General features: G+C 69.1%; 58 protein-coding genes, 2 tRNA genes and 2 pseudogenes (1 of these 62 cut by a window edge). 32 read left to right on the plus strand and 30 right to left on the minus strand.

Annotated features, from left to right (window positions below; all coding sequences use genetic code 11):
* A pseudogene (locus VNJ48_RS17615) lies at positions 1-667 on the minus strand (hypothetical protein); the annotation flags it as partial.
* Between the two features lie 270 nt (positions 668-937).
* Here VNJ48_RS17615 and VNJ48_RS22705 point away from each other — a divergent pair.
* From VNJ48_RS22705 to VNJ48_RS17625, 3 genes are all read left to right on the plus strand, one after another.
* The gene (locus VNJ48_RS22705; protein ID WP_414689965.1) at positions 938-1,627 is read left to right on the plus strand and encodes a GNAT family N-acetyltransferase; all 690 of its coding nucleotides are present in this window, start codon (positions 938-940) and stop codon (positions 1,625-1,627) included.
* Entirely contained in the window at positions 1,512-1,901 is a 390-nt protein-coding gene (locus VNJ48_RS17620; RefSeq protein WP_325604482.1) for a hypothetical protein, read from the plus strand. Before VNJ48_RS22705 ends, VNJ48_RS17620 begins: the two co-directional genes overlap by 116 nt.
* Positions 1,902-1,964: 63 nt before the next feature.
* The gene (locus VNJ48_RS17625; protein WP_325604484.1) at positions 1,965-2,822 is read left to right on the plus strand and encodes a GNAT family N-acetyltransferase; all 858 of its coding nucleotides are present in this window, start codon (positions 1,965-1,967) and stop codon (positions 2,820-2,822) included.
* Positions 2,823-2,835: 13 nt separating this feature from the next.
* On the opposite strand, the gene VNJ48_RS17630 is transcribed toward VNJ48_RS17625, so the two are convergent.
* The 8 genes from VNJ48_RS17630 to serC form a co-directional block, all read right to left on the minus strand.
* Positions 2,836-3,324, minus strand: coding sequence for a hypothetical protein (locus VNJ48_RS17630; protein ID WP_325604486.1), 489 nt, complete (start codon positions 3,322-3,324; stop codon positions 2,836-2,838).
* A gap of 227 nt (positions 3,325-3,551) precedes the next feature.
* Positions 3,552-4,055 (minus strand): hypothetical protein, encoded by a 504-nt coding sequence (locus tag VNJ48_RS17635; RefSeq protein ID WP_325604488.1) that lies wholly within the window; start codon positions 4,053-4,055, stop codon positions 3,552-3,554.
* A gap of 176 nt (positions 4,056-4,231) precedes the next feature.
* Positions 4,232-4,720, minus strand: a complete 489-nt coding sequence (locus VNJ48_RS17640) for a lactococcin 972 family bacteriocin (RefSeq protein WP_325604490.1) — start codon at positions 4,718-4,720, stop codon at positions 4,232-4,234.
* Between the two features lie 500 nt (positions 4,721-5,220).
* Positions 5,221-5,544 (minus strand): hypothetical protein, encoded by a 324-nt coding sequence (locus tag VNJ48_RS17645; protein ID WP_325604491.1) that lies wholly within the window; start codon positions 5,542-5,544, stop codon positions 5,221-5,223.
* 89 nt (positions 5,545-5,633) lie between these two features.
* Complete coding sequence (locus VNJ48_RS17650; RefSeq protein ID WP_325604493.1) at positions 5,634-6,050, minus strand: NUDIX domain-containing protein; 417 nt, start codon at positions 6,048-6,050, stop codon at positions 5,634-5,636.
* Positions 6,047-6,958: an alpha/beta hydrolase gene (locus VNJ48_RS17655; protein WP_325604495.1), complete on the minus strand. Its 912-nt coding sequence runs from the start codon at positions 6,956-6,958 to the stop codon at positions 6,047-6,049. The genes VNJ48_RS17650 and VNJ48_RS17655 overlap by 4 nt, the downstream gene beginning before the upstream one ends.
* A gap of 31 nt (positions 6,959-6,989) precedes the next feature.
* Positions 6,990-8,039 carry a calcium-binding protein gene (locus VNJ48_RS17660; RefSeq protein ID WP_325604497.1) on the minus strand — a complete coding sequence of 350 codons (1,050 nt, stop codon included), beginning with the start codon at positions 8,037-8,039 and terminating at the stop codon, positions 6,990-6,992.
* A gap of 93 nt (positions 8,040-8,132) precedes the next feature.
* Complete coding sequence (serC, locus tag VNJ48_RS17665) at positions 8,133-9,254, minus strand: phosphoserine transaminase (RefSeq protein ID WP_325604499.1); 1,122 nt, start codon at positions 9,252-9,254, stop codon at positions 8,133-8,135.
* 83 nt (positions 9,255-9,337) lie between these two features.
* On the opposite strand from serC, the gene VNJ48_RS17670 reads away from it, so the two are divergent.
* Together VNJ48_RS17670 and VNJ48_RS17675 are read left to right on the plus strand one after the other, a co-directional pair.
* Positions 9,338-9,859, plus strand: a complete 522-nt coding sequence (locus VNJ48_RS17670) for a GNAT family N-acetyltransferase (RefSeq protein WP_325604501.1) — start codon at positions 9,338-9,340, stop codon at positions 9,857-9,859.
* A gap of 52 nt (positions 9,860-9,911) precedes the next feature.
* On the plus strand, positions 9,912-10,502 hold the full coding sequence (locus VNJ48_RS17675; RefSeq protein WP_325604502.1) for a hypothetical protein: 591 nt from the start codon (positions 9,912-9,914) through the stop codon (positions 10,500-10,502).
* 1 nt (position 10,503) lies between these two features.
* Here the strand turns inward: VNJ48_RS17675 and VNJ48_RS17680 are convergent, their stop codons facing one another.
* Positions 10,504-11,610 carry a citrate synthase 2 gene (locus VNJ48_RS17680; RefSeq protein WP_325604504.1) on the minus strand — a complete coding sequence of 369 codons (1,107 nt, stop codon included), beginning with the start codon at positions 11,608-11,610 and terminating at the stop codon, positions 10,504-10,506.
* Positions 11,611-11,685: 75 nt separating this feature from the next.
* Between VNJ48_RS17680 and pdxH the strand changes: the two genes are divergently transcribed.
* From pdxH to VNJ48_RS17700, 4 genes are read left to right on the plus strand one after another with little or no spacing between them, the layout of a single operon-like run.
* Positions 11,686-12,330, plus strand: coding sequence for a pyridoxamine 5'-phosphate oxidase (pdxH, locus tag VNJ48_RS17685; RefSeq protein WP_325604506.1), 645 nt, complete (start codon positions 11,686-11,688; stop codon positions 12,328-12,330).
* Positions 12,331-12,370: 40 nt separating this feature from the next.
* Positions 12,371-12,946, plus strand: a complete 576-nt coding sequence (locus VNJ48_RS17690) for a TetR/AcrR family transcriptional regulator (RefSeq protein WP_325604508.1) — start codon at positions 12,371-12,373, stop codon at positions 12,944-12,946.
* On the plus strand, positions 12,946-14,679 hold the full coding sequence (locus VNJ48_RS17695) for an ABC transporter ATP-binding protein (protein WP_325604510.1): 1,734 nt from the start codon (positions 12,946-12,948) through the stop codon (positions 14,677-14,679). Before VNJ48_RS17690 ends, VNJ48_RS17695 begins: the two co-directional genes overlap by 1 nt.
* The gene (locus tag VNJ48_RS17700; RefSeq protein WP_325604512.1) at positions 14,676-16,601 is read left to right on the plus strand and encodes an ABC transporter ATP-binding protein; all 1,926 of its coding nucleotides are present in this window, start codon (positions 14,676-14,678) and stop codon (positions 16,599-16,601) included. The genes VNJ48_RS17695 and VNJ48_RS17700 overlap by 4 nt, the downstream gene beginning before the upstream one ends.
* Positions 16,602-17,091: 490 nt before the next feature.
* Here the strand turns inward: VNJ48_RS17700 and VNJ48_RS17705 are convergent, their stop codons facing one another.
* Both VNJ48_RS17705 and VNJ48_RS17710 read right to left on the minus strand, forming a co-directional pair.
* Entirely contained in the window at positions 17,092-18,705 is a 1,614-nt protein-coding gene (locus tag VNJ48_RS17705) for an alpha-amylase family glycosyl hydrolase (protein ID WP_325604514.1), read from the minus strand.
* Between the two features lie 48 nt (positions 18,706-18,753).
* Positions 18,754-19,536, minus strand: coding sequence for a hypothetical protein (locus VNJ48_RS17710; RefSeq protein ID WP_325604517.1), 783 nt, complete (start codon positions 19,534-19,536; stop codon positions 18,754-18,756).
* 83 nt (positions 19,537-19,619) lie between these two features.
* Here VNJ48_RS17710 and VNJ48_RS17715 point away from each other — a divergent pair, with 83 nt between their 5' ends.
* Positions 19,620-20,306, plus strand: a complete 687-nt coding sequence (locus VNJ48_RS17715; protein ID WP_325604519.1) for a metal-dependent transcriptional regulator — start codon at positions 19,620-19,622, stop codon at positions 20,304-20,306.
* Here VNJ48_RS17715 and VNJ48_RS17720 read toward each other — a convergent pair.
* The 4 genes from VNJ48_RS17720 to VNJ48_RS17735 all read right to left on the minus strand — a co-directional run bounded on the left by VNJ48_RS17720 (position 20,282) and on the right by VNJ48_RS17735 (position 24,016).
* On the minus strand, positions 20,282-21,118 hold the full coding sequence (locus VNJ48_RS17720; RefSeq protein ID WP_325604521.1) for a Sir2 family NAD-dependent protein deacetylase: 837 nt from the start codon (positions 21,116-21,118) through the stop codon (positions 20,282-20,284). The genes VNJ48_RS17715 and VNJ48_RS17720 overlap by 25 nt on opposite strands.
* A complete protein-coding gene (locus tag VNJ48_RS17725; protein WP_325604523.1) occupies positions 21,115-21,384 on the minus strand; it encodes a DUF2277 domain-containing protein in 270 nt (89 codons plus the stop codon). Before VNJ48_RS17725 ends, VNJ48_RS17720 begins: the two co-directional genes overlap by 4 nt.
* A 76-nt stretch (positions 21,385-21,460) precedes the next feature.
* Positions 21,461-22,009 (minus strand): DUF2231 domain-containing protein, encoded by a 549-nt coding sequence (locus tag VNJ48_RS17730; RefSeq protein WP_325604525.1) that lies wholly within the window; start codon positions 22,007-22,009, stop codon positions 21,461-21,463.
* Between the two features lie 57 nt (positions 22,010-22,066).
* Complete coding sequence (locus VNJ48_RS17735; RefSeq protein WP_325604527.1) at positions 22,067-24,016, minus strand: beta-propeller domain-containing protein; 1,950 nt, start codon at positions 24,014-24,016, stop codon at positions 22,067-22,069.
* On the opposite strand from VNJ48_RS17735, the gene VNJ48_RS17740 reads away from it, so the two are divergent.
* Positions 24,015-25,175, plus strand: coding sequence for a saccharopine dehydrogenase family protein (locus tag VNJ48_RS17740; RefSeq protein WP_325604529.1), 1,161 nt, complete (start codon positions 24,015-24,017; stop codon positions 25,173-25,175). The two genes, VNJ48_RS17735 and VNJ48_RS17740, sit on opposite strands and share 2 nt — an antisense overlap.
* Before the next feature lie 12 nt (positions 25,176-25,187).
* On the opposite strand, the gene VNJ48_RS17745 is transcribed toward VNJ48_RS17740, so the two are convergent.
* The 7 genes from VNJ48_RS17745 to VNJ48_RS17775 form a co-directional block, all read right to left on the minus strand.
* Positions 25,188-25,263 (minus strand) — tRNA-Arg (locus VNJ48_RS17745).
* 85 nt (positions 25,264-25,348) lie between these two features.
* Positions 25,349-26,242: a F510_1955 family glycosylhydrolase gene (locus tag VNJ48_RS17750; protein WP_325604531.1), complete on the minus strand. Its 894-nt coding sequence runs from the start codon at positions 26,240-26,242 to the stop codon at positions 25,349-25,351.
* Between the two features lie 92 nt (positions 26,243-26,334).
* Positions 26,335-27,021 carry a DUF4396 domain-containing protein gene (locus tag VNJ48_RS17755; protein ID WP_325604533.1) on the minus strand — a complete coding sequence of 229 codons (687 nt, stop codon included), beginning with the start codon at positions 27,019-27,021 and terminating at the stop codon, positions 26,335-26,337.
* Positions 27,022-27,156: 135 nt separating this feature from the next.
* On the minus strand, positions 27,157-27,606 hold the full coding sequence (locus VNJ48_RS17760; protein ID WP_325604535.1) for a hypothetical protein: 450 nt from the start codon (positions 27,604-27,606) through the stop codon (positions 27,157-27,159).
* Between the two features lie 32 nt (positions 27,607-27,638).
* Positions 27,639-28,040, minus strand: coding sequence for a hypothetical protein (locus tag VNJ48_RS17765; protein ID WP_325604537.1), 402 nt, complete (start codon positions 28,038-28,040; stop codon positions 27,639-27,641).
* Positions 28,033-28,776, minus strand: a complete 744-nt coding sequence (locus VNJ48_RS17770; RefSeq protein WP_325604539.1) for an MIP/aquaporin family protein — start codon at positions 28,774-28,776, stop codon at positions 28,033-28,035. The genes VNJ48_RS17765 and VNJ48_RS17770 overlap by 8 nt, the downstream gene beginning before the upstream one ends.
* Positions 28,777-28,856: 80 nt before the next feature.
* On the minus strand, positions 28,857-29,507 hold the full coding sequence (locus VNJ48_RS17775; RefSeq protein ID WP_325604541.1) for a DUF4396 domain-containing protein: 651 nt from the start codon (positions 29,505-29,507) through the stop codon (positions 28,857-28,859).
* Positions 29,508-29,610: 103 nt separating this feature from the next.
* On the opposite strand from VNJ48_RS17775, the gene VNJ48_RS17780 reads away from it, so the two are divergent.
* On the plus strand, positions 29,611-30,240 hold the full coding sequence (locus VNJ48_RS17780) for a DUF305 domain-containing protein (protein ID WP_325604543.1): 630 nt from the start codon (positions 29,611-29,613) through the stop codon (positions 30,238-30,240).
* Here the strand turns inward: VNJ48_RS17780 and VNJ48_RS17785 are convergent.
* On the minus strand, positions 30,237-31,766 hold the full coding sequence (locus VNJ48_RS17785) for a sulfatase-like hydrolase/transferase (protein WP_325604544.1): 1,530 nt from the start codon (positions 31,764-31,766) through the stop codon (positions 30,237-30,239). The genes VNJ48_RS17780 and VNJ48_RS17785 overlap by 4 nt on opposite strands.
* A 172-nt stretch (positions 31,767-31,938) precedes the next feature.
* On the opposite strand from VNJ48_RS17785, the gene VNJ48_RS17790 reads away from it, so the two are divergent.
* The 3 genes from VNJ48_RS17790 to VNJ48_RS17800 all read left to right on the plus strand — a co-directional run bounded on the left by VNJ48_RS17790 (position 31,939) and on the right by VNJ48_RS17800 (position 34,694).
* Entirely contained in the window at positions 31,939-33,192 is a 1,254-nt protein-coding gene (locus tag VNJ48_RS17790) for an LCP family protein (protein WP_325604546.1), read from the plus strand.
* Positions 33,189-33,380, plus strand: coding sequence for a hypothetical protein (locus VNJ48_RS17795; protein ID WP_325604548.1), 192 nt, complete (start codon positions 33,189-33,191; stop codon positions 33,378-33,380). Before VNJ48_RS17790 ends, VNJ48_RS17795 begins: the two co-directional genes overlap by 4 nt.
* A gap of 96 nt (positions 33,381-33,476) precedes the next feature.
* Entirely contained in the window at positions 33,477-34,694 is a 1,218-nt protein-coding gene (locus VNJ48_RS17800) for an LCP family protein (protein ID WP_325604550.1), read from the plus strand.
* A 19-nt stretch (positions 34,695-34,713) separates the two neighbouring features.
* On the opposite strand, the gene VNJ48_RS17805 is transcribed toward VNJ48_RS17800, so the two are convergent.
* Positions 34,714-35,058, minus strand: a complete 345-nt coding sequence (locus VNJ48_RS17805) for an MscL family protein (RefSeq protein WP_325604552.1) — start codon at positions 35,056-35,058, stop codon at positions 34,714-34,716.
* Positions 35,059-35,068: 10 nt separating this feature from the next.
* Positions 35,069-35,692 carry an SAF domain-containing protein gene (locus tag VNJ48_RS17810; RefSeq protein ID WP_325604555.1) on the minus strand — a complete coding sequence of 208 codons (624 nt, stop codon included), beginning with the start codon at positions 35,690-35,692 and terminating at the stop codon, positions 35,069-35,071.
* An 81-nt stretch (positions 35,693-35,773) separates the two neighbouring features.
* Between VNJ48_RS17810 and VNJ48_RS17815 the strand changes: the two genes are divergently transcribed.
* Positions 35,774-35,974, plus strand: coding sequence for a hypothetical protein (locus VNJ48_RS17815; protein ID WP_325604677.1), 201 nt, complete (start codon positions 35,774-35,776; stop codon positions 35,972-35,974).
* A gap of 62 nt (positions 35,975-36,036) precedes the next feature.
* On the opposite strand, the pseudogene VNJ48_RS17820 reads toward VNJ48_RS17815, so the two are convergent.
* Positions 36,037-36,237 (minus strand): annotated as a pseudogene (locus VNJ48_RS17820) (FmdB family zinc ribbon protein); the annotation flags it as partial.
* Here VNJ48_RS17820 and VNJ48_RS17825 point away from each other — a divergent pair.
* Both VNJ48_RS17825 and VNJ48_RS17830 read left to right on the plus strand, forming a co-directional pair.
* On the plus strand, positions 36,236-38,845 hold the full coding sequence (locus tag VNJ48_RS17825) for a penicillin acylase family protein (RefSeq protein WP_325604557.1): 2,610 nt from the start codon (positions 36,236-36,238) through the stop codon (positions 38,843-38,845). The pseudogene VNJ48_RS17820 and the gene VNJ48_RS17825 overlap by 2 nt on opposite strands.
* Before the next feature lie 16 nt (positions 38,846-38,861).
* A complete protein-coding gene (locus tag VNJ48_RS17830; RefSeq protein WP_325604559.1) occupies positions 38,862-39,578 on the plus strand; it encodes an AIM24 family protein in 717 nt (238 codons plus the stop codon).
* Here VNJ48_RS17830 and VNJ48_RS17835 read toward each other — a convergent pair.
* On the minus strand, positions 39,568-40,173 hold the full coding sequence (locus VNJ48_RS17835; protein ID WP_325604563.1) for a 5-formyltetrahydrofolate cyclo-ligase: 606 nt from the start codon (positions 40,171-40,173) through the stop codon (positions 39,568-39,570). The two genes, VNJ48_RS17830 and VNJ48_RS17835, sit on opposite strands and share 11 nt — an antisense overlap.
* Before the next feature lie 22 nt (positions 40,174-40,195).
* Here VNJ48_RS17835 and VNJ48_RS17840 point away from each other — a divergent pair, with 22 nt between their 5' ends.
* From VNJ48_RS17840 to VNJ48_RS17875, 8 genes are all read left to right on the plus strand, one after another.
* On the plus strand, positions 40,196-41,578 hold the full coding sequence (locus VNJ48_RS17840) for a UTP--glucose-1-phosphate uridylyltransferase (protein ID WP_325604565.1): 1,383 nt from the start codon (positions 40,196-40,198) through the stop codon (positions 41,576-41,578).
* Entirely contained in the window at positions 41,571-42,800 is a 1,230-nt protein-coding gene (glp, locus tag VNJ48_RS17845; RefSeq protein WP_325604567.1) for a gephyrin-like molybdotransferase Glp, read from the plus strand. The genes VNJ48_RS17840 and glp overlap by 8 nt, the downstream gene beginning before the upstream one ends.
* Positions 42,800-43,270 (plus strand): cyclic pyranopterin monophosphate synthase MoaC, encoded by a 471-nt coding sequence (moaC, locus tag VNJ48_RS17850; protein WP_325604569.1) that lies wholly within the window; start codon positions 42,800-42,802, stop codon positions 43,268-43,270. Before glp ends, moaC begins: the two co-directional genes overlap by 1 nt.
* Positions 43,267-43,737, plus strand: coding sequence for a MogA/MoaB family molybdenum cofactor biosynthesis protein (locus tag VNJ48_RS17855; protein WP_325604571.1), 471 nt, complete (start codon positions 43,267-43,269; stop codon positions 43,735-43,737). Before moaC ends, VNJ48_RS17855 begins: the two co-directional genes overlap by 4 nt.
* Positions 43,738-43,750: 13 nt before the next feature.
* Positions 43,751-44,344, plus strand: coding sequence for a GNAT family protein (locus VNJ48_RS17860; protein ID WP_325604573.1), 594 nt, complete (start codon positions 43,751-43,753; stop codon positions 44,342-44,344).
* 89 nt (positions 44,345-44,433) lie between these two features.
* Entirely contained in the window at positions 44,434-45,267 is an 834-nt protein-coding gene (locus VNJ48_RS17865; RefSeq protein WP_325604575.1) for a hypothetical protein, read from the plus strand.
* Between the two features lie 13 nt (positions 45,268-45,280).
* Positions 45,281-45,748, plus strand: coding sequence for an SRPBCC family protein (locus VNJ48_RS17870; protein WP_325604577.1), 468 nt, complete (start codon positions 45,281-45,283; stop codon positions 45,746-45,748).
* A 53-nt stretch (positions 45,749-45,801) separates the two neighbouring features.
* Positions 45,802-45,877, plus strand: a tRNA-Ala gene (locus tag VNJ48_RS17875).
* A gap of 58 nt (positions 45,878-45,935) precedes the next feature.
* Here the strand turns inward: VNJ48_RS17875 and VNJ48_RS17880 are convergent.
* Entirely contained in the window at positions 45,936-47,555 is a 1,620-nt protein-coding gene (locus VNJ48_RS17880; protein ID WP_325604579.1) for a dolichyl-phosphate-mannose--protein mannosyltransferase, read from the minus strand.
* A 49-nt stretch (positions 47,556-47,604) separates the two neighbouring features.
* On the opposite strand from VNJ48_RS17880, the gene rsmI reads away from it, so the two are divergent.
* The 6 genes from rsmI to VNJ48_RS17910 all read left to right on the plus strand — a co-directional run bounded on the left by rsmI (position 47,605) and on the right by VNJ48_RS17910 (position 54,435).
* Entirely contained in the window at positions 47,605-48,453 is an 849-nt protein-coding gene (gene rsmI, locus VNJ48_RS17885) for a 16S rRNA (cytidine(1402)-2'-O)-methyltransferase (RefSeq protein WP_325604581.1), read from the plus strand.
* Positions 48,440-49,360, plus strand: a complete 921-nt coding sequence (locus VNJ48_RS17890) for a TatD family hydrolase (RefSeq protein WP_325604583.1) — start codon at positions 48,440-48,442, stop codon at positions 49,358-49,360. The genes rsmI and VNJ48_RS17890 overlap by 14 nt, the downstream gene beginning before the upstream one ends.
* Before the next feature lie 263 nt (positions 49,361-49,623).
* Positions 49,624-50,766 (plus strand): transglycosylase family protein, encoded by a 1,143-nt coding sequence (locus VNJ48_RS17895; protein WP_325604585.1) that lies wholly within the window; start codon positions 49,624-49,626, stop codon positions 50,764-50,766.
* 104 nt (positions 50,767-50,870) lie between these two features.
* Positions 50,871-51,734: a 16S rRNA (adenine(1518)-N(6)/adenine(1519)-N(6))-dimethyltransferase RsmA gene (gene rsmA / locus VNJ48_RS17900; RefSeq protein WP_325604587.1), complete on the plus strand. Its 864-nt coding sequence runs from the start codon at positions 50,871-50,873 to the stop codon at positions 51,732-51,734.
* Positions 51,731-52,657, plus strand: a complete 927-nt coding sequence (locus VNJ48_RS17905; RefSeq protein WP_325604589.1) for a 4-(cytidine 5'-diphospho)-2-C-methyl-D-erythritol kinase — start codon at positions 51,731-51,733, stop codon at positions 52,655-52,657. Before rsmA ends, VNJ48_RS17905 begins: the two co-directional genes overlap by 4 nt.
* Positions 52,657-54,435: an ABC-F family ATP-binding cassette domain-containing protein gene (locus tag VNJ48_RS17910; protein ID WP_325604590.1), complete on the plus strand. Its 1,779-nt coding sequence runs from the start codon at positions 52,657-52,659 to the stop codon at positions 54,433-54,435. The genes VNJ48_RS17905 and VNJ48_RS17910 overlap by 1 nt, the downstream gene beginning before the upstream one ends.
* 1 nt (position 54,436) lies before the next feature.
* On the opposite strand, the gene VNJ48_RS17915 is transcribed toward VNJ48_RS17910, so the two are convergent.
* Positions 54,437-54,520, minus strand: partial view of a MarR family winged helix-turn-helix transcriptional regulator gene (locus VNJ48_RS17915; protein ID WP_325604592.1) — the 3' end only. The gene runs 414 nt beyond the window's last position; the window shows 84 of its 498 coding nt (coding positions 415-498); its start codon lies beyond the right edge, outside the window; its stop codon occupies positions 54,437-54,439.

A 54,520-nucleotide genomic window follows, 5' to 3' on the forward strand; every position in this document is an offset into this window, starting at 1 on the left:
GCCGCGCGGCGCCGGCGGACACGGCTTCAGCGAGGCCGAGGGCGTCGGGGACGTCGAGGTCGGCCTCGAGGTGCATGGTGCCGTCGAAGGACACCTGGTCACAGACGAAGGTGACGTGCCGCTTGTCGGCGGCGGCTTCGACCTCTGCTGCCAGCAGTTCGGGCATGAACCTGGCCCGGGCATGAGCCACCAGCCGCATGAGCTGGGAGGGGGTGACGCGGTTGGCGCACCACGCGGTCTGCTGGTCCACGAACGCCGCTGCTTCTGGGGACAGATCGACGGTGGTCTGCGCGATCACCCGCGCCCGCCACGGCATCACGTCACCCATCAGGACCCCCGCCCACAACTGCGGCAGCCGGTAGCGAAGCTCAATGACATCGGTGAGGTACGACCCCACCGAATCGCACGTCATCCCGAGCTTGGTCGCGACCTCAGGGATGCAGAACTCATCAATGGCCGGGGAGCCCTCCCCGGCGAGGGTCTTCGGGGATTGGAAGCACCCGGCAGGGTCCTCTGAATCCGCGGCCGGGTGCAGTGCCACCCAGTGCGCTGCGAGCTGCATCGACCTGACGTCGGAGGCGCGGCGGGCATCCTGTTCGGTCCGCAACGCAGCCAGCACCTCGGCCGGGGTGTCCGGCAAAGTGGCGGTGGTGGCGGTCGCTTGCATGAGACAAGCCAAGCAGGGACCACCGACACTGAAGGCCCGAAAGGGGCCCCATCACGGCGATTGGGGAAGAAGTCTCGAATCTTTTTCGCGAGCAGGAAGCCCGCAGACGCGCTAGCGTCGCCGCATGGCCTTCATCTGCTGCGCTGTTGCTGGACGTACTCGCCGCTCCTGAGCGGCGGGCATCTGCAACATCTGCTCCGCCGCTTTCATCGTCCTTCGCCGACACGTGACACACGTATCGGCTTCGTCGTCATGAAACGGAGCAGTCGCATGCCCACGCAATCCCGTACCACTGAATCAAGGCCTCAGATACGCCGCCTGGACCCTGCAGATCTGGACGCAGTGGTGGACCTGTCTCTCCTCGCATGGGAGCCGGTCTTCACCTCGTTCGAGCAGATCCTCGGAGCCACGATCTTCGACAAGGTCTACCGACCGCACTGGCGCACAGCTCAAGCCGAGAGCGTCCGGACGAACTGTCTGGCCACCGGCGCCGAAACCTTCGTCATGGCCACAACCAGCGGCGACGTCGTCGGCTTCTTGGTCCTGATGCAGGACCAGGAGGAATCACTCGGGGTCATCGAGATGATCGCTGTGCACCCTCGGCACCAACGACGAGGTCACGGGCGGGGCCTCATGGAGTTCGCCATCCAGCGGCTCCGCGACCAGGGGCTGACCCTCATCAACGTCGGGACTGGTGGCGACCCGGGGCACGCTCCCGCGCGGGCTCTCTACGAAGCAGTCGGGTTCACCGGTGTCCCGCTCGTGAGCTACTACCTGGCGACCGATGAGGACTCGGCGGCTCCCCGACGGCCAACCGGAACTGGGTGGACGGACAATTCGTCCCATGGCCATGACCGTAGAACGCAGGCCGGCCCGTCGGGTGGGCAGCTCAATCGTGATCGCCCTACTGGTCATGGCCCTGGCGGTGTCGTCCCTGGGGTGGTTCCTCTCCGCTCGTGAGGGCAGGGGGATTCCGGTGGACTGCTACTCGCACGACGGAAGGACCCTGGCAATTGCTGCAGTCCACGGACGAGCCACGCTCCAGGCAACGTTCTCGGTCGCCGAGGAAGAGGGTCGCGTGGTGGTCGGCTATTGGGAGGAGGCCGAAGGCGGCGTGCACCTACAAGATGCGTTCCCCTCAGAGTTGACGTACGGCCTTGTGGAGCCGCTTGGCGAGAAGTCGGTGGTCGATCCTTCCGGCGCAGCGATACAGCCCTGCACTGGGAACCAATAGGGCCGACCGGCACCCGCGAATACTCGCTTGTCGCAAGTGGCAGTCGTAGGTAGGAATGGGGCCATGTTGGTCACCCCGGGCGAGGAGTCGTTGGCCGCGATCATCGAGGAGATGCGCACGTGGGACTTCGATCCGGACCTGGCTCCGCTGCACGTGGGCGACCTGGGCTGGAACCAGCAGTTCGGCGCGCCCGCGCTCGCCGCCGACCTTCGAGTGTGGTGGGTCGATGACCGCCTGGCTGCGGTAGGTCTCCTCGACGAGCCCGACCTTCTGCGCCTCACGGTCGCCCCTGAGTGCCGGCATGACGAGAACTTCATCCGCGCCCTCGTGTCGGATCTCGTTGCGGACGACGGACGCGTGCTGCCGTCAGGCGAGGTCGCGCTCGAGGCCCGGTTCGGGGGCCCGCTGCACGACGTGTTGCTGGCTCGAGGGTGGGAGTACGACGAGCCGTGGACCCCGCTCGTGCGCGATCTGTCGCAGGAGGTGCCTGAGCCCCGCCTGCGCGTCGAGGACGTCGACCCCGCCCGGATCGGTGACCGCCTCGCCGTGCACCATTCGGCATTCGACCGCAGCACCTTCACCGCCGAGCGATGGCTTGCCCTGACGCAGGGACCCGCGTACTCCCAGGCCCGGTCCTTGGTTGGGTACGACGACCAGGACAACGCGGTCGCGATGGTCACTGTGTGGGCGGGCCGGTCCGGCGGGCCCGGCGAGCTAGAGCCCATGGGTGTGCATCGCGACCACCAGGGCCGCGGTCACGGTCGGGCGATCTGCCTCGCCGCCGCCGTTGCCCTCAAGGAGATGGGGTCGTCGCACGCGTTCGTCAGCACCCCGAGCAGCAATGTGGGTGCCGTGGCTACCTATCGGGCGGCCGGCTATGAGGAGAAGCCCCAGGTGGGTGACCTGCGACGGCCAGCCTGACTGGCGTGATCCGTCAGCGGTCGAGCCAGGCCAGGATCTGCTCAGCGGTCTCGTCGGCCGACAGAGCGGAGTTGTCCAGCCGAAGGTGTCGATGCTCTGCGAGCATGCGTTCCCCCGGGGTCGGGGCCACATCGTCGCCGCGCCCCGTGTTCATGACGTATCGCTCCAACGAGCGCACGTTGCCGTCGGACCAGTCCACGTCGCGCTTGGAGCGCTTCTCGGCGAGTCGGTGCTCGGTCCGATTCCTTTCCAGACGCGTGTCGAGGTCGGCGTACAGCTCGACGAACGACACCGCGGCCCCGAGCTCGACGTGGGGACGGACGTAGTCGTCGACCCAGCGGGCGTCCTCTTCAAGCTCGAGTCCCCACACGTAGGTCAGCACCAGGTCGGTGCCGGATGCAGCAGCCTCTTCGACCACCCGGCCCCGGAACTCCACTAGCAGCCGCATGAACGGCTCGGTGCCGTAGTCGAAGACCTCGGAGCGTGTCACATGCGACGCCACGGACGCTCGTGCTTTCCACTGGGGCAGGCCTCGGCAGCCTCACATGGCGGAGCGAGCGGCTTCCCATACCCCGATGCTTGGACCCCACCACCGGGCTGTCGATCGAGGTGAAGGCCGATCCCGGGAGAGATCGCAGCTATGCGAAGGCGCAGATCGCACAGGACGTCGCTCTCCTCGACGATCCTTTGGCCGTAGTCAAGAAGGTCGAGTGGCACTTTCCCCGATGGTCAGGCTGATTCCGGCGACTCGGCTGGCGCCAGTGGAACGGGCGCTGGTCTGAATGTTGCGGCCGACCAGGCAACGTAAGCGACGATGCTCAATATGGCGGCGATCATCACCCACCCTGCTGTCTCCTGAATGACGGGGTCTTGGGTTGCGACTCTGCGGACACGCCAGGTCGTGTAAATGATGTAGGTGGGCAGAGCGAGCCCGGCAAGCAACCCTACTGCGCCTCCTCGCTTCATCCTGGAGCTCAAATACCCGAGCCCGAGCGCAGCGAGCACACCTATCACGGAATAGGAGATCAGATCGACGATCAGACCCAGCACGTCGACTGAACCCCCGAGAGCGGCGTATGTGCCAGCGCGGAGGTCGGTCACGTAGTAGCACCAGACAGCGGGAAGTAGGAAGCAAATTTCCAGGCGCGCTGCTGCCCTCCAGCTATTCGCTGCGAGGCCAGCGAGCAGTCCGACCGCGAGCCATGCCCATCCGTTGCCCAGCAGTTTCGACATGTGTTCCGACCATGGCCCAAAGCCATGGTTTACCAAAGACGTCAAGATACCGAAAGAACCTCCGAGGATCATTCGAGAAATCTCTTGGCGGCTGATTCGCGACACAGCAGTTCCAGTCCCTTCCATGCGAGCAACGAGTGCGGGGGCCCGTCTCGGCCCCCCGCACTCAAGAGGTGCTACTTCCTCCAGTACGCGTAACAGGTCTGGGTGGTGTACCTGTCGACCCTGGCGTTGGACACGTACCCTGCCCCCACGTAGGAACTGTCGGTTTCGCCATCCATCTTGACCGACGACCCGTGATCGACGTCGGCGTGGTCGTACTGCGAGTAGCAGACCTTCTGTCCACTCAGGGTGCGGGTGGAGCCGTACGCCCAGGTGCCCCCACCAGCCGAAACCACCGCGCGGGCGCTGGCTCCCGGAGCCTGGACGCTGTCGCTGCCATCGATGACGGCCCTGCCCAGCCCCGTGAAGGCAACCCAACCGCCGTCAGCGGTCTCGCCCTGAGCGATGATCGTGATCCCCGAGTCCTTGTTTGACTTCGCAACCTTAGCCGAGAAGGCCTCCGCGGTGTTTTCTGCGGCCGGAGACGCCGCCACGGGTGATGCTGTCATCAGAACGCCGGCAGCTGCGATTGCGCAAGTAACGATGATGCTTGATTTCTGCACTTGTTTCGTCTTTCTCTGAATGCGGATATGTGGAGCGCGCAGCGCAGCAGTGACGTGCCTGCGGTAAGTTGGCGCCCCATTCGAGCCGCGCGCTCAGCTAGAACAATTCCTGCCAGGATCCCACCCCGCCGGGAATTCTCGTGCCCGACCGACCGGCAATTTGACAAACCCGCCGGCGACTGAGAATGCATGCAATGCGTTGCGGGCTATTCTCGCTGCCACAGGCCGCTGCCCTGGTCCCTACAAAGGCGGTTTCGTCTGCGTCGGGGACTGTCGCGATCCCGTTGAGGTAATGCGGGCCCGCGGGTGTGTCACACGGGCCGGGAATGTTCGTTCCTCGTCGCCCCAAGTGGTCTGCAACGCGGATACCAGCAGAACTTGGTACCGGACGACGTCCGGTTGCCGCGCTCCTTCGGCATACACATTCCCGACTGGTCCGTGTAGACCACGGGCTGGTTCCCCGTTTCGCGTGCCGCGCCCCGAAGGAGATCACCCGAAAGTTATGGCTCCCGCTGGGACGACCACGAGAACTCCCGCGGATCATTGATCGTCCTTTGCCCAGTAGTCGATGACCGCGAAGCGTGTCGCGTCGCCAGCGCCCGGAATGTCTCGCTCAACGCCGCTCCTGTGTCGACCTCCGCCGTGACCTTGTGCGCGCCCGAGGACATCTCGAGAGGGAACTTGACCCAGTTGTGCTGGTCCTCGACGTGGAAGTTGCCGTCGACGACGGCCCGTCCGTCCACCGCGACCGTCAGATGGACCTCTTCGTCATCAAAGGACTGGTTGCTGACGTAGAGCACCAGGTCCGCGTGCCTCTCCTCCACGATCCTCACCTCGGCGTCGCCTGCGGTCACCTCCGGGTCCGGGGCCGGGTCTGTGCCTTGAGCCGTCTGCACCCGACCAGAGCCCGGCGCTACAGGTCGAGGAGGCGGGGCAGGTCGGTCTGCAAGTGCGCTGGGTGAAGGCCAAGAGGCGCGAAGTCAGCTGGCCCTGACCACATCAGCTCGAAGCTGTTGTCCGGTCCGTTGGCTTCCAGCTCCGGACCTGAGAGCCGGGGGGTGCCTACGACGTCGGTCATGAGGAAGTAGCGCGCCTCGCGCCCGTTGTGGTGCCCCGACAGGAGTTCTCGTTCAACTCGGGCACTCAGCGTGCTCTCTTCCCACAGCTCTCGAAGCGCCGCCGCCTCGAAGGTCTCGCCAGGTTCGACACTGCCCCCGGGGAGGACGGCGTAGTCGTTGCCGTCGTAGTAGCGCTTAATGATCAGCACCTCATGGTCACGACGCACCACGGCCACCGCCCGTGGTCCCTGCTTCTCGACGATCGCTGTCACGGTGCCACCGGCGTGGGCAGCTGACCGGTCCGCAACCAGCCGTACGTGGTCGCGATCTCCACGTCCATGTCCTGTGGCAGGTGCCCGCCGGACTCGTCCACGACGACCGTGGCTGTCGGTAGGTGCCGGGCCAACCAATGACCGTGGTCGGGCGGACACGAGAAGTCCTGCAGCCCGTAGGTCAGCAGCACGGGGACCGTGATGGTGCCGAGGTCGAAGCCCCACGGCCGCGCGAACGCCAGGGTGTCGTCCACCGAGCCGCCGACGCCATGGGCAGCCTGCTCGGCCATGATGCGGCGGAAGACGGCCACGACCTCCGGCCGGGCCAGGACCTCCTGGTCACCCTCGCTCATGCCGTCGCCCATGAACGACGCTGGATCCGAGTCGAGCTGCTCCACCATCGTCGTGTATCCAGACTGGATCTGCTCCTCGAGGAAGGCCTCGCCGGCGTCGACCCAGTCCAGGGCCAGAGCCATGTCCGGCGCCATCTGGTGGAGGTACTCGTCCCGAGACATCCCGCCCTCGCCGAGCGGGGCGAGACTGGACTGGCAGGCCACGCGCTCCACCCGGTCGCCCAGCAGCGCCGCGCACGCCAGCGCGTGCGGTCCGCCGCCGGACCCCCCGACGACCGAGAACCGGTCGAGGCCCAGCGCGTCGGCCACGGCCCGGACGTCCGCTGCCTCGTCAGCCACGCAGCGTCCGTGGTGCCGCGAGGACTGTCCGTAGCCCGCCCGGTCAGTCGTGATGTAGCGGACGCCGGCACGGGCGTACACCGTGTCATCGGGCAAGCGGGTGAGCCGGCAGCCGGGGGTCCCGTGAAGACCGATCACCGGGTAGCCGTCAGGGTCACCGCCGTCGAGGTAGGCGACCACTCGGCCGTCGGGGAGATTGACTGTGGGTACGTCCATGGCGCTCATGGTGGCAGGGGTGGGCCCACGCTCAGGACTCGCAGTGGCGCTCGGTCTCGGCGACGCACCGGTCGCGTCCCTTGTCACCGCTGGCCATGTCCCGCCCGGCGTCACCCCGCAGAGCGTCGCGGCCCTTGCCACCTGTCAGGTAGTCGCTCCCGCCATTGCCTCGCAGGACGTCCCGGCCGCTCTCGCCCTCGAGGATGTCGTCGCCGCTGCCGCCGAGAAGCACGTCTGACTCGTCGCCGCCCACGAGGCGATCCCGGCCGGCATTGCCCACGAGGCGATCCTTTCCATGCCAGCCGTAAAGCTCGTCGTTACCAGCGCCACCGAGCAACTGGGTCGCGCTGTTGCAGTCGAACGTGGGCTCTCCGTCGCCGCCTTGGGCACGGGATTGCAGGTAGTCGTGGCCGCCTTCGCCGTAGATCCGGACGTCGCATCCCCTCGCCCCCAGCGAGTTGCGGTGGGCGTTCCCACGCAGCACCACCTCGGGGGCGAACACGTCGGCGTCGGTGTAGCCCCCCATGACAGCCGCGGCTGTTCCGCCGACGACAAGTTGGCCGTCGAGGTCGACGTCAATTCCAAGGGTCGCGCTGACCACGACGAGGTACCCCCCGGTGTAGGAGCCCACGGAACCCGTGGGGGGTTCCGTGATCGAGAGCGTGGTCACGAAGGTGTCCTGCACGTGGTCGTCGGCGCCGTTGGCCTGCACGTAGAGGAAGCCGCCGCCTACTCCGCCGACATAGCGGTCCAGTCCGTCGCCCAGGTCAGTGGTGGTGGAGTAGGCGGTCGTCGCGGAGGCATCGACGGAGTCGTTGCCGGGACCGGCGCTGACGTAGATCCGCCGGTCCTGGTCGGTCGCCGTCACACAGATCAGGTCGTCGCCAGCGCCGGCGTCAGCCTTCCGGGACGCACCCGTGACGACGACGTCGTCACCGGAAGTGCCGCGGACCTCGGCGCCGGTGCCGACGATGGTCGCCGGTCGCCCCTGGCAGGTCTCCCCGACGGCTGAGGCGGGGGCCGGGGTCAGCAGCGCCGCGGTCAGCAGCGTGGTCGTGGCGAGTGCGGAGCGGTAGGACACGCGGTTCCCTCTGGTTGGCTGGGTGACGGAACCGACGAGGTCGATGCCCAGTCCTTCGACGCCGCCGCCCGGGGTTTGGTTGTCCTGCGTCCCTCAGAGTTGACCGACGACGTAGTCGATCGCGCCCGTGAGCTTTTCGACGTCCGAGGGGTCGACCGCGGGGTACATCGCGACCCGCAGCTGGTTGCGACCCAGCTTGCGGTAGGGCTCGGTGTCGACGATCCCGTTGGCGCGGAGCACCTTCGCGATCGCGGCGGCGTCGATCGCGTCGTCGAAGTCGATCGTGCCGATCACCAGGGAGCGGTGGGTCGGGTCTTCGACGTACGGCGTCGTGTAGTCGGTCTTCTCGGCCCAGCCGTAGAGGGCGTCGCTCGAGGCGGTGGTGCGCTCGACCATGCCGGCGAGACCGCCCTGGGCGTTCATCCAGTCGAGCTGCTCGGCCATCAGGAAGAGGGTCGCGACCGAGGGGGTGTTGTAGGTCTGGTTCTTGGCCGAGTTGTCGATGGCCGTCGGCAGGTCGAAGAAGGCCGGGATGTGGCGCTCGGTGCCGGCGATCTCCTCGGCTCGCGCCAGCGCCTTGGGCGACATGAGGGCGATCCAGAGGCCACCGTCGGAGGCGAAGCACTTCTGCGGCGCGAAGTAGTAGGTGTCGACCTCGTTGAGGTCCACGGGCAGGCCGCCCGCACCGGAGGTCGCGTCGACCAGCACCAGAGCGTCGTCGGCCGCACCCGCCGGGCGGAGGACCGGCGCCATCACTGCGGTGGAGGTCTCGTTGTGCGCCCAGGCGTAGGCGTCGATGCCGTCCTCGGCGACCGGCTCCGGTCGCGAGCCGGGCTCGCTCTTGATGACGCTCGGGTCCGCCAGCCAGGGGGCGTCGGCAGCCGCCTTGGCGAACTTCGACGAGAACTCCCCGAAGCTCAGGTGCTGGCTCTTCTCCCGGATCAGGCCGAAGGTGGCGATGTCCCAGAAGGCGGTGGCGCCGCCGTTGCCGAGCACGACCTCGTAGCCCTCCGGCAGGTCGAACAGCGCATCCAGTCCCTCACGCACACGGCCGACCGTGTTCTTCACCGGTGCCTGGCGGTGCGAGGTGCCCATCAGCTCCGAGCCGGTCGCGGCCAGCGCCTCGAGGTGGCTGGTCTGGATCTTGGAGGGGCCGGCACCGAAGCGGCCGTCTGCCGGGAGGAACTCGGCGGGGATCGTGATTGCGTCGGTCATCTTCTGACACCTTCCGGGACGTGCTGGGGGAGGGAGGACCTGACGACGCTGTCAGCCGTGCCAGCCTCTCATACGATGTCGGCATGACCAGTGAGGCCGTCTCAGGAGTGCTCGACCTCCGGCAGGTCCCGATCTGCCACCCGGACGCCCAGCTGCTGGTCGAGGCCGTGCAGCAGGAATACGTCGCCCGCTACGGCAGTCGCGACGAGTCGCCGATTGACCACACCGAGTTCCTCGAGCCCCGGGGCGCGTTCTTCGTCGGCTACCTCGACGGCGAGCCGGTCGTCTCCGGGGCCTGGCGCCGCCGCGACGACGTCGAGGTGGTCGGCACCACGGCGACGGCCGAGGTGAAGCGCATGTATGTCGTGCCGTCGGCCCGTGGTCTCGGCGTCGCCCGTCGGATGCTGGCGCACCTCGAGGCGACCGCGTTCGCCAACGGCGCCGGGGCCGTCATCCTGGAGACCGGCACCATGCAACCCGAGGCGATCGCGCTCTACGAGTCGGCCGACTATGAGGTCGTCGACGGCTTCGGGCACTACCGCGACTCGCCGTACAACCGATGCTTCGCCAAGGCGTGTCCAGCCGACACGCCGTATGCGGGATAGAAAATCTTCACTTTTGCCCCCGCGGCCCCACGAGCACCTCTAGTGTCCTGCCGTGCGCAAGGGACTCGTGGTGCTGTGGGCAGCTGTGCTGCTGGCCTGCCTCATCGGGGCGCCGACGGCGGCGAAGTACGTGCTGCCCGTCGACTCCTACGCGACCTACCAGCCTCAGAAGACCTGCGTCCGCACCGACAAGCCCGGCACTGTCGCGCTCGGTCAGTGGCTCGCAACGCGTGGCGGGGCGTACGGCGGCACGCTGCGCTCGTGCAGCAGCGGGGGCGCCTCGGAGCACAAGGACGGCCGCGCCTTCGACTGGACGCTGGACGCGCGTGACCTGGACGACCGCGCCGTCGCGGACGCCTTCATCATCGAGGCTTTCGCCGACGACGAATTCGGCGACACCGACGCCCTCGCTCGGCGGATGGGCATCATGTACATCATCTGGAACGACAAGATGTATGCCGCCTGGGAGGGCTTCGAGCCGAAGAACTACCTGAGCTCGAGCTGCCGCTCGCGCAAGACCTGCTCGGCCACGGCCAGGCATCGCGACCACATGCACATCTCGTTGAGCAAGGACGGGGCCAAGGGGCTCACGAGCTGGTACGTCGAGATGGCAGCCGCAGACCCCGCAGTGCCCGTCGGCTGAACTACTTCGCCCAGTCCTCGCTCCAGCCGTCGACGTCGCTGGCAGGCCGGGCCGACGGGCCGGTGTAGATCGCCGAGGGCCGGATCAGGCGACCGGTCCGCTTCTGCTCGAGGATGTGTGCCGACCAGCCGCCGGTGCGCGCGCAGGTGAACATCGCGGTGAACATGTTGGCCGGGACCTCGGCGAAGTCCAGCACGATGGCGGCCCAGAACTCGACGTTGGTCTCGAGCACGCGGTCGGGACGACGCTCGCGCAGCTCTGCCAGGGCGGCCTGCTCCAGCTTCTCGGCGACCTCGTAGCGGGGTGCGTTGAGCTCACGGGCGGTCCGACGGAGCACGCGGGCGCGGGGGTCCTCGGCGCGATAGACGCGGTGCCCGAAGCCCATCAGGCGCTCGCCGGAGTCGAGGAGCTCCTTGACGTACCCCGAAGCGTCGCCGTCGCGCTTCTCGACCTCTTCGATCATGGTCAGGACCCGAGCGGGAGCCCCGCCGTGCAGCGGACCGCTCATGGCTCCGATGGCACCGGAGAAGGCAGCGGCGACGTCGGCGCCGGTGGAGGTGATGACGCGGGCGGTGAAGGTCGAAGCGTTCATGCCGTGCTCGGCAGCCGAGCTCCAGTAGGCATCGATGGCCTTGACGTGGTCGGGGTCGGCCTCGCCCTTCCAGCGGATCAGGAACTTCTCGGCCAGCGTGGTGCCCTGGTCGACGAGCCGCTGCGGGACGACGGGCTGCAGCAGGCCGCGGGCCGACTGTGCGGCGTACGACAGGACCATGACCGCGACGCGGGCCAGGTCGTCGCGCGCCTGCTCGTCGCTGATGTCATAGGTCTGGCCGAAGCCGAAGGCCGGGGCCAGCATGGCCACGGCGGCCTGGACGTCCACGCGGACGTCGCCGGTGTGGACCGCGAGGGTGTACGGCTCCGCGGGCGGCAGGCCGGGGGTGTAGGCGCCGTCGATGAGCAGGCCCCAGACGTTCTCGAACGGGACGCGGCCGACGATGTCCTCGATGTCGACGCCGCGGTAGCGCAGCGCGGAGCCTTCCTTGTCCGGCTCGGCGATCTCGCTCTCGAACGCAACGACTCCCTCGAGTCCGTGGTGTACCTCAGCCATGCGGGAGACGCTCCTAAGCCTTCGACGTGCTCGCGTCGAGATGTCGGCGCAGCCAGATCATCCTAAGGTGCCTGTATGGATCAGGTGGACCTGGCAGCACTGCGGCAGGAGTACGCCGACGGAGGGCTCGACGTCGACGACCTCGACCCCGACCCCGTGGCGATGTTCCGGCGCTGGCTCGGTGAGGCAGTCGCGGCCGGCATGCACGAGCCGAACGCCATGGTGCTCAGCACCGTCGGTCCCGATCATCGTCCCTCGTCGCGGATCGTGCTGCTGAAGGGCCTCGACGCGTGGGGGTTCGTCCTCTTCACCAACCACACGTCGCGCAAGGCCCGCGAGCTGGCGGCCAACCCGAGCTGCTCCTTGCTGTTCCCGTGGCACCCGCTGGAGCGACAGGTCCGGGTCGAGGGGACCGCGCAGATCTTGGACCGGGAGACCGTCGAGGCCTATCACCGCTCCCGCCCCCGCGGCGCCCAGCTCGGTGCCTGGGCAAGCGCGCAGTCGCAGCCGGTGGCGTCGAGGGCAGAGCTGACTGCGGCCTACGACGCGGTGGAGGAGAGGTTCGCGGACCAGCCCGTGCCCGTGCCCGACCACTGGGGTGGCTATCGGATCGTGCCGGACAAGGTCGAGTTCTGGCAGGGACGGCCCAGCCGGATGCATGACCGGTTGATGTACGTGCGCTCCGAGCCTGGCTGGGAGATCCAACGGCTGGCCCCCTGAACCTTTGGTGAGTGAGCGCTCACTCAGGTAGGGTGTCCTGGTGACTCCCCGCGCAACGCCCATGTGCCCGGACGACCGACGCACGGCTCTCGTCACCGCGACCCTGCCGTTGCTGCTCGAGCACGGCCGCGCCGTGACCACCAAGCAGATCGCCGAAGCAGCCGGCGTGGCAGAGGGCACGATCTTCCGGGTCTTCGAGTCCAAGGAGGAGCTGGTCGCGGCGACCCTCGAGCACGCCTTCGACCCCGAGCCCTTCCTCGCCGACCTGCGCGGGATCGACCCCGACCAGCCGTTGCGGGACCTCGTCTCCGCGCTGGTGAAGGCCCTCCAGGACCGCTTTCGCGGCATCTTCGAGCTGATGACGGCGGTCGGCATGTCCGGTCCGCCGCCGGCGCGCCAGCACCTGGCGAACCACCGCGAGCTGGCCGCCCGGATCATGGCCGACCTGCTTGCGCCGTACGCCGATGAGCTGGCCGTGCCCGTCGAGGAGCTCGTCCGCATCACGCGACTCCTCACCTTCTCCGGCAGCCATCCGCACATCTCCGAGGGCCGCACCCTGACGACCGACGAGATCGTCAGCACCGTCCTCGACGGCCTGCGCGCCAAGGACTCCTGATGCTGCTCCGCCTGGTCCGATCCAGGCTCACTCCCTACAAGGCGCCGATCGCCGCGATCGTGGCGCTGCAGCTCATCGGCACGCTCGCGATGCTCTACCTCCCCAGCCTCAACGCCGAGATCATCGACGAGGGGGTGGTCGTGGGTGACACCCGCTTCATCCTCGAGCGCGGGGGACTGATGCTCGCGATCTCGCTGGTGCAGGTCCTGAGCGCCGTGGTCGCCGTGTGGTTCGCTGCGCGTACGGCGATGGGCTTCGGCCACGACGTCCGCGCCGAGATCTTCGAGCGCGTCGGCTCGTTCTCGGCGCGGGAGGTCCAGCACTTCGGCGCTCCGTCGCTGATCACGCGCGAGACCAACGACGTGCAACAGGTGCAGATGCTGGTCCTGACGGGCTTCACCATGATGGTCTCGGCGCCGATCATGATGGTCGGCGCGATCGTGATGGCGACCCGGGAGGACGTCGGACTGTCCTGGCTCATCGTGGTCACGGTCCCGGTGCTCGGTGGACTGATCGCGGTCATCGTCAGGCGCATGGTGCCCAGCTTCCGGGTGATGCAGGAGAAGATCGACGAGGTCAACCGGCTCCTGCGCGAGCAGATCACCGGCATCCGCGTCGTGCGTGCCTTCGTCCGCGAGGAGCACGAGGCGGAGCGGTTCGGCGCGGCCAACGCAGACCTGACCCAGGTCTCGATCCGGGCCGGCCGCTGGATGGCAGCGATGTTCCCGGTCGTGATGCTCGTGGCCAACGTCGCGTCGGTGGGGGTGCTGTGGTTCGGGGGTCATCGCGTCGAGTCCGGCGAGATGCAGGTCGGTGCCCTGACGGCCTACCTCACCTACCTCATGCAGATCGTGATGAGCGTGATGATGGGGACCTTCATGATGATCATGATCCCCAGGTCGGCCGTCTGCGCCGACCGGATCATGGAGGTGCTCGACACCCGGTCGAGCGTCGTACCGCCGAGCCGTCCGGTCACGGCCGTCGCTGAGCGGGGCACGCTGGTGCTCGACGACGTGACCTACGCCTACCCCGGCGCGGACGTGCCCGTCCTGCGCGGAGTCCACCTCGAGGCGCGCCCCGGCCAGACGGTCGCGATCATCGGGTCCACCGGCGCCGGCAAGTCGACGCTGATCAACCTCGTCCCCCGACTCTTCGACGTCACCGGTGGGCGCGTGCTGGTCAACGGCGTTGACGTCCGGTCGCTGACACCCGAGCTGCTGTGGTCGACCCTGGGGCTGGTCCCGCAGAAGGCGTTCCTGTTCAGCGGCACCATCGCCACCAACCTGCAGCACGGCCTGCCGGGCGCCACGGAGGAGCAGATGTGGGACGCCCTGGACATCGCCCAGGCCCGGGACTTCGTGGCTGCACTGCCCGACGGACTCCAGTCGACGGTCGCCCAGGGCGGGACCAACTTCTCCGGCGGCCAGCGCCAACGGATCGCCATCGCGAGGGCCGTCATCCGGAGACCGGAGATCTATCTCTTCGACGACTCCTTCTCGGCGCTCGACCTGGTCACCGACGCCCGGCTCCGCGCGGCGCTGGTGCCCGTCACCCGGGACGCCACTGTGGTGCTGGTCGCCCAGCGTGTGTCCACCATCCGTGACGCCGACGTGATCGTCGTCCTCGACGACGGCGCAGTCGTCGGTCGCGGCACGCACGACGAGCTCCTCGCCACCTGCGACACCTACCGCGAGATCGTCGAGTCGCAGCTCACCGCCGAGGAAGCAGCATGAGCACGACGGTCAAGCAGGACGGCCAGCAGGACACCCTCAAGGAGACCGAGCGCGTCGTCGCCGGCCCCGGCCCGGGTCGCGGGCCGATGGGCGGCGGCATGGTGGGCGGCAAGGCCAACACCTTCGGGCCGTCACTTCGTCGGATGGCGGCGCGCATGGCGCCATACCGCATCAAGACGATCGCGGTTCTCGTGCTCACCGTCGTCAGCGTGGCCGCCAACGCGGTCGGCCCCTGGATCCTGGGGCGTGCCACGGACCTCATCTTCTATGGCGCACTCGGAGACGACCTGCCGCCCGGCACGGTCGCGGGGACGGACGTCGTGCCCGGGCAGGGCGTGGACTTCGACGCTGTCGGCCAGGTGCTGACGGTCGTGCTGGCGGTCTACCTGGGTGCGGCCGTGCTGGCCTTTGTAGCGGGCTACCTCCTCAACGACGTCGTCCAGGGGACGGTCCGCCGCATGCGCGACGACGTCGAGGACAAGGTCAACGCGCTGCCGCTGAGCTACTTCGACCGCCAACCACGCGGCGAGCTGCTCAGCCGGGTCACCAACGACATCGACAACGTCAGCCAGACCCTTCAGCAGACACTGAGCCAGCTGCTCACCTCGGTCCTGACGGTCTTCGCGGTGCTGTCGATGATGCTGTGGATCTCGCCGGTCCTGGCCCTCGTCGCGCTGGTCTCGGTCCCGATCTCGATGATCGTGACGACGTTGGTCATGAGGCGCTCGCAGGGACTGTTCGTCCAGCAGTGGCGGCAGACCGGACGGCTCAACGCGCACATCGAGGAGACCTTCTCCGGGCACGCGCTCGTCAAGGTCTACGGCCGTCAGGGTGAGGCGGAGCGGGTCTTCGCCGAGGAGAACGACGCTCTGTGGAAGGCGTCCTTCGGTGCCCAGTTCGTGAGCGGGCTGATCATGCCGATCATGATGTTCGTCGGCAACCTCAACTACGTCGTGATCGCCGTCCTCGGCGGCCTCCGGGTCGCCAGCGGCACGATGTCGCTCGGCGACGTGCAGGCCTTCATCCAGTACTCCCGCCAGTTCACCCAACCCCTCACCCAGGTCGCCTCGATGATCAACCTCCTCCAGTCGGGCGTTGCCTCGGCCGAGCGGGTCTTCGAGCTGCTCGATGCACCTCAGCAGTCGCCCGATGCGGGTGGGCCACCAGCGCCAGTCCACCAGCGCCATGGCGAGGTGCGTTTCGAGGACGTCTCCTTCTCGTACGCCGCAGACCGCCCGCTCATCGACCGGCTCTCGCTCGTCGCGCTCCCCGGGCAGACCGTCGCCATTGTCGGACCGACCGGTGCCGGGAAGACGACGCTGGTCAACCTGGTGGAGCGGTTCTACGAGCTCGACGGCGGTCGGATCACCCTGGACGGCGTCGACATCGCCTCGATGCCCCGGGCGGCCCTGCGCTCACAGATCGCGATGGTCCTCCAGGACACCTGGCTGTTCGCCGGCACGATCCGCGACAACATCGCCTACGGCCGACCCGATGCCAGCGAGGACGAGATCCAGCAGGCTGCCCGGGCGACGTTCGTGGACCGCTTCGTGCACTCGCTGCCGGCCGGCTACGACACGGTGATCGACGAGGAGGGCGCGAACCTCTCGGCCGGCGAACGCCAGCTCATCACCATCGCGCGGGCCTTCCTGGCTGCACCGGAGCTGTTGATCCTCGACGAGGCCACCTCGTCGGTGGACACCCGCACCGAGCTGTTGCTGCAGCACGCCATGGCGGCGCTGCGCACCGACCGGACCTCGTTCGTGATCGCTCACCGGCTCTCGACGATCCGTGACGCCGACCTGATCCTGGTGATGGAGGACGGCGCCATCGTCGAACAGGGCGACCACGAGTCCCTGCTCCGTTCCGAGGGTGCCTACGCTCGGCTCTACCGGTCCCAGTTCTCCGCGGCGACGGCCTGATCCGGGGGCCGGCCTGCTCCGAGCGCCGGCCTGCTCCGGGGAGGTGCGTGAGCCACATTCCTGGCGCGGCGAGTGTGGGTGTGCCACCGCTGGCAGGAGGACGCTGCAGAAATGCGTTGAGTGGTCGCCATGTGCGGCGTACGGTTGTCGTACACGGAAAGGAGGTGGTCCGAAGAATGAGTTCTTTTCGGATGAGTGAGGTGGCTGCCCGCTAGGCAGCAACCGACCGGCCGTCCAACGGCGGCCGTCAACATCGTCGACGTACTGCCGGCGAATCCAACGCAGTCACCCGACCCGCAGGCCCCGGGAGTCATCCCCCGGATCGCCCCCCATGAGGGGCAGGCCTGCGGGTCGCTGCATTTCCTGGGCGTCATCCGGACGTGCAGGAGTCCCCGCTTAACCGGGGACTCCTGCACCTCCCGGCCTTTGCAAAGGTCATGAAGTGCAGGACTTCGTCAGGAAGTTGCTCCGCGCTCCGTGCCGGGCAGGCTCAGCGCAGCCAGACGGCCGTGTCGGGGGGAAGCTCGCCCGACACCGGTCCGCTCGCGATCACGACCTTGCCCGCAGGCAGCGGGACGGAGGTGGAGCCGGCGTTGAGGACGACGGTGACGTCACCGCGGACGAAGGCGAGGACACCGTCGCCGAGGGCAGGCGGGGACAGCATCTCCACGTCGGCTCCGAGCCCCGCCAGCACCGACCGGCGAGCGGTCAGAGCGGCGCGATAGAACTCGAGCGTCGAGCCCGCCCGACCCTCCTGGGTCGCCGCGGTGAGCTCCGCCCAGTCGAGAGGTTGGGGGAGCCAGGGCTGTCCGGCGCCCGGTCCGAAGGCGTACGGCGGTTCGGTGCCGTCCCAGGGCAGGGGCACCCGGCAGCCGTCGCGACCCACCTCGCCGGTGCGGAACCACGACGGGTCCTGCCGGTCAGGGGCAGGAACGTCTGCCTGCTCCAGGCCGAGCTCCTCGCCCTGGTAGATGTAGGAGGCGCCGGGCAGCGCCAGCATCGCCAAGGTCGCCGCGCGGGCGCGGGCGAGCCCGACCGCCCCACCGCCATATCGGGTCGGGTGGCGGACGACGTCGTGGTTGGACAGGACCCAGGTGGGCGCGGACCCGACGGGTTGGACAGCCGCCAAGGTGTCGGTGATCACGTCTGCGAACGCGGCTGCCGACCATTCGGCGAGCAACCACGCGAAGTTGAAGGCCTGGTCGAGCTCGTCCGGTCGCACAAAGGCAGCCATGGACGACGGCGTCTGGGTCCAGGCCTCGGCGACGGCCATCCGGTCGGCGCCGTACTCGTCCAGGATCTTGGCCCAGCGCCGGTAGACGTCGTGCACCTCGGGCTGGTCCCACATCGGCTCGTCCTGGAGGTCCCGGCTGACCATCGAGTGGTCGGCGTTGACCTGGCCGGAGGTGGGAGCGGAACCCCCCTCCAGCGCCTGGTCTCGCAGCGACTCCTCCTTGAAGAGGCCGTGCGCCACGTCCACCCGAAAACCGTCCACACCACGGTCGAGCCAGAAGCGCAGGATCCCTTCGAAGAGGTCGCCGACCTCGGGGTTGCGCCAGTCGAAGTCGGGCTGGGTGCTGTCGAAGAGGTGGAGGTACCACTGGTCGGTGTCGCCCACGCGGGTCCAGGCAGGACCACCGAAGACTGATGCCCAGTTGTTGGGTGGCAACGCGCCACCGTCGCGGCCGGTGCGAAAAAGGAAGCGTGCGCGCTCGGGCGAGCCCGGTGCCGCGCCAAGAGCCGCCTTGAACCACGGGTGTTCCGACGACGAGTGGTTGGGCACCAGGTCGACGATCACCCGCAGCCCGAGCTCGTGGGCGCGCGCGACCAGCGCGTCGGCGGCGGCCAGGTCCCCGAAGAGCGGGTCGACGTCGCAGTAGTCGGCCACGTCGTAGCCGTGGTCGTGCTGCGGGGAGGTGTAGAAGGGCGTGATCCACAGGGCGTCGACACCGAGCGCCTGCAGATGCGGCAGCCGCGCGGTGATGCCGGCCAGGTCCCCCACGCCGTCGCCGTCGGAGTCGGCGAAGGAGCGGACGTAGACCTGGTAGATGACCGCATCGCGCCACCAGTGCTCGTCAGCGTTTGGAACGTTCATATCGACCATGCGCTGCATCCTTTCCCAACGAGGCCGGGGGGTGTCAAGACGGGAGCCTCACCCGGGCGAGACGCCGCCGAAGGCAGCGGGGTCCACCGCGATCCAGACGTGCTCCGCACTCGCGACGAGCTGTCCCTCGGAGCCGTAGAGACTGGCTGCGGTGAACGTCTTGCGGCCCTCGCCGCCGCGACGCACGCCGACCACGACATGCTCCTCGCCGATCACCGGCAGGGTCGTGATCCGGGTCGTCATCCGTCCGAGCACCATCAGGCGCTCGGTGAGGTCTCCTGCCCAGCCACCGACGCAGTCGAGCGCGGCCCAGGTGGCGGCCACCGAGGCCCGGGCAGACGCGTCGACGTAGGTGTGCCAGTCCTCGGACAGGCTCGGGTCCGGGCGCCACGTCGCCGCCACCCCGCCGCTGACTGGACCGGGGAAGATGCGAAGCCCGTCCCCCTCATCGCGGGCGGTGCCGCAGGAGAAGCACGTGGGGAAGGGGTGGAACCTGTGTCCGGGGTACGCCGCCTCGGCGCCCCTCGCCTCGTCGACGGGCACCGGGTCGACGTCGGTCAGCGCGACCTCGACCCGCCGAGCGGTCGCGACCGCGGTTCCGTCCAGCACGGCGGTCGTGGTGCCCTCGTCCTCGACAACCTGCAGCGCGGTGTCGAGCGGCGGTGGCTGTCGCAGGGAGACCTCCACTGGCGGCCATCCGTCGACCCGGTTGGCGGGAGACGCGTGCGTCAGATGGGTGGCCAGGGCCCCCGCGGTCCAACCGCCGTTGGCCGAGTCGGGGGGCCCGCAGAAGCGCCGGGGTATGAGGAGCTGGTCAGAGATCTGGGTCACGCTTCGTCACTGTGCCGCACCCGCAGAGCGCATGCCAGTGTGCGGACGCCGAGGCCGCCCGGGCCATGGGTAAGAATGGCCGCGTGAGCGACCTGATCGACACCACCGAGATGTACCTCCGCACGATCTACGAGCTCGTCGAGGAGGACATCGTCCCGTTGCGAGCGCGGATCGCCGAACGGCTGCACCAGAGCGGACCGACGGTCTCGCAGACAGTGGCGCGGATGGAGCGCGACGGCCTCGTGACCGTCGAGGGGGATCGCCACCTCCAGCTGACCGACGAGGGGCTGCGCCTGGCCACCCGCGTCATGCGCAAGCACCGGCTCGCGGAGAGGCTGTTGACCGACGTCATCGGCCTCGACTGGGAGCTCGTCCACGCCGAGGCCTGCCGCTGGGAGCACGTGATGTCCGAGACGGTCGAACGTCGCCTGGTCGAGCTGTTGGGACACCCCACCGAGTCGCCGTACGGCAATCCCATCCCTGGCCTCGACGAGCTGGGCGAGGTCGAGCTGGGCGAGGGATTCATGGAGGGCGTGGAGCCGTTGTCGGCCGTCGCCGGGCCGGAGGAGTCGCGCGTGCACGTCCGGCGCATCTCGGAGGAGATGCAGAAGGACGCCGAGCTGATGAGCGCCCTGCGACGCGTCGGGGCCCTGCCGGACAAGACGATCACCGTGGCCGCGACCGCCGAAGGCATCCTGATCGGGTCGGGCGGCGAGACCGCCGAGGTCTTCGCGGACGCCGCGGATCACATCTTCGTGCGCCGCCTCTGATCCAGGTCGACCAGGAACTCGGTGGTCCCGACCTCAAGCTTGTAGGTCGCCAGCTCGTCGCCCCGGGTCGTGCCCCGGTTGACGATCACCACCGCAGTGCCGGCCTTGGCCGCCCGCTTCACGAAGCGCAGGCCGCTCATCACCGTGAGCGAGGAGCCGGCGACCAGCAGCGCGCCGTCGGTGCCGAGGGCATCGACGGCTTCGTAGCAGCGCGCGACCCGGTCGGCCGGGACGTTCTCGCCGAAGAACACGACGTCAGGCTTGAGCACGCCGCCGCAGTCGCAATGAGCCACGACGAAGTCCGCGGTCGCGTCCAGGTCGACGTCACCGTCCGGGCGCATGGCTGCCTGCCCGTGCCGGGACATCCAGTCGCTGTTGAGCTCGTCGAGCCGGGTCTGCAACGCCGCGCGTGAGGTCGTACGCCGACAGGCGAGACACACGACGTCGGCGACCCGACCGTGGAGCGCGACGATGCGTCGCGAGCCGGTCGCCTCGTGGAGCCCGTCGACGTTCTGGGTGATGAGGAGAGCTGGGTCCAGCCGTGCCAGCGCCCGGTGACCCTCGTTGGGCGTGGCTGATCCCATCCGGGCCCAGCCGAGGTGGCTGCGTGCCCAGTAGCGCTGCTGCGCTGCCGGCCCGGCGAGGAACTCCTGGAAGGTCATCACGCCCGGGGGGCGAGCCCCCCGGGATCCCCCCGAACTGCGAGGAGCACCGGGACCGCGGTAGTCGGGGATCCCCGAGTCGGTCGAGACGCCGGCGCCGGTGAGGACGACGAGGTCGCGTCCGGCCAGGAAGTCGAGGACCTCCGTCACGTGCCGTAGCGCAGCTCCGCGCGGGCTCGCGCCTTGGCGGCCTCGACGTCGCGGTCCTTGGGCGGAGCCGTGGTCACGAGGTCCTCGAGGAGGTGTTGGGTGATGTGCGCGATCTCGCGCACCGCCTGGTTGAAGGCGGCCTCGTTGGCCTGCGACGGCTTGGTGGTGCCAGCGACCTTGCGGACGTACTGCAGGGCTGCAGCCGTCACCTCGTCAGGCGTCGCCGGCGGCTCGAAGTTGTTGAGGGGACGGATGTTGCGGCACATGGCGCCAGCGTAATCCGGGACTCGCGGGTCCGGGAGTGCTCAGGGCTGCCCAGGACTGCTCAGGACTGCTCAGGACTCAGGGCTCGCCGACGCCCACGCCGAGGCGGTAGACCAGGTGACCGCCGAGGTAGGCACCCGCGCCGGCCATGACCGCGCCGCCCACAGCGAGTCGCCGGGCGGCCTTCTTGTCGCCGCGGCGGCGCTTGAGCCAGGCCGCGGTGAACAGACCCAGCGTCACGTCCATCACGAGTGCGTGGACCACGGCCACCCGGGTCTCCCGTCCCGACGTCGTGGCGAGGTCGTGGGCGCCGGCGATCGCTGTCGGCAGCGCCGCCAGGCAGCCGGTGAGGAGCAGGGTGTCGACAGCCGCTGCGTGCTTCTCCGACCCGATGAGGTCGAGCAGGACGGCCATCGACCACGCGCCGATGGGCGCCTGGGCCGAGATCGGGTGGACGCGGTGGCCGAGCCAGTCGCCGTTGAAGAAGGCGTGGACCGCGGGCGGATCGACCAGCTTGTCGTGGGCGCTGGCCCTGAGCTTGTCCGCGATCGCGTCGAGGGCTTCTGCGTCCTCGATGCGCCGTGCGATGGACTCGGGCAGGCTGACTCTGTCTCGAGACTTCAACATGCTTCGCAGTCGACCACGGATGAGCCACGCCGGACAGACCCTCAAGGGGGTTTCTGCTCAGGCGCCGGCGAGGTCGAAGAACGACACGCCGTCACCGGTGACCAGCACGACCCGCCCGTCCGCCAGCGGCACGAGCCGGACCTGCGCGACCTCGTCGCCGTACTCCACCTCGACCATGCGGTTGGACAACGCGCCCCCATCGAGGGAGAGCACCGAGACCCAGCCGGTGCGGCCACGCCAGCCCTGGGACACGACGGTCAGGGCTGTCCGCTGGTCGGGCAGCCAGGTGAACTGCCGCGGGTCGAGGCCGGCTCCGGCCGTCGAGTGCTTGGGGTACTTCACGACGTCGAGCTGCCGAGGCTCCGTCAGGTCGGTGACGTCGAAGAGGGCGGCCTGGGCTCCTCGGGTCATGCCGGTGTTGCTGGCGTCCTGCCCGACCCCGATCAGCCGCATCTCTCCCAACGGGTGGAGGTATTCGCTGAACCCCGGGATCTTCAGCTCACCCATCAGTCGCGGCTCGGTCGCGTCGGTGAGGTCGATGGCGTAGAGCGGATCGGTCTGCCGGAAGGTCACCACGATGGCCAGGGTGTCGAACCACCGCACCGACTTGATCTCCTCGTTGACGCCGAGCTTGTCGACGCGGCCGACCTCGGTGAGGGTCGCGTCCTTCTCCTGCATCGTGACGACCGAGTTGAAGTTGCCGGTCTCGTTGGTCGGGCCGAGCGCCACCCGCAGCGCGCCGCCGGCGTAGTCCATGGACCAGCGGTCCCGGATCTGCCCCTCCACGGTGCCGGAGGCGACGTACGTCGTGGCGGTGCCGTCGAGCGCGAAGGCGAAGAGCTCGGTGCTGCCGTCGTAGCCACTCGTGAAGCAACGGTTGTCGATGCAGTCGATCAGCGGGCTGGTGCCGCCCCACCAGCCGGACTGTGAGGCGCCGGCAGCGAGGTAGAAGCGGTCGGGCGAGAAGTAGGACGTGACGGCCGGCGTGGCCACCGCCGTGCTCACCGGCTCGACGACTGAGGCCTCGAAGGTGACCACGGTGGTGGTGCCCAGGTCGGTGTCCATCGTCGGCAGCGCGACATCGGCGCAGTCGACGGTGACCTCGCCGTCGCTCGTCGGCAACCAGTCGGCCAGGGTCGTCTGGCGCACCTGGTCCTTGTTGTGCTCCTCGGCCTCCTTCTCGGTGTGCTTGCCGTAGGGCTGCTGGAAGTCGAGCTCGGGCAGTCCGTTGTCCAGGACGACGCGCACCACATCGCCGTGCAGTCGAGCGGCGCTGATGGTGGCGGTGTAGTCGAACTGCTCGACAACCTCCGGTGTCCCGGGCTGGCTCACGTCCAGGACCACGATGCGGGCGCCGGTGGGCTCGTATTCGTTGCCGAGGTCGCCCAGGACGACGACCCGGTCTCCCGACACCAGGATCTCGCCGTTCCTGATGTCCGGCAGCTGGAGCGACGAGAGCTGCTGGGGCTCGTCGCCGGCGATGTCGTAGGTGATCAGGACGTTGTCCTGGATCCGGAAGAGCGTGCTGCCCGCGACCTTGACGACGTCAGGCTCGTCGACGCCGACCTCCTGCACGTTCGTCCCGGTCTCGTTGTTGGTCGAGCGGACCGTGGTGGGGGCAGTGGCCCGGGAGGTGGAGAGCTCGGCGCTGCCCGCCGCGTCATTGAGGACGTCGCCCTCCTCGGAGAACATGACGATCGGCCCCCCGCCGCCCCAGCCGTAGGCCGAGACGAGGTCGAGTCCGCGGTCGACGTACGACGCGAGAAGCGAGTCGCAGTCGTCGGCGAGCCTCAGGGACGCGTTGGCCAGCTCGAAGGCGCTGGGCGATGGACCCGGCGGTGTCGCAGATCGGTTGCCGTCGTCGCGGCCGAGAGCGAAGCCCACCCCCACCCCTGCTGAGACGGCGAGGGCCACGGTGGTGGCGGAGACGATGACGCTGCGGATTCTCACCTCCATGGGACGCCGCCCCTCGCCGGGCGGTTCCCGACCTGTGAGGATGGCGGGCATGGCTGAACGCGACTTCGACATCGTCCTGCTGGGCGCCACCGGGTTCACCGGGCAGCTCACCGCCGACTACCTCGCCCGGAACGCGCCGCCCGGTCTGCGCTGGGCGCTGGCCGGCCGCAACCAGAAGAAGCTTGCGGCGGTGCGCGATCACCTCGGGCTGCCCGACCTCGAGCTGCTCCAGGCGGACGCCGGCGATCCCGCGTCACTCTCCGACGTCGCGAAGCGCACCCGGGTCGTGATCACGACGGTCGGCCCCTACCTGCAGTACGGCGCCGCGCTGGTCGGCGCCTGCGCCGAGGCCGGCACCGACTACGTCGACCTCACCGGCGAGCCGGAGTTCGTCGACCAGATGTATCTCCAGCACCACGAGACCGGCGTCCGCACGGGCGCGCGCCTCGTGCACGCTTGCGGTTTCGACTCCGTCCCGCACGACCTCGGTGCGCTCTACACGGTCGACCAGCTGCCCCGCGACGTGCCGATCACGCTGCGGGGAGTCGTCCGCTCCGGCGGGATGGCCTCGGGCGGCACGATCCACTCCGCGCTCGGCCAGTTCTCCCGCGCCCGGCAGATGAAGACCGCCTACGCCGCCCGCCGTCGCGCCGAGCGCAAGCCGGCTGACGGTCGCTCGTCCCGCGCGGTCTCGGGGAAGCCGCACCGCGACCCCGTCCTGGGCTACTGGCTGCTCCCGCTGCCGACCATCGACCCGATCATCGTGGCGAGGAGCGGGGCCGCCCTGGCGTCATACGGCCCGACGTTCCGCTACTCGCACTACGCCGGCACGAAGACCCTCCGGTACGCCGCAGGCGGCGTCGCCCTGGTCACGACGCTCGCTGCTGCGTCGCAGGTCAAGCCCGTCCGCAACTTCCTGCTCGGCAAGGTCGCGGCAGGCGACGGCCCGGACGAGGCGAAGCGCGACAAGTCGTGGTTCACCGTCGACTTCATCGGTGAGGGCGGCGGCAGGACCGTGCGCACCCGCGTCAGCGGTGGGGACCCGGGCTACACGGAGACCTCGATGATGCTCGCCGAGGCAGCGCTTTGCCTGGCCTTCGACGACAACCCGCAGACGGCCGGGCAGGTCACGACCGCCCAGGCCATGGGCGAGAACCTCCTCGCCCGCGTCCAGGCCGGGGGCCTGCGCTTCGAGACGCTGGACGGCTGACGGGTCCTTCGGTGGTGCCCCAGGCAAGAGTCGAACTTGCGACCTTTCGCTTAGGAGGCGGCTGCTCTATCCACTGAGCTACTGGGGCGGGCCGTGCGGAGGTTCGGTCGAACTTCCGTGGGCGGGGTCATTTTGTCAGCATGCCGGGGCGGTGGCGAACCTGGCCCCTCCATCTAGTGGTCCTGAGCGACGACGAGTCGCCACGTCGCACCGTCGTCGACGGACTCGTACACGCCGGTGGCGGTGGCGGCATGCCACCGGCCAGCGATGGCGTCGACCGCTTCGGCGAATCCGTCGAGAGAGCCGACCTGACGCCACTGAGCGGTGGTGGGGTCGTCGGTCACCATGACTGCTCCGTCCGGGGCCACGCCGACGAGCGGCCCGTCGGACTGCCAGTCCATGCCGGTCAACGTGGGCGCACCGGAGACCTCCACCGGCTCACCCTGGTCGGTCGAGGAGATGAGGACACCTCGGTCGGTGGTGGCGTAGACGGTTGCCGGGTCGTCGGGGTTGGCGGCAAGGTCGTAGATCGGCAGGGTGGCGATGGTGTCCCAGTCGGCTCGGTTCGTGGTGGTGATGAGGGCGCCGGTGTGGGAGTCGTAGGCGTAGATGCGGTCGCCGACGGGTTCGATGGCGTGCAGGTCTGCGTCGCCGAGCAGCGAGACGGCATCCCAGGTTTCTGCGCCGTCGGTGGACTCGATGAGCCCGAGGCTGGAGGGGAGGTCTTCTTCGTTCAGGTCGGGGTGCCCGGAGCCGAGGAAGTGTCCCGGTCCGACGACTGCGAACCCCATCGTGTCTTGCCACCGGTCTGCCACTCGTTCGCGTTCACCGTCGGCGGTGACCCGAAAGACCCCGTAGTGGGAGGCGACGTAGAGGGTGTTGTCGCCCGGGTCCACACCGAGGCCGTGCACGTGTCCCAGCGCAGTCGCCTCCGCTGAGCTCGGTGTTCCTGGTGGTGAGGGGCTGTCGGTCCCGCCGCACCCGGACAGCGCGGCCGCCAGGGCAGCAGCGACGAGCAAGTACGTGGACCCCACGGGACGCAGGCGGGTGCTGAGGGGCGTGGACACGGTGACTCCTTCAGGCCGGTTGCCCTGGGTGCTGCCGCGCGCACGTGCGGGCGGCAGCACTCCGGGACTGCGGTGGTTGGCTGGCCCAGTGGTCAGGCTGGGACGACGGACTGGTTGCGGCTCAGGAGCCACTTGACCGCCGGGTAGCCGGTCAGCAGACCGACGAGGACACCCAGCTGCATGAGGAACCAGAAGGTGCTCTCAGTGACCGCCGGCATCGCGTTGTTGAAGTGCAGCAGGAGCATCCAGCCGACCATGCCGATGTCGAACGCCACAACGGTGATGACGGCGGCACCAATCGCGGCCCCCACCGACAGCCTGTGGGCGTGCCCGGGGCGGGGTTCGCTGCTGGCGACCCGTTCGTAGACCGCCACCATGATGACGACGAGCACCGCGATGAGGATGATCATGGGCCACATCGCCAGACCGGCGATGGTCCAGCCGACGGCGACCACGAACGGCACCGCGACGAGGTGCGCGACAGCGGACGCGCCGCCGCCGGGAAGCAAGGCAACCGCCGTGTCGGCGGGCTTGCCGGTGGATTCACCAGCAGGGGCCGAACTAGTGCTGGTGCGTCCTCGGCTCAGGTAGAAGGCGATGGCGAACGGGCCGAGGTACAGCCCGGAGGCAATCCACACGAGTTCGTTGGCGACGCTGGTGTGGCGGCGACGACCCAGGTAGATGTCGGCGGCGATGAAGGCGGCGCTCAGGACCGAGAGCGTCAGAAAGGTCCAGGCAACTGGGGTGAGCCAGGCCGGGACGGCGGATTCCATAGTCATGTCCATCGGGGGGGTTCCTTTGTGCGAGAAGGGGTGGGGGTCTGTGACCGGCGCCCAGGAGCGCTGATCGGCTGCGTGGCTTGCCAGACGCACGCAGCAATGGGTCGGCTCAGAAAGGACACTCTGAGCGGACTGTCAGACCCTCAACACACACAAGGAGGACAGGGACGGCACAGTCCAAGGTGTGGGGTCACGCCGTCGTCGGCGGACGTGGAGCAGAGGACCGACACGGGCAAGCAGACTCAGGAACGTGTCGCGGCGCGTGGCCATGAACAGCGTCAACAAGGCCGTGACTGCCAGCCCAGCGGCGACGGTGCAGTCGCCGCTGATGTCGGTGACGCAAGCGCTTTCGCACATCGACGCCATCGTCGGACCGCCATCACCGCCCATCTCCATGGGCATCGCGGCGAGTGGGGCGCCGATCGCTCCGACAGTCGCCTCGCCCATGCCGGGCATGCCGGTCATCGGGGTGGTCGATGCTGCGACCCCGAGGACTGCGCACATCAGGGCTATCGCCAGCGCGACCCCGGCGCACAGGGAGCGCGCCGAAGCGCTGGCAATCCTGGTGGCGACGGAGGTGGACACGAGGGAATCGTATCCGAGGCCTAGTTGAATCTTCAGAGAGCTGTCAGTTGCCGAACGAGAGCCTGGACGCGCGCGTCGACCTCATCGACGATGCGTCGAACGGTGTCGAGGTCCTGGCCCTTGGGGTCGTCGAGCTCCCAGTCCTCGTAGCGCTTCCCGGGGAAGTAGGGGCACTGTTCGCCGCACCCCATGGTGATGACCACGTCGGAGGTCTCGACCGTCTCGGGTGTCAGGAGCTTCGGTGCTTCACCAGCAACGGACAGGCCGCGTTCCTCCAGGACGGCGACGACCTGGGGGTTGAGCGAGTCGCCTGGTTCTGACCCCGCGGAGCGCACGTCGATCGCTCCTTGGGCATGGTGCTCGGTGAGGACCTTGGCGGCGAGGCTGCGGCCCCCGTTGTGAACACACGCGTACAGGACGACGGGCTTAGCCATGGGTGCGGTCCTTCTCGGTGGGGTTGAGGTCTGCGACGTCGGCAGCCACGTCGCGGGCGTGGGGATACAGGGCCAGCACCGCGCCGACCGCCAGGGCGCCGCCGATGAGCTGCATGGCGACGAAGGCGAGGACGGAGGTCGGGTCGATGCCCGCGAACGTGTCGGTGAGGGTGCGGGCGATGGTGACGGCGGGATTGGCGAACGACGTCGACGAGGTGAACCAGTAGGCGGCGGCGATGTAGCCGCCGACGGCGAAGGGCACCAAGGCGTCGCGGCCGGAGCGGACCACACCGAAGATGACGACCAGCAGGCCGAAGGTGGCGACGACCTCAGCGAGCCACAGGCCACCGCCGGACCGTTCCTTGGTGGAGATGGTGACGGCGTCGAGCTCGAACATGAGGTTCGCCAGCACGCTGCCCAGACAGGCGCCGGTGACCTGCGCCGTGATGAAGATGGCGGCTTCGCTGTTGGTGACCGCACCGAGGGCTCGTTCCGCCAGGGTGACGACGGGGTTGAACGCAGCCGAGACCGGCCCGAGGGCGAGGATGAGCGCGACCAGGACCGCCCCGGTCGCGATGCTGTTCTCCAGCAGCTGGAGTCCGACATCGTCAGGCGAGAGTGTCTGGGCGGCGATGCCGGACCCGACCACGGTGGCGACGAGCAGGGCGCTGCCGAGGAACTCTGCGAATGCTTTGCGCCACACGGTGTATCGATCGCCGCTGCCAGGGGTGTCCACGGGCGGAATGTAGTGGATGGGGGTGTCCGCACGGTGTCGGGCGCCGCAACAGTCGGCGTCTGTCCAGACCGTCCGCACCCTCAGGTCGAGTGACTGCCTGGCTGGCTGGCTGCCGAGTCGTCGCCGAGCTCGGCCGCGATCGAGACGATCAGCCCGCCCAGCATGAACGCGGTGATCGCAGCCACCAGGGTCGCGGTGGCCAACGTCGGGATGAACCGCCGCAGCCCCGTCGCAGCTGCTGCCCCGTGATAGCCGTGGGTCAGCGCGTGGCCCTTCCCCCTCTGCAGCAGGTAGCGGTTGACGGGGTAGGCAGCGAAGAAGGCGGCGGTGAGGGCGATCATCATGCTGATCCAGAAGACGGGGTTGACCAGCCCGGCGTCCATCGCGCCCGGGATGAGGGCCATCACGGAGTTGTCGACGATCTCCATGGTCGCGATGGACAGCGTGTCGGCGGCGAAGACCACCGCAAGCGCGGACCCGAGACCGAGACCGGCCTTCAGGAGCGGCAGCGTGGAGAGGGCATAGCCGAAGAGGAACGCCAGACCGACGGCCAGCGCGATGGTCCATCCGGTGCTCAAGCCGATGGCCGTGCCGATCATCAGTCCGAGGATCTCGCCGATGGCGCAGCCGGTCAGGCAGTGCAGGGTGGCGCTCAGGGCCATCGAACGCGAGTCGTTCATGTGTGGCTGGTGCTGGTGCTGGTGCTGGTGCTGGTGCGTGGTGCTGGACATGGGTCCCTCCGGTGACGAGTGGGCGCTTCCATTGGCACAAGCATACCCCTGGGGGGTATATTCCCACCTACGAAGTAATCTCGAAAAGGGAAGGGAGCACCACATGCCCCGCAAGACGTTCACCCGTGCCTTGGGCGCGACCACGCTGGCGATGACGCTGGCCCTCAGCGCGGTTGCCTGCGGCAACGACGACACCTCGGAGGGTCGTGCCGAGGTCTCGGCCACCGAGCACAACGACGCCGACGTCGAGTTCGCCTCGGACATGCTCCAGCACCACGCCCAGGCCCTGTCGATGGTCGACCTCACCCTGGAGCGTCCGCTCGACCCGGAGGTCCAGGGGCTGGCCGAGCAGATCCGGGCCGCCCAGGCGCCGGAGATCGAGACGTTCACCGACTGGCTCACCGACTGGGACGAGGAGATCCCCGAAACCATGCGCGACCACGCCAACGCGGGTCACGACATGGACGAGATGGACGAGTCGGAGGACGGTATGGACCACGGCGACATGCCCGGCATGATGACCGCCGACGACATGCAAGCCCTCGAGGACGCCTCCGACGACGAGTTCCAGACCATGTGGCTGGAGATGATGGTCGAACACCATGAAGGCGCAGTCGAAATGGCTGAAGCTGAGCAGTCCGAAGGTCAGTACAAAGCGGCGGTCGAGCTCGCCGACGACATCATCGAGTCACAGAGCGCCGAGATCGAGACGATGGAGGAGCTGCTCGGTTAGCGAGCTGGGCGGGGGCGCGGGAGCGGACCGAAGTCGCGGTTGCAGGCGGTGCCGGAACAGTCGGCCAGCACACGGTAGCGGCGCTCGAGCTCGCGGCGTACGGCGCGATAGCGCTCATCGGACAGCAGGTTTGCCAGCTCGTGGGGATCCTGGCGGCGGTCGTAGAGGAACCCGGCCGTGGGCCCGTTGTTGATGCGCCGCGCGTAGGAGTAGCGCTGTGTCAGCACGCCGCGGTAGGCCCAGCCGGGGAAGCGGGCGCTCGGGTCCTTCGCGCCGGTCTGGATCAGCATCGTGTCGCGGAGGCCGACCGCCTCCGGGTCGCGCAGGGTCGGGACGAAGTGCTCGCCGTCGATGGTCATGGTCGGCGTCAGCGACATCAGCTGCGCGAGCGTCGCGGTGAGGTCGATGAGCGACACGGTCCGGGCGGAGCGGGTGCCGGCCGGGATGCCGGGGCCACGGATCACCAGCGGCACGTCGAGGATCTCGTCGGAGAGGCGGTCCTTGCCGGTGAAGCGGTGCTCGCCGAGCGCGTAGCCGTTGTCTGAGGTGAGGACGATGTAGGTCTCCTCCAGCTCGCCCGCGCGCTCGAGGGCGGCAACCGTGTGCGCCACGGCCTCGTCGACGGAGAGCAGCGAGCGGATGCGGGCGAGGTTCAGCCTCTTCAGCGGGCGTGGCGCGAGCTTCGGTCGGCCGCTGACGATCGACTCCTTGTCGCGCATGTCGGCCTCATTGAAGGCGGGGTCCTTGAAGGCCCTGGGCGTGATCCCCTTCAGCGCATGGGCGTACGCCGCCTCGGCCGGTGGGAGGCGTCCACCCCGGTCGCCGTCACCGTCTCCCTTGGCCGACTCGGGGAACCAGATGTGCGGCGCGACGTGGTTGGCGAAGATCATGAACGGGCGACGACCGGCCCACGTGTCGATGTCGGCGACGGTCCGTTCGTCGAGTCGCGTGGTGACGTAGTCGTCGTTGAAGGAGTCGCCGTCGAAGAACGTGAAGTTCTCGAAATCGGTCGCGGGCTCCAGCAGGATGTCGAAGTTCGTCCAGCCCGGGTCCGCCGGCGCGTCGGCGTCGAAGTGGTTGAGGTGCTTGCCGTGGATCGCCGTCGCATAGCCGGCGTCCTCGGCCCAGGTGGCGATGGTCGACGACGGGTCGAACGACTCCCAGCCGCCGTACGCGCCGGAGTTGTGGTGCACGCCGTTGTTCTGTGCGTACTGCCCCGAGAGGAGCGCGGCCCGGGCCGGACAGCACAGCGGATGCGGTGACTGCGCCTCGGTGAACGTCATGCCCCGCTTCATCAGCAGGTTGCGCACGTGGGGGAGGTAGCCGAGGTCGTCCTTGCGCATGTCGTCGGTCAGGAACACCACGACGTTGGGCGCGTCGGGTGCCGGCAGCCGGGTCGTCTCCGAGGTCCGGACGACCGTGCTGGGTGTCGCGGCGGGCTCCACGCTGACCGCCTGCGCTCCCACCACGGCAAGCACGACGAGACCGACGAGCGCGGTCACGGTCAGGCGCAGGGTGTGGGGCACGGAGCAGGACCTTTGGTTGCCAGGGGCGGGGGAGCGCCCCCATCCTTCCTCATCACGCATGAGGGCGAGGAATTTGTCCCCGGCCCGGCTTGGGTGGATATTTGGTCAGTTCGCATAGGTTGCGAGGCGTCGCCCGCCTGGGGCGTCCGATGACGAAGGCTGGGAACTGGTCGTGACAGGTGTGTCGAGCGCCAACCCCGGTGCGCCTGCGCCGAAGCGCAAGGCCAAGGTCCCGCGCAAGCACACGGTTGGTCGGGTGATCCTGACCAGCTCCCTCGTGCTCGCGCTGGTGACGGCCCTCGGCGTCGTGTTCCTCGTCCGTCACCTCAACGGCAACATCACCTCCTTCGACATGGAGGAGGCCCTCGGCGAGGACCGCCCCGAGGAGGTCTACAGGGGCAACGGAGAGCCCCTCGACATCCTGGTCATGGGCGACGACAACCGGGACTGCGAAGGCTGCGACGTCGTCGGTGACGACGAGTCTGGTGGTGGCTCCGACACCACCATCCTGGTCCACCTCTCGGCTGACCGGAAGCGCGCCTACGCCGTCTCCATCCCCCGGGACTCGATCGTTGATCGCCCCGCCTGCGGGGACAGTCCGGCCGCCACCGATGTCAAGTGGAACGCTGCCTACGGCGTCGGCGGTCCGCTGTGCACCGTGGCGCAGGTCGAGAGCACCACCGACATCCGCGTCGAGCACTTCGTGGTGGTGGACTTCAACGGGTTCGGCGACATGGTCGACGCCGTCGACGGCGTGCCGGTGTGCGTCCCCGAAGACATCGACGACCCGAAGCACGGCATCTTCGTGCCGGCGGGCGACCCCTCCGTCCTGAGCGGGGACGAGGCCCTGGACTACGTCCGGGCCCGGTATGTCGGCGAGGTCATCCAGCAGAACGACATCAGCCGCATCAAGCGCCAGCAGACGTTCATCGCGGCGCTGGTCCGCAAGGTCAAGTCGGCCGGCACCCTGACCCGCCTCGACCGCGTGGTGGGCTTCCTCGACGCAGCCACCCAGTCCCTGACCACCGACGACGGACTGGGGTCGGTGACCCGGATCGGCAAGATCGCCATGCAGCTGCAGAACGTCGGCCTGGAGAACGTCAAGTTCGTGACGGCCCCGACTGAGTACTTCCCCCTCGACTCCGAGTTCAAGGGCAGCGTCTTCTTGACAGAGCGGGCCGACACCATGTGGCAGCTGCTCAACGAGGACAAGCCGCTTCCGAAGCCGTTGCTCGGCGACGCGATCACGGCCAAGCCTCCGGCAAGCTCCAACGAGTCGGAGCCCGATCCCGGCACCGAGCCTCCCGTGCCGGAGCCCACCACCCCCTCGGAGACCCCGACCGAGTCCGAGCCGGCGACACCGAGCGAGGAACCGACCCCGAGCGAGGAACCGACCCCGGATCCCGTCCCCGGGGTGTGCGCATGACCGCTGCTGACGACGCGACGTCGGACCAGCAGCCCGAGCCCGAGTGGGTACGCCGCAAGCGACTCGCCGCCGTCTTCGGTGACGTCCTGCCGGAGCAGACCAGCGACGACCGTCCACCCGCCTCGCCGGACGGTTCCGGCAAGGGCGACGAGTGGTACCGCGACCAGGTCCCGCCGCACCACGGTTGAGCCTGCTCGCCGCGCCTTGGTCAGTTCGCGTAGGTTGCGAGGTGTCGCCCGCCCGGGGCGTCCGATGGCGAAGGCTGGGAACTGGTCGTGTCAGGTGTGGCGAGCGCCAGTTCCGACGCGCCCGCGCCGAAGCGCAAGACCGGGGCCCCGCGCAAGCACACCGTCGCGAAAGTCGTCCTGATCAGCTCCGTCGTGCTGGCGATGGTGACCGCTCTCGGAGTCGTGTTCCTCGTCCGCCACCTGAACGGCAACCTGAACGTCGAAGACCTCACGCCAGCGCTCGGCCCCGAGGAGGAGCGCCCTCAGCGCACGGGTCCGGAGGGCGACCTCAACATCCTGGTGATGGGCTCGGACACCCGCGAGGGCGAGGGCAACGGCATCGACGCCGAGGACCCGGACAATGGCGCTCGCTCCGACACCACGGTCCTCCTCCACCTCTCGGCCGACCGCGAGCGGGCCTACGGCATCTCGATCCCGCGCGACTCGCTGGTGACCCGTCCCGATTGCGGTGAGGACGACGAAATCAGCGGCGCCGAGTCCGAGATGTGGAACGACGCCTTTGCGCTGGGCGGGCCCGCCTGCACGATCCGCCAGGTCGAGGCCACCACCGGCGTCCGCATCGACAACTACGTCGTCGTTGACTTCAACGGCTTCAAGGACATGGTCGACGCGGTCGGCGGCGTCCCGGTCTGCATCCCCAAGGACATCGAGGACCCCAAGACCGGGATCAACATTGACGCTGGGGAGCGGGAGATCCGCGGCGACGAGGCACTCGACTACGTGCGAGTCCGCTCCTCGGTGGGCAACGAGTCCGATCTGGGTCGCATCAAGCGTCAGCAGACCTTCATGGCAGCGATGATCAAGAAGGTCGCGTCCGCCGAGACCCTGGCCCGCCCCGATCGCCTGGTGAGGTTCCTCAGCGCGGTCACGAAGTCGCTCAAAACCGACTTCGAGAGCGTCCGCGACCTGGCCGGCCTCGGCCTCCAGCTGCAGGACATCGGCCTCGACAAGGTCCAGTTCGTCACCGTGCCGTGGGAGTACACGCCCAACTACCGCGTGCTGTGGCGTCCGGAGGCAGAGCAGCTGTGGAAGAAGATCATCGCCGACGAGCCCCTGTCGTCGCGCCAGACGGACACGGCGGTCAAGGCGGCCGAGGCTCCCGGGCCCGAGACGCCGTCCCCGTCGGCGTCCCCGAGCGAGTCGGCAACGGAGTCCCCGACACCGACGCCGACTCCCACCGAGACCGAGACCCTCACTCCCGAGGAGACCGAGGAGGCCGAGGCGGAAGCCGAGGCCAACGGTCTGTGCGCGTGACCTGAGTTGGCCCGTCCGGTCAGCCGCGGGCCCGCAACAGGTCGCGGATCTCCTCGAGCAGCGCGATGTCGGCCGGGGTGCCCTCCGCCTCGGTGGGGAAGAAACGTTCCTTCGCCTTCGTGTAGGGAACGACGACGGCGAAGTAGACGACTGCCGACAGCACAATGAAGGCGATCAAGGCGTTGAGGAAGAAACCGAGGTCGCCGAGCTCTGCGTCGGCGAAGAGATTGCCGGTGCCCGGCAGCAGGCTGGTCAGCCACGCGGTGAAGGCAGTGACCACGGAGGCGAAGGCCCCGGCGATGATGAACGCGACGGCGAGCTCGACGAGATTGCCCCGGAGCAGGAAGTTCTTGAAGCCAGTCACGGCTTCGACGCTAGCGGGTGTAGGCCACGGTCAGGAAATCCCTCAGCGAGGCGACCGCGACCGTCTCGGCGCTGGCAGGATCGATGCCGGCGACGATCAACCGCCCCGTGAGGCTCGAGTCGGCCGCACCGGGAGGCGGGATCGCCAGCACCAGGACGTCGTGAGCCAGCTCGTCGCTCTCCCCGGTCTCGGGGTCGACGGCGCTGAGGTCGATCCGGTCGCCTGCCTCGAGGAGCTCCACCACTGCCGGGTCCGGGAGCCGCAGCGGCATCACCGTCAGCTCCGGATGGGCCTCGGCCAGCTCAGCGCCCACGACGCGCACATCGGTGATCGCCTCCCCCTGGCGCACCGGTGCTGCAAGCACCCGGTCGACCGGTGAGCTTCCCAGCCCGACCGGCGCCAGCGCCTCCGGCCAGGCCACCATCGACACGTCCTCGGGCGCGACCCGGTCGCCGGCTGAGAGGTCGGCGGCGGCCACCGGCACCTGGACCGTCGGGGGAGCAGGACCGACGGTCGCGCGAAGCCCGGCGAAGACTGCCAGCGCGACGAGCAGCGCCGCGAGCGGTCGACGCCGAGCCAGGACGAGCCGGCGAAGGGCACGCGCCTTGCGGCGTACGGCAGGAGGTGTGCGCATCCGGTGACGCTAGGGCTCGGGATGCGCCCGGGCTCACCGTCGTCCCCAGCCGGGGGTCCAGCTCAGCTCGACGAGGCACCTGTGGACGACGACTGGCTCGAGCCCGAGGTCTTGGCGGGCGCGGACGCGGACGCGGCCGTGGAAGCACTGGACGAGTCCGCGGAGGACCCAGACGTCGACTCGGACTTCGAGTCGGACCTCGAGTCGGACTTGGACTCCTTCTTGGGGGAGTCCGAGGTCGACGAGCTCGACGAGTCAGCGGAGCGGCTGTCCGTGCGGTAGAAGCCGGATCCCTTGAACACCACACCCACCGCGTTGAAGACCTTGCGCAGTCGGCCCTGGCACTCAGGACACACGGTCAGCGAGTCGTCGCTGAAGCTCTGGACCTGATCGAAGGCGTGGGGGCACTCGGTGCAGGCGTATTGGTAAGTAGGCATGTGGGCACCCTTGGGGCTATGCAGTCGACAACGAGATCCGGCGGGCCCGCGACTCGCTGGCACTCCACCCGATCGACTGCCAAGGGTACGGCACAATGCTGATGACATGAACGAGCAGCCCGCCTCCGCCCCGTCGCTCCGCGCGCTGCTGCGCCGTGCGCCCCGCGGCCTGCGGTGGTCCACCTACGTCGCCGCCGCCTTGGTCCTGCTTCTGGTGCTGCTCCTCGCAACCGCTGCAGCGCTCGTACGCCGACCGGTGCCCGACACCGACGGCGAGCTCGAGCTCGCTGGGCTCGACGCGGAGGTGGAGGTCATCCGCGACGCCTACGGCATCCCGCAGATCTACGCGGACACTGACGACGACCTCATGCGCGCCCAGGGCTTCGTCGCCGCCCAGGACCGCTTCTTCGAGATGGACTTTCGTCGTCATGTCACCGCGGGGCGGCTCTCGGAGCTGTTCGGCGAAGAGGTGATCGAGACCGACAAATACATCCGGACCATGGGCTGGCGTCGGGTGGCCGAGGAGGAGTGGGCGCTCCTCGACACCTCGACGCGTGACGCACTGAGCGCATACGCCGAGGGGGTCAACGCCTACCTCGAGCAGAACGAGCCAAACGAGATCGCCGTGGAATACACGATCCTGGGGCTCAGTGGGCTCGACTACGAGCCCGAACCGTGGGAGCCGGCGGACTCGTTGGCCTGGCTCAAGGCGATGGCGTGGGACCTCAGGGGCAACATGGAGGACGAGATCGACCGCGTCCTCGCCGGGCTCGACAATCCGCCAGAACGGGTCGCCGAGCTCTATCCCCCCTATGACGCCGGAGCGCATGCGCCCATCGTCGACGCAGGCGGCGTGGTGGACGGCGTCTTCGAGCAGAACGCGTCCGGCAACGCGACCCGCAACCCCCGGCGACCGGCAGTCAACGACGACATCGTGCGTGCCCTCACCGACCTGCGCGCCGGGCTGGACCGCATGCCCGACCTGCTCGGTCGAGGGGACGGGATCGGCTCCAACTCCTGGGTGGTCGACGGGGAGCACAGTGCGACCGGTCTCCCGCTGCTCGCCAACGATCCGCACCTGGGGACCAGCCAACCCGGCATCTGGATGCAGATGGGTCTGCATTGCCGAGAGCTCAGCTCCGACTGCACGCTCGAGTCCTCGGGCTTCACCTTCGCCGGTGTCCCGGGGGTGATCATCGGGCACAACGCCGACATCGCGTGGGGCTTCACCAACCTCAGCCCCGACGTCACCGACCTGTATCTCGAGCAGATCCGGGGGACGAGCTGGATCCAGGACGGCGAGGAGATCCCGCTCGAGCTGCGCACCGAGACGATCAAGGTGCGAGGCGGCGACGACGTCACCCTCGAGATCCGCGAGACCGGGCACGGTCCCCTCCTCAGTGACGTGAGCGACGAGCTCACGACCATCGGTGACAACGCTGCGACCACCGAGACCACCGCGTCGGGGGACGACGAATATGCAGTCTCGCTCCAGTGGACCGCGCTGCAGCCCACCACCACCGCGGACGCCGTCCTCGCCCTCAACCGCGCCAGCAACTGGGACGAGTTCCGGGCTGCGGCCAGCGACTTCGCCGTACCAGCCCAGAACATGGTGTACGCCGACCGCGAGGGCCACATCGGATATCAGGCACCGGGACTGGTCCCCATCCGCAAGTCCGGCAACACCGGGGAGACCCCGGCCGAGGGCTGGCTCTCGGCCAATGACTGGACCGGCGACTACATCCCCTTCGACGGCCTGCCCAACGTCCTCGACCCCGAGGACGGCTTCATCGTGACGGCCAACCAGGCGGTCATCGGCGAGGAGTACCCCTACTTCCTGACCCGCGACTGGGACTACGGCTATCGCGCCACGAGGATCCGTCAGCTCCTCGAGGAGGAGGGGGAGCTCTCGGTCGCGGAGATGACGAGCCTCCAGCTCGACAACGCCAACCCCATGGCGGCGACGTTGGTTCCTTATCTGCTCGACATCGAGGATCTCGGGTCCGACTACTACGACGACGGCCAGGAGCTGTTGGCGAGCTGGGACTTCACGCAGCCCGCAGACAGCGCCGCAGCGGCCTACTACAACGTCGTGTGGAGCAACCTGCTCCGCCTGACCTTCCACAACACCCTGCCCGAGGAGGTCTGGCCCAACGGCGGGGACCGTTGGTTCGCCGTCGTCACCCAGCTGCTGCGCGACCCGAGGAGCCCGTGGTGGGACGACAGGACCACCGAGGACGTCGTGGAGTCGCGCGACGACATCCTGCGCCAGGCCCTGCTCGACGCCCGCGACGAGCTGACCCAGCGGCAGGCTCTCCAACCGGACGACTGGAGCTGGGGCGACCTGCACCAGATGGACCTGCGCCACTCGAGTCTCGGAGAGTCGGGCGTCGGACCCCTCGAGTGGCTCTTCAACCGCAACGGCCACCGCGTCGGTGGCGGCTCGGGCATCGTCGACGCGACGAGCTGGGACGCCGCCCAGGGATACGGCGTCACCGCGGCCCCGTCGATGCGCATGGTGGTCTCGCTGGCCGACTTCGACCGGTCCCGCTACATCAACCTCACCGGCGTCTCAGGACACCCCGGGTCCTCGCACTATGGCGACCAGACCGAGCTCTTCGTCGACGGCGACTACCTCCCGTGGGCGTTCTCGCGAGACGCCGTCGTCGAAGCCGGGGAGGACACCTTGGTGCTCACTCCCGCCGACGACGAGTGATCGCTACATTGACCGCATGAAGAGCGAACTGTTTGCCGCCGACAACCTCGAGATCCACGACGGGCAGCGGTTTGCCCTCCAGAACAGCCACATGCTGCGGGTCTCGCTGGGCCCTGACGTGCTGGCGGTCAAGGGCGGGATGGTGGCCTTCCAGGGTCAGGTGCGCTTCGACCACGAGAAGTCCGGCTCGATGGCCAAGCTGATCAAGAAGGTCGTCTCCAGCGAGGACATCCCGCTGATGCGGGTCTCGGGCCAGGGCGAGGTCTTCTTCGCCCAGGAGGCCGGCAACGTCCACCTGGTCACGCTCGAGGGCGACGGGATCTCGGTCAACGGGCGCAACCTGCTGGCCTTCGACGCTGCCATGGAGTGGGACATCAACCGGGTGCGGGGCGCCGGGATGATGGCCGGCGGCCTGTTCAACACCACCGTCCGCGGCACCGGCACCGTTGCGCTCTGCACGGTCGGCAAGCCGGTCCTCCTCGACTGCTCGCAGCAGCCCACCTTCGTGGACGTGCAGGCCGCGGTCGCCTGGTCGTCCACGCTGGTCCCCAACGTCGTGTCGAGCATGAACATGAAGTCGATGCTGCGCGGAGGGTCGGGCGAGGCCTTCCAGTATTCCTTCCACGGCCCCGGCTTCGTCGTCGTCCAGCCCTACGAGTGGGTCGCTCCCGCGTCTGGCTCCAGCGGTGGCGGTGGGGGCGGCGGCCTCATCGGAGACCTGCTCAAGGGGTGATGCCCGCGGGGGTGACCACGTGCGTCACCCGGCGGTCATGGGGCTCAGACGGCACGTCCAGTCCAGTTTCGTCCTCGTGGAGCAGTACGGCGACGGGCACACCGGCACCGACGCGGGCGAGCGCCCGGTCGTAGGAACCGCCGCCGCGCCCGAGTCGGTCGCCTTCGCTCGAGGCGGCCAGCCCGGGCACCAGCACGACGTCGGCGTCCGCGATGGTCGACACCCCGAGTCGCGGGCCCACCGGCTCGAGCAGTCCCCGGGCTGCAGGCACGAGCTGGCCGGTGAAGGCCACCCAGTCGAGGTCGTTGTCGGGCCGCAGCACGGGAAGCAGCACCCGCTTGCCCGTGCGGGTGAGCTCCTCCAGCAGGCGCGTCGTCCCGGGCTCCCGCCCGACGGCGACGTAGGCAGCCACGGTGCCTGCTCGGCGTACGACGTCCCACGCCAGCACGTGCTCGGCGATCGCCTCTGCGGCCGCCGCCGACTCGACCAGTGGTCGGCGCCGACGGGCGGCCAGGACCTGGTCTCGCAGGGAGAGCTTGGCGACGTTGGCGGGGCTCGCGCGCGACGGCACGGGGGGCTCGGCTGGTGCTGACACGCAATCAGCCTACGATCGGAGCATGGGTAGCAAAGGCCTCGCCATCGCACGCGCCAAGATGCAGGACGCAGGCGTCGACCCCGTCGCCGTCGACACGTTCGCGCACTACTACCGCCTGCTCGAGCACGGCGAGACGGGGATGATCCCGGAGTCGACGATCGATCCGCTCGACATGGAGGCGCTGGTCGACGTCGAGGTGAGTGACGACGTCGCGGCTGAGGCGATCCGCAGGACCGCGGTCATCAAGCTCAACGGTGGCCTCGGCACCTCGATGGGCATGGACCGCGCCAAGTCCCTTCTCTGTGTGCGCCGTGGCCTGAGCTTCCTGGACATCATCGCCCGGCAGGTGCTGCACCAGCGCGAAAAGTACGGAGCGCCGCTCCCGCTGATCTTCATGAACTCCTTCCGCACCTCCTCCGACACCATGGCCGCGCTCGCGCGCTACCAGGACCTCCAGGTCGACGGCCTGCCCCTGGAGTTCCTGCAGAACAAGGTGCCGAAGCTGCTGGCCTCCGATCTCATGCCGGCGGGCTACCCCAAGAACCCCGACCTCGAGTGGTGTCCGCCCGGCCACGGCGACCTCTACACCGCTCTGCGAGGCACCGGGTTGCTGGCGCAGCTCCTCGACGCGGGCTACCGCTACGTCTTCGTCTCCAACTCCGACAACCTCGGCGCCGTGCCCGACGCCAGGGTGGCGGGCTGGTTCGCCGGCACGGGCGCGCCGTTCGCGATCGAGGCTGTACGCCGCACGCCGTCGGACCGCAAGGGTGGGCACTTCGCCAGGCGCAGGTCCGACGGTCGGATCGTGCTGCGGGAGTCCGCCCAGACCCTCGACTCCGACCGCGAGGCGCTGGCCGACCTCGACCGGCACAAGTTCACCTCGACCAACAACCTGTGGTTCGACCTGCGGGCGATGACCGAGACGCTCGATGCTCGCCAAGGCATCCTCGGGCTGCCCCTGATCCGCAACGTCAAGCACCTCGATCCCGGCAAGCCCTCGACCCCCGAGGTGATCCAGGTCGAGACCGCGATGGGGGCCGCGATCGAGATATTCGAGGGGGCTCGCACCATCGAGGTCGGACGCGACCGCTTCGTGCCGGTGAAGACGACCAACGACCTGCTCGTGCTGCGCTCCGACATCTATGACCTCGGAAAGGACTTCGTGCTGGACCAGGCGACCGAGAGCGTGCCCTTCGTCGACCTCGACAGCGACTTCTACAAGCTGGTCGGCGACTTCGACAAGCGCTTCCCGGAAGGGGCGCCGTCCCTGCGCAGGGCCACCTCGCTGGTGGTCGACGGAGACGTCACCTTCGGCCGCGACGTCAGCGTCGTGGGCGACGTCGCGATCCAGGCGCCCTCAGCACAGCGGGTCGAGGCAGCCACGGTGCTGGAGTCCCGTGGCTGACCTGCTTCCGGTCCCTGACCTCGTCGAGCGGATCCTGGCGACGGTCTCGCCGCTGCCCGACTTCCCGCAGGCGTTGATGGACGCCCTGGGCCTCGCGCTGGCCGAGGACGTGTCCGCCCCGATCTCGTTGCCCAGCTTCGACAACTCGGGGATGGACGGCTATGCCGTGACGTACGCCGATGTCGTCGGCGCGTCGGAGGACACCCCGGTCCACCTGCCCGTCGTCGGGGAGATCGGCGCCGGCCGTGGCGGCCTGATGGCCCTGTCGCCGGGCACCGCCGCGAAGATCATGACCGGGGCCCGGGTGCCGGCCGGCTGCGACGCGGTCGTGCCCTACGAGTGGACCGACCGCGGTGTCGCCCAGGTGCGCATCACCAAGCCACCGCGGCAGCACCAGCACATCCGCGTCGCCGGCGGCGATGTCGTCGAGGGTGACGTGCTGCTCGAGCACGGGACCGTCCTCGGGCCGCGTCACCTCGGCCTGCTCGCGGCCGTCGGCCGGGCCACCGTGCGGTGCCGTCCGCGCCCGCGGGTGGTGGTCATCTCCACCGGGTCCGAGCTGCGCGACCCGGGGTCCACGCTCGGTCACGACTCGATCTACGACGGCAACTCCTACCTCCTGGCCGCCGCCGCCCGGGCCGCGGGTGCGATCGCCTATCGGGTCGGGATCGTGCCGGACGACCCCCGCACCTTCACCGACGCGCTCAGCGACCAGCTCGTCCGTGCCGACCTCGTCGTCACCAGCGGGGGAGTGAGCGAGGGCGACTTCGACGTCGTGAAGGAGGCCCTCTCCTCGCTGGGGTCGGTCTGGTTCGGCGGCGTCGCGATGCAGCCGGGGAAGCCGCAGGGGTTCGGCACCATCGGCGAGGACCAGACGCCGATCTTCACGCTGCCGGGAAACCCCGTCTCCGCATACGTCTCCTTCGAGACCTTCGTGCTGCCGGCGATCCGCCGGATGATGGGCAAGCTCCCCTACTCCCGACCGCTGTCGCGCGCGCGGCTCACCCACGGGATCTCCTCGCCCGAGGGCAAGCAGCAGATGGTGCGGGCTTCGTGGGAGAGCGACCGTGGCGGGGCGTTCGTCTCGCCCGTCGGTGGCCACGGGTCGCACCTCTTGGGGGATCTCGCGTCGAGCAACGCGCTCATCGTCGTCCCCGCGGCGACCACGGCGCTGCAGGCCGGCGACATGGTGCAGGTGCTCAAGCTGGACGACGAGTTCTGATGACGTCCTTCTCCCACATCGACGACTCGGGCGCCGCTCGCATGGTCGACGTGTCCGACAAGGCGGTGACGGCCCGGACGGCGTCCGCCTCGGGTCGCGTGCTGGTCTCCGAGGCCGTGATCGCCCTCCTGCGCGGCGCCGGCGTGCCCAAGGGCGACACCCTCGCGGTTGCCCGGCTCGCGGGGATCATGGGGGCCAAGCAGACGCCGTCCCTCATCCCGTTGTGCCATCCGCTCGCGCTGTCGTCCGTCACCGTGGACCTCACCGTCACCGACACGTCGGTCGACATCGTGGCCACCGTCGCCACCACCGACCGCACGGGCGTCGAGATGGAAGCACTGACCGCTGTGGCCGTCGCTGCGCTGACCGTCATCGACATGGTCAAGGCGGTCGACAAGGCCGCCGTGATCACCGACGTCCGGGTGGAGACCAAGTCCGGTGGCAGGTCCGGCGACTGGACGCGCGGATGAAGGCCGTCGTCGTCGTGGCCTCCAACCGAGCGGCTGCCGGGGTGTACGCCGACGAGACGGGTCCCCTGATCACCGCGTGGCTGTCCGAGCAGGGCTTCACCGTGGACGAGCCCGTCGTCGTACCTGACGGTGACCCCGTCGGGGAAGCGATCGCCGCCGCCGTCGCAGAAGGTGCGCGGGTGGTGCTGACCACCGGTGGCACCGGCCTCACCCCGACCGACTGCACGCCTGAGGCCACCCGCCCGCTCCTCGATCGCGAGGTCCCCGGGATGGCCGACGCCATCCGCGCCCACGGCCTCGCCAACGGGGTCCCGACAGCCATGCTCTCCCGCGGGCTGGCCGGGGTCGCCGGCTCCTGCCTGGTGGTCAACCTGCCCGGCTCACGCGGGGGAGTCAAGGACGGGCTTGCCGTGTTGGGGCCCGTGCTGCGACACGCGGTGGAGCAGATCGTCGGCAGCGACCATTGATCGGCAGACCGACATGACGACGGCGGTCGGCTGGCCCGCCTGGCTCACCTACGACGGAGTCACCCTCCGCCCACTGGAGGGGGCCGACGCGCACGCCTGGCGTGAGGCGCGACAACGCAACGGTGACTGGCTCAAGCAGTGGGATGCCTCCGTGCCGCCGGGAGGGACCGGCGCCGGCGGCAGCTACGCCCAGGTCGTACGCCGCCTGCGCAAGCAGGCTCGGCAGGGCCAGTCGATGCCCTTCGCGATCGAGGTCGACGGTCGTTTCGTCGGTCAGGTGACGGTCAACAACATCGTCCGCGGGTCCGCGCAGTTCGCCTCGCTGGGCTACTGGCTGGATCGCTCGGTCGCGGGTCGGGGCATCATGCCGACCGCTGTGGCCATGGTCATCGACCACTGCTTCACCGCCGCGGGACTGCACCGGATCGAGATCTGCGTCCGCCCCGAGAACACCAACTCGCTGCGGGTGGTGGAGAAGCTGGGGCTGTTCGAGGTCGGCTACGCGCCACGGTTCCTCCACATCAACGGGGACTGGCGCGACCACCGGATCTTCGCGGTCACCGTCGAGGAGTGTCCCGGCGGAATGCTGGCCCGACTGTCCTCCTAGGCCTCAAACCCCACGAGTCACACCAGTTGTTTTGCGACACACCTATGGACATCCGTCCCAGGTCCGGGTAGCGAACCTAGTCTCGGGGCGTGGACCTGAGTGCGCTGATCTTCGTTGCCCTGGCGGTCGCCTGGGCCGTCTACCTGATCCCGAAGGCGCTCAAGCACCACGACGAGGTCGTTCGGAGCCGCTCCGTCGACCGCTTCTCCCACACCATGCGCGTGCTGGCGCGACGCGAGCCCGTCAACGCCCGGGCTGCCCGCCTCGTCGTCACTCCCGGCCGCCAGGCCTCCAGGCCGACGGTCGAGACGAAGGCGTCCAGCGCCGCCCCGAGCCAGCCGTCGTACGCCGCTCGCCGTGACGCCGCCCGCAAGGCCACCAAGCGGCGCCGCCACGTGCTGGCCGCGATCCTGCTCGCCAACACGGTCGTCATCGCCCTGGCCGGCGCCCAGGTGATCACCTGGCCCTACGTCGCCATCCCGGCCGTGCTCCTCGTCATGTGGCTCGTCGCCTGCCGGGTGATGGTCAAGGGTGAGCGTGCCGCCGCGCGCCCGGTCACGATCACGATCCCCGTCACCATCCCCGTCGAGGTCGTCGATGAGATCGTCGACGAGCTGCCCGAGACCACCGACTCGCCGATGGTGCCGGAGGTGGAGGTGCGCGCCGAAGGCGCTCAGCCGGATCGCGCCGAAGGCGCTCAGCCGGATCGCGCCGAAGGCGCCTGGGACATGGTCCCCACCACGCTGCCGACCTACGTCTCCAAGCCGGCCGCCGTGCGGCGTACGGTCCAGACGATCGACCTCGACTCCACCGGCGTCTGGTCCTCAGGTCGCAACGACGACGACAGTGCCCTGGCCCGCGGGGCCGAGGAGTCCGAGCGCCTCGCGCGTGCCGAGGCCGAGCGTCGCGCCACCGGTTCCTGACTAGATTGGCCGCATGGCCACCGTCACCCTGTCCCAGTCCCGCGCCGTGCCCGTGGCGGTCGACGAGGCCTTCGACCGGGTGCTGGCACACCCGCTCACCGAGATCTTCCGTCGACGCCGGCTCGCGATCCCGCCCATCAAGGACGTGCGCGACCAGCAGGGCGACTGGGGCACGGTCGGCCAGACACGCGTCATCGTCCTCGCCGACGGCGGCACCATGCTCGAGACGCTGACGTCGAACGACCGTCCGCACAGCTTCGGCTACACCATCTCCGAGATCCGCGGCCCGATGAAGCCCCTCGTGGCCAGCGCCGACGGTCTGTGGACCTTCGAGCCCGCAGGCACGGGCACCCGCATCACCTGGGCGTGGGAGCTCACCCCCACGACCGCCGGCCGGGTCGCCATGCCTGCCTTTGCGACGATGTGGCGCGGGTATGCCCGACAGGCGCTCGAGGAGATCGAAGCCATCCTGCTCAGGTGAGCCGACACGATTGGGAGGCGCCCAATCCCGGGTGCTATCTTTTCGAATCGCTTGGGGGTGTGGCGCAGCTGGTAGCGCGTCTCGTTCGCATCGAGAAGGCCAGGGGTTCGAGTCCCCTCACCTCCACCAGCACCCACGGCCCGTCGAGAGACGGGCCGTTCGGGATTTCGGCCCCGGTCAGATCCAGTCAGATCCAGCGCGTGAACCAGATCCGCTGCAGCCACTCGGAGTGGGTGATCAGCTGGTCGGTCCACACCGGCCAGAACCACGCGAACGCCAGCACGACCAGCACGACGTAGGACCCCGCGATCACGACGCCGGTCGTACGCCGAGGGGTCGGCACGTTGGACGGGCCGACCATGCTCCCGAGGGCCAGCGTCAGGCCGAGCACGAGGAACGGCAGGCAGGCCATCGCGTAGAAGATGAAGATCGGCCGGTCGTCGTACAACAACCAGGGCAACCACGTCGACCCGACCCCGACCACGGCGACCCCGAAGCGCCAGTCGCGCCCGCCCAGCCAGCGGACGGCGGCAAAGGCCAGGGCAAGTGAGCCGGCCCACCAGATCAGCGGGTTGCCGAGCAGCAGCACCTGTCGCAGGCAGCTGGAGCCCGCAGGTGCCTCGCAGCCCATCGTGCCCGGCTGGATGTCGAGCTGCGCGTCGACTCCGACGGGACGGCTCATCAACAGCCAGCCGGCGGGCTTGGAGGCATAGACGTGCGTGCTGTCGTTGAGGAAGTGGGAGTGGAAGGCGTAGACGTCCTGGTGGTAGTGCCCGAGCGAGCGCACCGACTGCCACACCTCACCGACGCCGCTGGCATCGGGTTCGTTCGCCGTGGGCCAGGCCTTGCCTCCGCCGTGGGTCGTGTACTGCGTGTTGCTGAGCGTCTCCTCGTATTCCGCGGCATTCATCATCCAGCCGGTCCAGGTGCTGACGTAGACCACGAGCGCGACCATCACCAGGCTGCCGAACGCGATCGGGCCGTCGACCAGGAGCGCCTTCACCAGCGCCGAGCGGTCCCCGAAGGACCGACGGGCGCCGTAGTTCCACGCGGTCAGCAGCAGACCGAACGCCGCAAGGGGGAACAGAGCCGTCCACTTGGTGCCGACGGCGAGCCCGAAGCTCACCCCGCCCGCCACCAGCCAGGGTCTCAGGAGCGCCCGCGTGGCGCCCTTCGCCAGCCGCGCGCGGAACCACTGTCGGTCCGCGACGACACAGTGGACCCCCAGCAGGATGAAGAAGGCGAGGAAGATGTCGAGGAGAGCAAGCCGCGACAGCACGAGGTGCAGGCCGTCCAGTGCGAGCAGGAGCCCACCCACCAGACCGAGCGCGGTCGAGCCGCTCACGCGGCGCACGAAGCGACACATCAGCAGCACCATCAGCGAGCCCACCACGGCGGCGCCGATGCGCCACCCGAAGGGGTCCATGCCGAAGGCGTTCTCACCCAGCGCGATGATCCACTTCCCGACCTCGGGGTGGACCACCATCGAGGGAGTGTCCTGCCACAGGCCGGTCGGGCTTCCGTTGAGGATCGTCTTGTCCGCGTCCTCGGCGTAGGTCCGCACGTAGCCGTGGTTGAGCATCGACCACGCGTCCTTGGCGTAGTACGTCTCGTCGAAGCTGAACTGGTGCGGAGTGCCGAGCTTCCACCAGCGGAGGAAGAAGGCCAGCCCGGTCAGCGCCAGTGCCAGCGTCCAGCCGACGAGCGGGTCCTCGGTGCGCCACCGCGGACGGGCGCGTTCCTGCGCCGAGGGCACCTCGCTGCCCGCGGCGGTGCGCGAGAGGCCGACGGCGGCGGGAGCAGACACGAGGCGAACTCTAGAACGTCGAGGTCGAAGGCCCTGACATGATCGGAGCATGTCCGACACAGGGTCCACCCCAGGAGTCCTGGTTCTGGCCGCGACCCCCATCGGGCAGACCGGCGACGCCCCGCCCCGCCTCGCCGCCGAGCTCGCCGGCGCCGACGTGATCGCGGCGGAGGACACGCGCAGGTTCAAGCGGCTCACCAGCGAGCTGGGCATCACCCTCACCGGCCGGGTCGTGTCCTACTTCGAGGGCAACGAGTCGGCGCGCACCCCGGTCCTCCTGGCGGCGCTGCTGGCCGGGGAGCGGGTGGTGCTGGTGACCGACGCGGGGATGCCGAGCGTCTCCGACCCGGGCTACCGTTTGGTCGTCGCAGCGGTCGAGCACGACATCTTGGTCACCGCTGTCCCCGGCCCGAGCGCCGTGCTGACCGCCCTCGCCGTGAGCGGGCTGCCCGTGGACCGGTTCTGCTTCGAGGGGTTCCTGCCACGCAAGGCGGGAGAGCGGAGCCGCCGGCTCTCCGGACTGCTCCGGGAGGAGCGGACCATGGTCTTCTTCGAGGCGCCCCACCGCACCGCGGCTGCGCTCGCCGCCATGGCCGAGTCCTGGGGTGGCGACCGCACTGCCGCGGTGTGCCGCGAGCTCACCAAGACACACGAAGAGGTACGCCGCGGATCGCTCGCCGACCTCGTCGCGTGGGCCGCTGAAGGTGTCCGCGGAGAGGTCACCATCGTCGTGGCCGGTGCTCTCGCACGGGCCGAGGTCGGCAGCGACCCGGAGTCGCTGCGTGCCGCCGTGGCCGAGGAGGAGGCCGCGGGGGCGACCCGCAAGGAAGCCATCGCGGACGTGGCTCGCAGGTCTGGCGTCCCCAAACGAGAGGTGTACGACCTTGTCCACAAATGAGTCCACCCATGAGCCGACGAATGGGTCCACGAGCGAGCCCACCCGCGTCCGGGCAGCGACCGAGGAGACGTCCGGGGCGCGCCGGGACCGGGAGCGCCCACCCGCGCCCGACCCGCTGCCGCTGCCCGTCGTCGACAACCACTGCCACCTCGACATCGCCGACGGGGAGTGGCTGGCGACCCGCGAGGCCATCGAGCTCGCGACGAGCGTCAACGTCCGGCGCATCGTGCAGATCGGGTGTGACCTGCCGGGCGCTCGGTGGGCCGTCGCCGCGGCTGCCGAGCACCCGGAGCTGATCGCCGGGGTCGCGCTGCACCCCAACGAGGCGCCCCGCGTGGACGACCTCGACGTGGCGATGGCCGAGATCGAGGAGCTGGCCGGCGCTCACGACAAGGTGCGCGCTGTGGGAGAGACGGGACTCGACCACTTCCGGACGGGTGCCGATGGTCTGGCCGTGCAGCAGGAGAGCTTCCGGCGGCACATCGACCTGGCCAAGCGGCTCGACAAGACCCTGGTGGTCCACGACCGCGACGCCCATGCCGAGGTCCTGCAGATCCTCGATGAGGAGGGTGCGCCTGAGCGTTGGGTGATGCACTGCTTCTCCGGCGACGCGGACTTCGCCCGCGCGTGCCTGGACCGGGGCGCGCACCTGAGCTTCGCGGGCACCATCACCTTCAAGAACGCCTCGAGCATCCGCGACGCGCTGGCGATCACCCCCCTGCACCGGCTCCTGGTCGAGACGGATGCGCCGTTCCTCGCCCCCACGCCGTACCGCGGGCGGCCCAACGCGTCCTACCTCGTCCCGCACATCGTCCGGGCGATGGCGGAGGTCCGGGGCGACGAGCTGGAGGGCCTGTGCCACGCCATCGACGTCAACACCGAACAGGCCTTCGGCGGGGCCTGGTAGGGGGCGAGCAGGGGGCGAGCAGGGCGAGACCCTGGTCACCTGGGCCACCCAATTCTGCCATTCGACTTTGAACCACCCCGCGTGCCCGTTATCGTCTTGTGATTGTTGGCCGGGATCGGAAATGATCCGCCAGCGCCCGGAGGGCGGTATGAGCCTCTCCGCGAGTCCCCGCTCGCACCCCGTTCCGCCACCCCCGGCGGTTTGAGAATGCACGTGGGCGCGCTGACGTTCCGAGGCCCGGGAAGTACGACGTTCGGAATACCTTGCGCGCACGTATCGCACTCCTCAGCAGGTCCACAGCACTCCTGGCAACCCTCGTGGCCGCCATCGTCGTCGCCATCGGTGGCTCGACCTTGGGCTACGCAGCCCTCACCAGGTCGGTGACCCTGTCCCTCGACGGGCAGACGAAGACCGTGGACGCCAGCGGCGACACCGTCCGCGACGTCCTGGCAGCCGAAGGCATCGAGATCACCGACAAGGACCTCGTCGCACCCTCGCTCGACGAGACCGTCGGTGACGGGACCCGGATCTCGGTCCAGTTCGGCCGTCCGCTCGAGCTGAGCGTCGACGGCGAGGAGCGCACCTACTGGGTCAACTCGATCGACGTGGCCAGTGCTCTGGGCGAGGTCGGCCGCGGCTTCTCCACCTCCGACCTCTCGATGAGTCGCGACGCCACGATCTCCCGCAGCGGGACCCGCCTCGAGATCACGACGCCGAAGAGCCTCGAGGTCAAGGTCGGCAAGCAGCGGGTCGAGAAGCACAAGATCACTGCCCTGACCGTTGCCGAGGTCTTCGAGGAGCTCGGCGTCAAGGTCTCCAAGCACGACCAGGTCAAGCCCCGGCTCGGCTCCGAGGTCGCCGACGGCGACACGATCGTGCTCACCGACATCCGCATCGTCACCAAGCGGGTCAAGAACGAGTCCGTCGACTTCACCACCGTCGAGCGCGCAGACGCCTCGATGTACGAAGGAGAGGACGAGGTAGCCCGAGCCGGTCGCCCCGGCCTGCGCGACGTCACCTACAAGCTGACCGTGCGCAACGGCAAGACCGTCGCGACCCGGGTCGTGACGTCCGACGTCGTCCGCAAACCGGTCAACGCGGTTGTCAAGGTCGGCTCCAAGGAGAAGCCGGAGCCTGTGAGCTCCACCAACTTCGCCGGCGGGAGCACGGTCTGGGACGCGCTCGCACAGTGCGAGTCCGGCGGCAACTGGGCGATCAACACCGGCAACGGCTACTACGGCGGGCTCCAGTTCAGCCTGGGCACCTGGCAGGCGTACGGCGGCACCGGCCTGCCCAGCAACGCCTCGCGGGAGACCCAGATCGCCGTTGCGACCAAGCTGCGCGACGCTTCCGGTGGGTATGGCGCATGGCCGTCCTGTTCGAGCAAGCTGGGCCTGCCCCGCTGACCACCGCCCGCTGTAACGCCGGGTTATCTTCTCCACCCACCCTGTTGAAACAGGGGTAGAACAGCGATTAACCCGGCGTTACAGCCGCCGCATAGGCTCCCACCATGACATCCCCTTCCGCCGGTCCGAGACTCCTCGGGCCGGCGGAAGTGCGAGCACTGGCCGCTGCGTTGGACCTGCGTCCGACCAAGCAGCGTGGTCAGAACTTCGTCATCGACGCCAACACCGTGCGCCGCATAGTCCGCGACTCGGGGATCGAGGCCCACGACGTCGTGCTGGAGGTCGGGCCAGGTCTGGGATCCCTGACCCTGGGCCTGCTCGAGGTCGCGCAGCGGGTGGTGGCGGTCGAGATCGACCCGTTGCTGGCCGAGCGCCTCCCGGCGACCATCGCTGAGTTCGCCCCGGAGCACGCGGACGCCTTCGAGGTGGTGCTGGGCGACGCCATGCGGATCGAGGAGATCCCCGGCCCGCCGCCCACAGCGCTGGTGGCGAACCTTCCCTACAACGTCTCGGTCCCGGTCCTGATCCACATGCTCACCCTCCTGCCGTCGCTCGAGCGGGGGCTGGTGATGGTGCAGGCCGAGGTGGCCGACCGGCTGGCCGCCGGACCCGGGTCGAAGGTCTACGGCATCCCGTCGGTCAAGGCCGCCTGGTTCGCCGACGTGCGCCGTGCGGGCGCGATCGGCCGCAACGTCTTCTGGCCTGCGCCCAACGTGGACTCCGGCCTGGTCGCGTGGACGCGGTGCGACCCGCCGTCCACCACTGCGACGCGCACGCAGGTCTTCACCGTCGTGGATGCCGCCTTCGCGCACCGCCGCAAGCAGATCCGCGCGGCACTGCGTCCGTTGGCGGGCTCGAGCGAAGCGGCCGAGCACGCCCTGGAGCAGGCGGGCATCGACCCGACGGCTCGCGGCGAGGTCCTGACCGTCGCCGACTTCGCCCGGATCGCGGAGGGCATGCCGTGGTGACCGCTCTCCGGTCTCCGGTGTCCGTCTCGGTCCGAGCCGCCGCGAAGATCAACCTGCATCTGGGCGTGGGAGCGGTGCGTGAGGACGGCTTCCACCCCCTCGAGACCGTCTATCAAGCGATCGGGCTCTACGACGACCTCACGATGACCGCCCATCACCACACGGGCATGGTGCTCGAGACGGCCGACTACATCGACCCCGCAGACATCCCCTCGGCTTCGGAGAACATCGCCATCCGCGCGTTGGAACTGGTCCGTGCCCACACCGGGAGCGACGGCCAGGAACACCTCAGTCTGGTGAAGTCCATCCCCGTGGCCGGTGGGATGGCCGGCGGCTCGGCCGACGCCGCAGCGGCCCTGCTCGCCTACGACCGCCTGCACAACTGCGGCCTGACCGACGACGTCCTCCTCGGGCTCGCGGCGGAGCTCGGCAGCGACGTCCCGTTCTCGCTCGTCGGAGGTACGGCGCGTGGTCGCGGCCGCGGTGAGCTGGTGCAACCCCTCGACGACCGGGGCACCTGGTGGTGGGTGGCCGTGCCCTCGAAGGTCGGTCTGTCGACGCCGGACGTCTATCGGCACTTCGACCGACTCTTCCCCCACGCGCTGGCCGAACCGGCCGCCCCGGACGACCTGTTGTCCGCGTTGGCCAGCGGCGAGCCCCTCCGACTGGCTCGCGCCTTGCACAACGACCTCCAGGCGCCGGCGATCGACCTGCGCCCGGAGCTCGGCACCCTGATCGAGCGGGGCGAGAGGGAGGGCGCCCTGCGCGGCCTCGTCTCCGGCTCCGGTCCGACCTGCGTCTTCCTGTGCGACTCCCTCGACGGGGCGCACGCGGTCGTTGCCGGCCTGCATGGCGCAGGGCACGACGTCGTACTCATCGCGAACGGCCCTGTGGCCGGCGCACATCTCCTGGAGCTTCCCTGATGGCCAACCTGATCAACCTCGAAAAGGTCTCCAAGGCCTACGGGATCCGACCATTGCTGAGCGAGGTCTCGCTCGGCATCAGTGTCGGGGAGCGCATCGGCATCGTCGGCCGCAACGGCGACGGCAAGACCACGTTGCTCGAGGTGATGACGGGGCTCGAGGAGCCCGACGCCGGCCGGGTCTCGATGAACCGTGGTGTCGAGATCGGCTACCTCCACCAGGGCGACGAGCTCGTCGACACCCACTCCGTGCGCGAGGCCGTCCTCGGTGGGCGGGCCGACCACGAGTGGCTGGCGGACTCGACGATGCGCGGGGTCGTGACCGAGCTGCTCGCCGGGATCTCGCTGGACCGGCCGGTGCTGGGGTTGTCGGGTGGCGAGCGTCGCCGGTGCTCCTTGGCCGCCCTGCTGCTCGGTGAGCACGAGCTCATCGTCCTCGACGAACCGACCAACCACCTCGACGTCGAAGCCGTCGCCTGGCTCGCCCACCACCTGGTGGCCCGCTCCTCGGCGCTGGTGGTCGTCACCCACGACCGCTGGTTCCTCGACGAGGTCTGCCAGACGACCTGGGAGGTCCACGACGGCGTGGTCGACTCCTACGAAGGCGGCTATGCCTCGTTCGTGCTGGCCAAGGCCGAGCGGCAGCGACAGGCGGGTGCCTCCGAGCAGCGCCGCCAGCAGCTCGTCAAGAAGGAGCTCGCGTGGCTGCGGCGAGGTGCCCCCGCGCGGACGGCCAAGCCGAAGTTCCGCATCGATGCCGCCAACCAGCTGATCGAGGACGTACCGCCGCCGCGTGACCGCCTGGAGCTCCAGCGCTTCGCCGCTCAGCGCCTGGGCAAGGACGTCATCGACGTCGAGCACGCCGACCTGTCCCGGGGCGAGCGGAAGCTGCTGACGAATGCCACCTGGCGCCTCGGACCCGGCGACCGGGTCGGCATCGTGGGCGTCAACGGTGCCGGCAAGACGTCGGTGCTGTCGCTGATCGCGGGGGACCTGTCGCCGACGGCCGGCCGCGTCAAGCACGGCCGCACGATCAAGATGGAATACCTCACCCAGGCCATCGACGAGGTGGACCCCGACGGTCGCGTGCTCCCGACGATCGAGGCCATCGCTCGCGTCACGCGCACCGCGACCGGGTCCGAGATCACGGCGACGTCCATGCTCGAGCGTTTCGGCTTCACCGGCGACAAGCTCACGGCTCGCCTGGGCGACCTGTCGGGTGGCGAGCGCCGACGCTTCCAGCTGCTCAAGCTCCTGCTCAACGAGCCCAACGTGCTGCTGCTCGACGAGCCCACCAACGACCTCGACATCGACACCCTCAACGTCCTCGAGGACTTCCTCGACGGCTGGCCCGGGACCCTGATCGTGGTCTCGCACGACCGCTACTTCCTCGAACGCGTGACCGACTCGGTGTGGGCGCTGCTGGGCGACGGCCAGATCTCGATGCTGCCGCGCGGAGTGGACGAATACCTCGAGCGCAGGGCTGCCGGCCTCGACGCCGTGCCCGCCTCCGCGCCCACCAGCGGCGCCGACCCCACGTCGTCGAAGAAGGCCAAGGCCGGATCGGCGGGGGAGCGCGAGGCACGCAAGGCCATCGCACGCCTCGAGAAGCAGCTCTCGCGCGTCCTGGCACGCGAGAAGGCCCTCAACGACGAGATGGCTGCCCACCTGACCGACTACGACAAGCTGGCCGACCTCGGCAAGCAGCTCAGCTCAGTGCAGGCCGAGAGGGACGTCCTCGAGCTCGAGTGGCTCGAGGCCTCCGAGGTGCTGCAGTAGGTCAGCTCTCGGGCGGGCTGAACGGCTCGAGCAGGGTGCGCAGCAACGAGGCCAGGGTGGTCCGGTCGCCGGCCGGGAGGGCTGC

The organism is Nocardioides sp., from assembly GCF_035576065.1.
Classification (GTDB): Bacteria; Actinomycetota; Actinomycetes; order Propionibacteriales; family Nocardioidaceae; genus Nocardioides.

What these genes read in the sequence shown, in the direction of transcription:
- VNJ48_RS22705 (WP_414689965.1), top strand. Translation starts at nt 938, where the DNA reads ATGCCCACGCAATCCCGTACCACTGAATCAAGGCCTCAGATACGCCGC.
- VNJ48_RS17620 (WP_325604482.1), top strand. Translation starts at nt 1,512, where the DNA reads ATGGCCATGACCGTAGAACGCAGGCCGGCCCGTCGGGTGGGCAGCTCA.
- VNJ48_RS17625 (WP_325604484.1), top strand. Translation starts at nt 1,965, where the DNA reads ATGTTGGTCACCCCGGGCGAGGAGTCGTTGGCCGCGATCATCGAGGAG.
- VNJ48_RS17635 (WP_325604488.1), bottom strand. Translation starts at nt 4,055, where the DNA reads ATGTCGAAACTGCTGGGCAACGGATGGGCATGGCTCGCGGTCGGACTG.
- VNJ48_RS17655 (WP_325604495.1), bottom strand. Translation starts at nt 6,958, where the DNA reads ATGGACGTACCCACAGTCAATCTCCCCGACGGCCGAGTGGTCGCCTAC.
- serC (WP_325604499.1), bottom strand. Translation starts at nt 9,254, where the DNA reads ATGACCGACGCAATCACGATCCCCGCCGAGTTCCTCCCGGCAGACGGC.
- VNJ48_RS17670 (WP_325604501.1), top strand. Translation starts at nt 9,338, where the DNA reads ATGACCAGTGAGGCCGTCTCAGGAGTGCTCGACCTCCGGCAGGTCCCG.
- VNJ48_RS17680 (WP_325604504.1), bottom strand. Translation starts at nt 11,610, where the DNA reads ATGGCTGAGGTACACCACGGACTCGAGGGAGTCGTTGCGTTCGAGAGC.
- pdxH (WP_325604506.1), top strand. Translation starts at nt 11,686, where the DNA reads ATGGATCAGGTGGACCTGGCAGCACTGCGGCAGGAGTACGCCGACGGA.
- VNJ48_RS17695 (WP_325604510.1), top strand. Translation starts at nt 12,946, where the DNA reads ATGCTGCTCCGCCTGGTCCGATCCAGGCTCACTCCCTACAAGGCGCCG.
- VNJ48_RS17700 (WP_325604512.1), top strand. Translation starts at nt 14,676, where the DNA reads ATGAGCACGACGGTCAAGCAGGACGGCCAGCAGGACACCCTCAAGGAG.
- VNJ48_RS17705 (WP_325604514.1), bottom strand. Translation starts at nt 18,705, where the DNA reads ATGGTCGATATGAACGTTCCAAACGCTGACGAGCACTGGTGGCGCGAT.
- VNJ48_RS17725 (WP_325604523.1), bottom strand. Translation starts at nt 21,384, where the DNA reads ATGTGCCGCAACATCCGTCCCCTCAACAACTTCGAGCCGCCGGCGACG.
- VNJ48_RS17730 (WP_325604525.1), bottom strand. Translation starts at nt 22,009, where the DNA reads ATGTTGAAGTCTCGAGACAGAGTCAGCCTGCCCGAGTCCATCGCACGG.
- VNJ48_RS17740 (WP_325604529.1), top strand. Translation starts at nt 24,015, where the DNA reads ATGGCTGAACGCGACTTCGACATCGTCCTGCTGGGCGCCACCGGGTTC.
- VNJ48_RS17735 (WP_325604527.1), bottom strand. Translation starts at nt 24,016, where the DNA reads ATGCCCGCCATCCTCACAGGTCGGGAACCGCCCGGCGAGGGGCGGCGT.
- VNJ48_RS17755 (WP_325604533.1), bottom strand. Translation starts at nt 27,021, where the DNA reads ATGACTATGGAATCCGCCGTCCCGGCCTGGCTCACCCCAGTTGCCTGG.
- VNJ48_RS17765 (WP_325604537.1), bottom strand. Translation starts at nt 28,040, where the DNA reads ATGGCTAAGCCCGTCGTCCTGTACGCGTGTGTTCACAACGGGGGCCGC.
- VNJ48_RS17775 (WP_325604541.1), bottom strand. Translation starts at nt 29,507, where the DNA reads ATGTCCAGCACCACGCACCAGCACCAGCACCAGCACCAGCACCAGCCA.
- VNJ48_RS17780 (WP_325604543.1), top strand. Translation starts at nt 29,611, where the DNA reads ATGCCCCGCAAGACGTTCACCCGTGCCTTGGGCGCGACCACGCTGGCG.
- VNJ48_RS17795 (WP_325604548.1), top strand. Translation starts at nt 33,189, where the DNA reads ATGACCGCTGCTGACGACGCGACGTCGGACCAGCAGCCCGAGCCCGAG.
- VNJ48_RS17810 (WP_325604555.1), bottom strand. Translation starts at nt 35,692, where the DNA reads ATGCGCACACCTCCTGCCGTACGCCGCAAGGCGCGTGCCCTTCGCCGG.
- VNJ48_RS17825 (WP_325604557.1), top strand. Translation starts at nt 36,236, where the DNA reads ATGAACGAGCAGCCCGCCTCCGCCCCGTCGCTCCGCGCGCTGCTGCGC.
- VNJ48_RS17830 (WP_325604559.1), top strand. Translation starts at nt 38,862, where the DNA reads ATGAAGAGCGAACTGTTTGCCGCCGACAACCTCGAGATCCACGACGGG.
- VNJ48_RS17840 (WP_325604565.1), top strand. Translation starts at nt 40,196, where the DNA reads ATGGGTAGCAAAGGCCTCGCCATCGCACGCGCCAAGATGCAGGACGCA.
- moaC (WP_325604569.1), top strand. Translation starts at nt 42,800, where the DNA reads ATGACGTCCTTCTCCCACATCGACGACTCGGGCGCCGCTCGCATGGTC.
- VNJ48_RS17855 (WP_325604571.1), top strand. Translation starts at nt 43,267, where the DNA reads ATGAAGGCCGTCGTCGTCGTGGCCTCCAACCGAGCGGCTGCCGGGGTG.
- VNJ48_RS17860 (WP_325604573.1), top strand. Translation starts at nt 43,751, where the DNA reads ATGACGACGGCGGTCGGCTGGCCCGCCTGGCTCACCTACGACGGAGTC.
- VNJ48_RS17870 (WP_325604577.1), top strand. Translation starts at nt 45,281, where the DNA reads ATGGCCACCGTCACCCTGTCCCAGTCCCGCGCCGTGCCCGTGGCGGTC.
- rsmI (WP_325604581.1), top strand. Translation starts at nt 47,605, where the DNA reads ATGTCCGACACAGGGTCCACCCCAGGAGTCCTGGTTCTGGCCGCGACC.
- rsmA (WP_325604587.1), top strand. Translation starts at nt 50,871, where the DNA reads ATGACATCCCCTTCCGCCGGTCCGAGACTCCTCGGGCCGGCGGAAGTG.
- VNJ48_RS17910 (WP_325604590.1), top strand. Translation starts at nt 52,657, where the DNA reads ATGGCCAACCTGATCAACCTCGAAAAGGTCTCCAAGGCCTACGGGATC.